Annotated in this window: 45 protein-coding genes and 3 pseudogenes; 36 read left to right on the top strand and 12 right to left on the bottom strand. The window is 68.7% G+C overall.

Going from position 1 to position 57,671, the window contains the following annotated elements:
* Positions 1 to 659: 659 nt before the first annotated feature.
* Positions 660 to 821: a hypothetical protein gene (locus AC3EUV_RS00240; protein WP_432141001.1), complete on the bottom strand. Its 162-nt coding sequence runs from the start codon at positions 819 to 821 to the stop codon at positions 660 to 662.
* A 352-nt stretch (positions 822 to 1,173) separates the two neighbouring features.
* Here AC3EUV_RS00240 and AC3EUV_RS00235 point away from each other — a divergent pair, with 352 nt between their 5' ends.
* From AC3EUV_RS00235 to AC3EUV_RS00215, 5 genes are all read left to right on the top strand, one after another.
* The gene (locus AC3EUV_RS00235) at positions 1,174 to 1,359 is read left to right on the top strand and encodes a hypothetical protein (protein WP_432141000.1); all 186 of its coding nucleotides are present in this window, start codon (positions 1,174 to 1,176) and stop codon (positions 1,357 to 1,359) included.
* A gap of 210 nt (positions 1,360 to 1,569) precedes the next feature.
* On the top strand, positions 1,570 to 1,896 hold the full coding sequence (locus AC3EUV_RS00230) for a hypothetical protein (protein WP_432140999.1): 327 nt from the start codon (positions 1,570 to 1,572) through the stop codon (positions 1,894 to 1,896).
* Positions 1,897 to 1,902: 6 nt separating this feature from the next.
* Positions 1,903 to 6,630: a trypsin-like peptidase domain-containing protein gene (locus AC3EUV_RS00225; RefSeq protein ID WP_432140998.1), complete on the top strand. Its 4,728-nt coding sequence runs from the start codon at positions 1,903 to 1,905 to the stop codon at positions 6,628 to 6,630.
* Positions 6,631 to 6,665: 35 nt separating this feature from the next.
* Entirely contained in the window at positions 6,666 to 7,013 is a 348-nt protein-coding gene (locus AC3EUV_RS00220; RefSeq protein ID WP_432140997.1) for a hypothetical protein, read from the top strand.
* Positions 7,014 to 7,574: 561 nt separating this feature from the next.
* Entirely contained in the window at positions 7,575 to 7,913 is a 339-nt protein-coding gene (locus AC3EUV_RS00215) for a helix-turn-helix domain-containing protein (protein ID WP_432140996.1), read from the top strand.
* Positions 7,914 to 8,374: 461 nt separating this feature from the next.
* On the opposite strand, the gene AC3EUV_RS00210 is transcribed toward AC3EUV_RS00215, so the two are convergent.
* Positions 8,375 to 10,327, bottom strand: a complete 1,953-nt coding sequence (locus AC3EUV_RS00210) for a serine/threonine-protein kinase (RefSeq protein ID WP_432140995.1) — start codon at positions 10,325 to 10,327, stop codon at positions 8,375 to 8,377.
* Positions 10,328 to 10,473: 146 nt separating this feature from the next.
* Here AC3EUV_RS00210 and AC3EUV_RS00205 point away from each other — a divergent pair.
* Both AC3EUV_RS00205 and AC3EUV_RS00200 read left to right on the top strand, forming a co-directional pair.
* Positions 10,474 to 10,836 (top strand): annotated as a pseudogene (locus AC3EUV_RS00205) (DDE-type integrase/transposase/recombinase); the annotation flags it as partial.
* Between the two features lie 488 nt (positions 10,837 to 11,324).
* Positions 11,325 to 11,473: pseudogene (locus AC3EUV_RS00200) on the top strand (ADP-ribosylglycohydrolase family protein); the annotation flags it as partial.
* A gap of 23 nt (positions 11,474 to 11,496) precedes the next feature.
* Here the strand turns inward: AC3EUV_RS00200 and AC3EUV_RS00195 are convergent.
* Together AC3EUV_RS00195 and AC3EUV_RS00190 are read right to left on the bottom strand one after the other, a co-directional pair.
* Positions 11,497 to 12,174: a response regulator gene (locus AC3EUV_RS00195; protein ID WP_432140994.1), complete on the bottom strand. Its 678-nt coding sequence runs from the start codon at positions 12,172 to 12,174 to the stop codon at positions 11,497 to 11,499.
* Positions 12,175 to 13,359 (bottom strand): sensor histidine kinase, encoded by a 1,185-nt coding sequence (locus AC3EUV_RS00190; RefSeq protein ID WP_432140993.1) that lies wholly within the window; start codon positions 13,357 to 13,359, stop codon positions 12,175 to 12,177. It abuts the gene before it with no gap.
* Between the two features lie 206 nt (positions 13,360 to 13,565).
* Here AC3EUV_RS00190 and AC3EUV_RS00185 point away from each other — a divergent pair, with 206 nt between their 5' ends.
* The 4 genes from AC3EUV_RS00185 to AC3EUV_RS00170 all read left to right on the top strand — a co-directional run bounded on the left by AC3EUV_RS00185 (position 13,566) and on the right by AC3EUV_RS00170 (position 17,972).
* The gene (locus tag AC3EUV_RS00185; protein ID WP_432140992.1) at positions 13,566 to 15,068 is read left to right on the top strand and encodes an alpha/beta hydrolase; all 1,503 of its coding nucleotides are present in this window, start codon (positions 13,566 to 13,568) and stop codon (positions 15,066 to 15,068) included.
* A 13-nt stretch (positions 15,069 to 15,081) separates the two neighbouring features.
* Positions 15,082 to 15,735: a hypothetical protein gene (locus tag AC3EUV_RS00180; protein WP_432140991.1), complete on the top strand. Its 654-nt coding sequence runs from the start codon at positions 15,082 to 15,084 to the stop codon at positions 15,733 to 15,735.
* Positions 15,736 to 16,057: 322 nt separating this feature from the next.
* Entirely contained in the window at positions 16,058 to 16,453 is a 396-nt protein-coding gene (locus AC3EUV_RS00175) for a DUF3592 domain-containing protein (protein WP_432140990.1), read from the top strand.
* 550 nt (positions 16,454 to 17,003) lie between these two features.
* Complete coding sequence (locus AC3EUV_RS00170; RefSeq protein ID WP_432140989.1) at positions 17,004 to 17,972, top strand: hypothetical protein; 969 nt, start codon at positions 17,004 to 17,006, stop codon at positions 17,970 to 17,972.
* A 287-nt stretch (positions 17,973 to 18,259) separates the two neighbouring features.
* On the opposite strand, the gene AC3EUV_RS00165 is transcribed toward AC3EUV_RS00170, so the two are convergent.
* Both AC3EUV_RS00165 and AC3EUV_RS00160 read right to left on the bottom strand, forming a co-directional pair.
* Positions 18,260 to 18,997, bottom strand: coding sequence for an enoyl-CoA hydratase/isomerase family protein (locus AC3EUV_RS00165; RefSeq protein ID WP_432140988.1), 738 nt, complete (start codon positions 18,995 to 18,997; stop codon positions 18,260 to 18,262).
* Positions 18,998 to 19,210: 213 nt separating this feature from the next.
* Positions 19,211 to 19,369 carry a hypothetical protein gene (locus AC3EUV_RS00160; protein ID WP_432140987.1) on the bottom strand — a complete coding sequence of 53 codons (159 nt, stop codon included), beginning with the start codon at positions 19,367 to 19,369 and terminating at the stop codon, positions 19,211 to 19,213.
* Positions 19,370 to 19,843: 474 nt separating this feature from the next.
* Between AC3EUV_RS00160 and AC3EUV_RS00155 the strand changes: the two genes are divergently transcribed.
* Both AC3EUV_RS00155 and AC3EUV_RS00150 read left to right on the top strand, forming a co-directional pair.
* Positions 19,844 to 23,755: a Pls/PosA family non-ribosomal peptide synthetase gene (locus AC3EUV_RS00155; RefSeq protein ID WP_435601878.1), complete on the top strand. Its 3,912-nt coding sequence runs from the start codon at positions 19,844 to 19,846 to the stop codon at positions 23,753 to 23,755.
* A 55-nt stretch (positions 23,756 to 23,810) separates the two neighbouring features.
* A complete protein-coding gene (locus AC3EUV_RS00150) occupies positions 23,811 to 25,208 on the top strand; it encodes a M1 family metallopeptidase (protein WP_435601877.1) in 1,398 nt (465 codons plus the stop codon).
* Positions 25,209 to 25,704: 496 nt separating this feature from the next.
* Here the strand turns inward: AC3EUV_RS00150 and AC3EUV_RS00145 are convergent, their stop codons facing one another.
* Positions 25,705 to 26,112: a RidA family protein gene (locus AC3EUV_RS00145; RefSeq protein ID WP_432140984.1), complete on the bottom strand. Its 408-nt coding sequence runs from the start codon at positions 26,110 to 26,112 to the stop codon at positions 25,705 to 25,707.
* A gap of 98 nt (positions 26,113 to 26,210) precedes the next feature.
* Here AC3EUV_RS00145 and AC3EUV_RS00140 point away from each other — a divergent pair.
* Positions 26,211 to 26,599 (top strand): annotated as a pseudogene (locus tag AC3EUV_RS00140) (winged helix-turn-helix transcriptional regulator).
* A 275-nt stretch (positions 26,600 to 26,874) separates the two neighbouring features.
* On the opposite strand, the gene AC3EUV_RS00135 reads toward AC3EUV_RS00140, so the two are convergent.
* Positions 26,875 to 27,372 carry a DUF1003 domain-containing protein gene (locus tag AC3EUV_RS00135; protein WP_432140983.1) on the bottom strand — a complete coding sequence of 166 codons (498 nt, stop codon included), beginning with the start codon at positions 27,370 to 27,372 and terminating at the stop codon, positions 26,875 to 26,877.
* A gap of 340 nt (positions 27,373 to 27,712) precedes the next feature.
* On the opposite strand from AC3EUV_RS00135, the gene AC3EUV_RS00130 reads away from it, so the two are divergent.
* From AC3EUV_RS00130 to AC3EUV_RS00100, 7 genes are all read left to right on the top strand, one after another.
* The gene (locus AC3EUV_RS00130; protein WP_432140982.1) at positions 27,713 to 28,444 is read left to right on the top strand and encodes an SDR family oxidoreductase; all 732 of its coding nucleotides are present in this window, start codon (positions 27,713 to 27,715) and stop codon (positions 28,442 to 28,444) included.
* Positions 28,445 to 28,474: 30 nt separating this feature from the next.
* On the top strand, positions 28,475 to 28,921 hold the full coding sequence (locus AC3EUV_RS00125; protein ID WP_432140981.1) for a cupin domain-containing protein: 447 nt from the start codon (positions 28,475 to 28,477) through the stop codon (positions 28,919 to 28,921).
* 864 nt (positions 28,922 to 29,785) lie between these two features.
* On the top strand, positions 29,786 to 30,892 hold the full coding sequence (locus tag AC3EUV_RS00120; RefSeq protein ID WP_432140980.1) for a PP2C family protein-serine/threonine phosphatase: 1,107 nt from the start codon (positions 29,786 to 29,788) through the stop codon (positions 30,890 to 30,892).
* A gap of 624 nt (positions 30,893 to 31,516) precedes the next feature.
* A complete protein-coding gene (corA, locus tag AC3EUV_RS00115; RefSeq protein WP_432141194.1) occupies positions 31,517 to 32,605 on the top strand; it encodes a magnesium/cobalt transporter CorA in 1,089 nt (362 codons plus the stop codon).
* Between the two features lie 131 nt (positions 32,606 to 32,736).
* The gene (locus tag AC3EUV_RS00110) at positions 32,737 to 33,072 is read left to right on the top strand and encodes an ArsR/SmtB family transcription factor (RefSeq protein ID WP_432140979.1); all 336 of its coding nucleotides are present in this window, start codon (positions 32,737 to 32,739) and stop codon (positions 33,070 to 33,072) included.
* Positions 33,072 to 33,791, top strand: a complete 720-nt coding sequence (locus tag AC3EUV_RS00105; protein ID WP_432140978.1) for a cation efflux transmembrane domain-containing protein — start codon at positions 33,072 to 33,074, stop codon at positions 33,789 to 33,791. The genes AC3EUV_RS00110 and AC3EUV_RS00105 overlap by 1 nt, the downstream gene beginning before the upstream one ends.
* Positions 33,792 to 34,006: 215 nt before the next feature.
* Positions 34,007 to 36,550, top strand: coding sequence for a sensor histidine kinase (locus tag AC3EUV_RS00100; RefSeq protein WP_432140977.1), 2,544 nt, complete (start codon positions 34,007 to 34,009; stop codon positions 36,548 to 36,550).
* 142 nt (positions 36,551 to 36,692) lie between these two features.
* Here the strand turns inward: AC3EUV_RS00100 and AC3EUV_RS00095 are convergent, their stop codons facing one another.
* On the bottom strand, positions 36,693 to 37,448 hold the full coding sequence (locus AC3EUV_RS00095) for a GbsR/MarR family transcriptional regulator (RefSeq protein ID WP_432140976.1): 756 nt from the start codon (positions 37,446 to 37,448) through the stop codon (positions 36,693 to 36,695).
* A 223-nt stretch (positions 37,449 to 37,671) separates the two neighbouring features.
* Here AC3EUV_RS00095 and AC3EUV_RS00090 point away from each other — a divergent pair, with 223 nt between their 5' ends.
* The 9 genes from AC3EUV_RS00090 to AC3EUV_RS00050 all read left to right on the top strand — a co-directional run bounded on the left by AC3EUV_RS00090 (position 37,672) and on the right by AC3EUV_RS00050 (position 48,132).
* Positions 37,672 to 38,343, top strand: coding sequence for a DUF4097 family beta strand repeat-containing protein (locus AC3EUV_RS00090; protein ID WP_432140975.1), 672 nt, complete (start codon positions 37,672 to 37,674; stop codon positions 38,341 to 38,343).
* A 168-nt stretch (positions 38,344 to 38,511) separates the two neighbouring features.
* A complete protein-coding gene (locus AC3EUV_RS00085; RefSeq protein ID WP_435601876.1) occupies positions 38,512 to 39,648 on the top strand; it encodes a serine hydrolase domain-containing protein in 1,137 nt (378 codons plus the stop codon).
* Between the two features lie 478 nt (positions 39,649 to 40,126).
* Complete coding sequence (locus AC3EUV_RS00080) at positions 40,127 to 40,936, top strand: SDR family NAD(P)-dependent oxidoreductase (RefSeq protein WP_435601875.1); 810 nt, start codon at positions 40,127 to 40,129, stop codon at positions 40,934 to 40,936.
* Positions 40,937 to 41,131: 195 nt separating this feature from the next.
* Complete coding sequence (locus AC3EUV_RS00075) at positions 41,132 to 41,824, top strand: GNAT family N-acetyltransferase (protein ID WP_435601874.1); 693 nt, start codon at positions 41,132 to 41,134, stop codon at positions 41,822 to 41,824.
* 106 nt (positions 41,825 to 41,930) lie between these two features.
* Positions 41,931 to 42,305, top strand: a complete 375-nt coding sequence (locus AC3EUV_RS00070; RefSeq protein WP_435601873.1) for a hypothetical protein — start codon at positions 41,931 to 41,933, stop codon at positions 42,303 to 42,305.
* 199 nt (positions 42,306 to 42,504) lie between these two features.
* A complete protein-coding gene (locus tag AC3EUV_RS00065; RefSeq protein ID WP_435601872.1) occupies positions 42,505 to 44,475 on the top strand; it encodes an APC family permease in 1,971 nt (656 codons plus the stop codon).
* A 110-nt stretch (positions 44,476 to 44,585) separates the two neighbouring features.
* Positions 44,586 to 45,131 (top strand): hypothetical protein, encoded by a 546-nt coding sequence (locus tag AC3EUV_RS00060; RefSeq protein ID WP_435601871.1) that lies wholly within the window; start codon positions 44,586 to 44,588, stop codon positions 45,129 to 45,131.
* A gap of 490 nt (positions 45,132 to 45,621) precedes the next feature.
* Positions 45,622 to 47,190 (top strand): Na+/H+ antiporter, encoded by a 1,569-nt coding sequence (locus AC3EUV_RS00055; RefSeq protein ID WP_435601870.1) that lies wholly within the window; start codon positions 45,622 to 45,624, stop codon positions 47,188 to 47,190.
* Between the two features lie 552 nt (positions 47,191 to 47,742).
* A complete protein-coding gene (locus tag AC3EUV_RS00050) occupies positions 47,743 to 48,132 on the top strand; it encodes a hypothetical protein (RefSeq protein ID WP_435601869.1) in 390 nt (129 codons plus the stop codon).
* 50 nt (positions 48,133 to 48,182) lie between these two features.
* On the opposite strand, the gene AC3EUV_RS00045 is transcribed toward AC3EUV_RS00050, so the two are convergent.
* Positions 48,183 to 50,777, bottom strand: a complete 2,595-nt coding sequence (locus AC3EUV_RS00045; protein WP_435601868.1) for a sensor histidine kinase — start codon at positions 50,775 to 50,777, stop codon at positions 48,183 to 48,185.
* Positions 50,778 to 51,145: 368 nt separating this feature from the next.
* Here AC3EUV_RS00045 and AC3EUV_RS00040 point away from each other — a divergent pair, with 368 nt between their 5' ends.
* Positions 51,146 to 51,706, top strand: a complete 561-nt coding sequence (locus AC3EUV_RS00040; protein WP_435601867.1) for a universal stress protein — start codon at positions 51,146 to 51,148, stop codon at positions 51,704 to 51,706.
* A 106-nt stretch (positions 51,707 to 51,812) separates the two neighbouring features.
* Here AC3EUV_RS00040 and AC3EUV_RS00035 read toward each other — a convergent pair whose 3' ends face one another.
* Both AC3EUV_RS00035 and AC3EUV_RS00030 read right to left on the bottom strand, forming a co-directional pair.
* Positions 51,813 to 52,028 (bottom strand): hypothetical protein, encoded by a 216-nt coding sequence (locus tag AC3EUV_RS00035; RefSeq protein ID WP_435601866.1) that lies wholly within the window; start codon positions 52,026 to 52,028, stop codon positions 51,813 to 51,815.
* 126 nt (positions 52,029 to 52,154) lie between these two features.
* Positions 52,155 to 52,715, bottom strand: a complete 561-nt coding sequence (locus AC3EUV_RS00030) for a hypothetical protein (protein WP_435601865.1) — start codon at positions 52,713 to 52,715, stop codon at positions 52,155 to 52,157.
* Positions 52,716 to 52,990: 275 nt separating this feature from the next.
* Between AC3EUV_RS00030 and AC3EUV_RS00025 the strand changes: the two genes are divergently transcribed.
* The 5 genes from AC3EUV_RS00025 to kdpC all read left to right on the top strand — a co-directional run.
* Entirely contained in the window at positions 52,991 to 53,173 is a 183-nt protein-coding gene (locus tag AC3EUV_RS00025) for a hypothetical protein (protein WP_435601864.1), read from the top strand.
* Entirely contained in the window at positions 53,170 to 53,259 is a 90-nt protein-coding gene (kdpF, locus tag AC3EUV_RS00020) for a K(+)-transporting ATPase subunit F (RefSeq protein WP_262041911.1), read from the top strand. Before AC3EUV_RS00025 ends, kdpF begins: the two co-directional genes overlap by 4 nt.
* 9 nt (positions 53,260 to 53,268) lie before the next feature.
* Positions 53,269 to 54,933, top strand: coding sequence for a potassium-transporting ATPase subunit KdpA (gene kdpA, locus AC3EUV_RS00015; protein WP_435601863.1), 1,665 nt, complete (start codon positions 53,269 to 53,271; stop codon positions 54,931 to 54,933).
* On the top strand, positions 54,930 to 57,065 hold the full coding sequence (kdpB, locus tag AC3EUV_RS00010) for a potassium-transporting ATPase subunit KdpB (RefSeq protein ID WP_435601862.1): 2,136 nt from the start codon (positions 54,930 to 54,932) through the stop codon (positions 57,063 to 57,065). The genes kdpA and kdpB overlap by 4 nt, the downstream gene beginning before the upstream one ends.
* Positions 57,066 to 57,070: 5 nt before the next feature.
* The coding region (kdpC, locus tag AC3EUV_RS00005; RefSeq protein WP_435601861.1) for a potassium-transporting ATPase subunit KdpC at positions 57,071 to 57,671 on the top strand (601 nt) is incomplete at its 3' end.

The following is a 57,671-nucleotide window of genomic DNA, read 5'->3' as shown; positions in this document are numbered from 1 at the left end:
GCCTTCCGCGAGCGCCCGGGGGCAGCCGTTTCCTTCCGGGAATCTCAGCACCGCCCCGCCGTCACGGGACAACCTTTAGCCCGACCGGCGTACCCGCGCCAAGCGTGGAAGGCCGCTCGCGCCGAGCGCTCCGGCACGTGGTCATTGACCACCTCCAGGCCACCCCGACGAGTCATTCACCGCCACCCGAATCAACCGCATCATTGATAGGTCCTCAGGCACCATCGCCAACGCCCCAGCAGGCTCGTCAGTCTGAGAGTCGCCGAGCAGGTCAGCGACCGGCCATGCAGGTTCTGGCTCGCCGACTCGGCCATGAATAACACCCCAAAGCCGCCCACCGACACCGGCGGGGCCGCGCCTCTCACACCATGCGGAGCGCACCCGGCCCCCTCGCTCCACCCACACCGCGACGCCCACCCGGTCTTCGCTCCCCATGAGAAGCGGGTACCAGCACGATACCGTGGACCCACACCCACAAGGCCAGCAGGAGGCAAGACGCGTAGACCTTCGCCTACCAGGCCGCCCAGGTTCAGGTCGACTGGAACGCTTCCGTGATCGCGACGGTCGGCGAGCGCGGCCCAGCCGTGGTGACACGGCGTCGAAGCGTCCGCCCGTGAAATGCCGGTGAGACCCGACGGGGCAATGAGAGCTGTTCGGTGTCAGAGCTCCACGACGTGGACGAACCATTCGATGCCGGAGTCATCTCCTTCGAAGACATGCTCGAGCCGCACCCCGGCAGCTTCGTAGATCGGCAGCCACTCCTCCCTGCGCTCAGGCGGAACGCCTTGACCAATGAGCGCCTGAATGACTTCGTGTACCACCGTGTGCCGATATTACGGACGGGATGGCGTCGACTCGGCCGAGCTTTCCGTAGTAGTCCACGTTGAGCAGCAACCGCTCGGGGAACAGCGCGCTCAGGGTGCGCACAAAGGCCACGGCCCCGCTGTCGCCGCCACCGAAGAATTCATTGACTACCGACTTGCAGTGAATGACCTCCACCTGCTCTCGCAGGTCGGCCGGCAGCACCGCGGCGAGGTTACGGCCGTGGGCGTGAATGATCTTGATTCGGCCTCGAAGCCGACTCGGCTGATGCGGGCGCGCGCCGCATCGCACATTGACTCGACCACGTCCACACCCCAACCTTGGAAGGCGGCATCAGGTTCCGCCAGGGCTGTGAGCGTGCACCCCCAGCTCGAGCACGCCGAGTACCTCCGCTCCCGCGACGCGCACTCCATCGTGATCGTGAAGGGCAACCAGAAGAAGCTCCGCAAACAGCTCAAGTCCCTTCCCTGGAACCAGATCACGCTCCAGAACCGCACCCGCAACGCCAGCACGGGCGGTCCGAGATCAGACGGATGAAGGACCGCTTGCCCCAGGCCCTGAAGGCTTCGGCCGGAAGGTCCTAACTCGCCCATTCCGGCGCGCTCGCGCGGTAGTGATCCTTCCGGTGCCCTGGAATGCCCCCGGGCGCGGACGGGAGCGACATACCTGGACGGTTTGCCTGCGAGGAGATCCGGTCGGATCATGGGAAGTAGAGAACTCGGACTGCAGCCCATGTTGGGAGTTGCAATGCCCAGTTTCGATTCCGTCCAGGTGGCGGTTGTACCGGGACCGAATGACCTGGGAAACCTGGCCGGGGCAGCGCTACGGGAGCGCTTCGCCGAGCGGATCGACGAACTGGCTGCGACCGTGAACGAGGTGGCGGACGGTCTGCGCGCCCGGCTCGTGGCCGGCTCTGACGGCAATGAGACGAGCGGCTGGGGCCTCGACACGGTGGACATGGAATTCTCGGTCGAGCTGGAGGCCGCCTCGGGCGTCGTGCTGGCCAGAGCCGCGGTGACCGGAGGGTTCGCGGTGACCCTGTCGTTCCGGCGGAGTGAGCCGTCGCGGGGGTGAGCGCGGTTGTTCTCGATCGCGGTCGGTCGGCTCGTGCCCGACGATGCTCCCGCGGGGTGGGTCGGATCGGCCTTCGTGATCTCCGGCGAGTACGCCCTGACGGCGCGGCATGTACTGTGCCTCCCGGGTGGGAGCGGTGCTTCCGGCGGCGAGCCCGCAGCCACCGGTCGACTATTCTTCGCCGACGGCGCCACGACACGCTTCGAACTTGAGGACTGCGACGTCGATCTTGACGTGGCGCTTCTCCGGATTACCTTGCCTCCGGCGAATCTCAGGTCAATCCCGCTGGGCGCTCTTCGATTCCATACCGATGACTCTGTTCTGGCAGTCGGTTGGCCGCTGACAAGGCCCTTTTCAGGCGACCTGGACCATGTCCGCGCGGTCGTCGACTCGCCCGACGCAACGATCTTCGGAGGTGTGCCGACTCTCAAACTCCACTCGCCCGAGGCCGCGGCGGGCAAAGCATTGCAGGGGCTAAGCGGAGGACCCGTCCTGTTCCGAACGAGTGCCGATGTAGGAACGGGACCGGGTTTCGCGGTGGGAATCGTCCGTTGGAACCCGCCGCGCTCGGACGGGACCGCGCTCGGTGGGGCCTTCTACGCCACCCCGGTCGATGCGGTGACCAAGCGATGGCCGGATCTTCTTCGGTGCGTGCCGCCGCGACGCAACCTGCCGTCCGCCTCGAAGATCGAACAGTTCCTTGCCGACCAGCTGGGAACGGCCGTCGACCACCGGCCGTTCGGCGGCCGTGGCGCCGAATTGGGCCGGCTCGACGCGTGGTTTCGCTCAGCCGACGGCCCGCCGTGCATGCTGGTGACTGCACCATCGGGTGCCGGCAAGTCCACCCTGCTGGCACGCTGGTGGCAGCAGTTGGCGAACACGCCGTCGGACGAGGAGGCGTCGCTCTTCGTACCCATCAGCGCGCGATACGACATCGGCGGTGCGGATGCCGTCCTTCAGGCGGCCGTGGCGCGGCTGGCCCTCCTGCACGACGAAGACCCGATGGCAACTCAAGCGGCGAGTGTCGACGGACTACGCGAACGGCTTGCCGACTATCTTGCCCTGCCCGCGCCGCATCGGGGCCGGCTCGTGCTGGTCCTCGACGGCCTCGACGAGTCCCTCGGATGGGACGTCTCGAAGACCCTGCTCCGCCCCTCCTCCTTCGGCAGCGGTGTACACGTGGCGGTCTCAGCCCGGCTAACCGGGCAGCGCCCGGATGCCAAGGCATGGAGAGATGTCTTGGGCTGGTCGTCTGGGAACACCGAGAGCCTTCCGCTCCTGCCGCTGACCGAGGATGGTGTGGGCGCTGCCCTGCGAAGTCTCGATCCACCGTTGGACGAGACGACCCAGGACCAGGCCAGGCCGATCCTCCATCAGGTCACGCAGGGCGATGCGTTGGTCCTGGGCCTGTACCTCCAGGAGCTGCAGGACGCATCGGACCGGACTGCCTGGCTCGCCGACCTGCAGCATCTGCCCGCTCCATACGGTCTCGACGGCTATATGCAGCGCTGGTGGGCGGGCCAGGAGCTGCTCTGGGAAGGGCCGATCGCCTCCAGAGGGGCCCGAGTCGGACAGCTCTACAGCCTCCTGGCGTGTGCGCTCGGCCCGATCCGCAGACTTGATCTCCTGTGGATCGCCAAGAGATTCGGGCTGTCGGGTGGGGATGAACTCACCGCCGCCCTGAACGATCTGGGCCGATGGGTCATCACCGACAGCGCCAAGACGACGCCCGACACCACCTACGCCCTCTCCCATCCACGCCTGGCCGAGCACCGCCGCGGCGAGCTGGCGCGCGACGGGGAGCTAAAGACATACGACGAGGCGTACCTCTCCTGGGGCCGGACCACCCTGCAGGCCGTCCAGCAGGGCCCCGAGGCCGCTCGGGCGGCACACACCTACCCGGTGCGCTTCTACGGAGCACACCTGGAACGGGCCCACGCTTCCGCGGCAGAATTGTTCACCCTGGTCGGCGCGGACTGGGGCGCGGCCTGGGAGTTCGCCACCGAGGAGTTCCAGGGACACCTGGGCGACGTACGCCGGGCTATCCGGGCAGCCGAGGCGGAGAACGACGACGCGATCGCATCCGGCCAAATGGCCGCGCGCCTGCCGGAGCAGATCACCTGCCAGGTCGCGATGGTGGACGCCTCAGTCAACGCCGCCCTGATCACTCCGGGGCTGGTGGCGCAGCTGCGCCACCAGCGTCTGTGGACGGACCGGCAAGCACTCGCCTACGTACAGAGCCTCGCCTCGCCCTACGAACGCGGCCACGCACTGCGGCTGGTCGCGCCCGAGCTGAGCCGGGCCGCTAACGAACACGTAGCCGTCCTGTGCACGGCCGTGCAGGAAGAGGGCGAGCCGGAAGCCGTTGTCGACGCGATGGTCGGCTACGTCCTCCACCTGGCTAACACGGGTCAGGTGGAGGAGGCGCTCGCCGTCCTGCCGACACTCCCGTACGAGTTTCAGCAGGCTCACGTCGCTGCGGCACTGGAGCTCGCCCGGGTCCTGGAAAGCGATACACGGACCCTCCTGGTGCGCACCCTGTTCGCCATCGCGGCGAGCGAGCCCCCCGCGCGGGCCCTCGGGATCGTCCGGTCGATGACGGAGCAGATCGATCGCGAGACGGCCACCGCAGCCATCGGGCGGGACCCGGCCTCGGAAGCCCTCCAGCTCCTGGGAGCCCCATCACCCTTCACCCTCACATCAGCGGATGACGTCTTCGCCAATCAGGACCTGCTGAAGGTAGTGGCGCCCTGGATCCCGGACGCTGACTGGCCACAGATCAGCGAGGCCGTCGGGACAGCTGTGCAGGCCCGAAACACCGTGGAGGCACTGGACGATCGGATCAGCCGACTCCGGCGCGACAAGGAGCATGCCATTGACGAGCAGGACTTCGAGCTGGCTGCGCTGCTTTATGACCAGGAGAAGAGCCTGGTCCGGGATAGGCACGAACGGGAAGACCTGGCAGAACGGGCCGCGCAGGCGGCCGAACTGATGCCCTACCTTTCGGGAGACCCGGGGGAGGTCGCCGCGATGGTCATGGCTCACGGCGCGAAGCACCTCACTCCCTCGTCGCTCGGCAGACTCCTGGCCCGGCTCGACGACCGGACCCGCGGCGACACCCTGCGGGACCTCGGTGCACGGCTATCCGAGGAGCCGGAGCGGGCCGACCGGCGGGAGCTGCTCCGCGCGATCGCGGCTGCCGGGCAGGCGGAGTGGGTGCTGGACTTCATCGCCGGACACCCGACCCTGCCCGGTCTGCTCGACGACCTCGGCGTCATCACCGAGTCCCTGGACGCCCACCAGTCGAGAAGAATGCTGAGCCTGGTGAGGGCCGCTGGCGCCGAGATGGGAGTACTTCCCACCGCCGAAGGCGCTGCCCTCGCCGCGCTGGCCGCCGGCGGCACCGAAGAGGCGGTGGAGGCCCTCGACCTCGCACGCGCCGGCGACACGCCGGGGGACGCGGCGACCGCACTTGTGAAGACCCTGCTGACACCCCCCGTACCGATTCCGGAAATCGCCGATGCGATCGGCGTGGACTCGCTGCGGTGCGCTGCACTCACGGCGCTCCCGCCCTCACGCGCGATAACGGCAGAGGAGACACTGAGTGTCATTCGAACATTCCGCAGCCATCACTTCGCTGTTGAAACGCTACGGACGCTGCTTCCCCGGATTGCCTTCAGCGAGCTTGCGACGGCCGAGCTCCGGGCGATCTCCGAGGCGCTCGGCCTGCTCGGGGAACACCCAGAGCTCGACGACATCCTGCTGCGCCATTTGACCAGAATCGCCGCACGGGACGGCTTCGAGGGTGCGCGCACCGCGGCCCTGTCCCTCTATCCACTGCCACCGGACCTACCGGATGCGCTAGCGGCGGTGGGGGCCTCGCGTGCGGGCTGCCACGTCACCTGGTGTCCGGGCGCACGAAACAACCTCAGTGACGCCGTGCTTCATGAACTGGTATCGGAAGACGACCCCGAGCGAGTGTTGGAGGCCGACCACGTTCCGCGTGAGCTGTTGGAGGTCGACTCTCGCCTAGGCAGACTTTTCCTGCTCGCCGTCCCCGACGAGGTACGTCGCGCACACCTGGACAGCCTCCTGCCCGACGAGTTGATCAGGGGTGAGTCTTTTTTCCACAAGAGCGACCTATGGGCAGGTGCGTTGTCCCGGCTTCTGGTGGTCTTCGACGCCACGCACTTGGATCGGATGTTCCCCATCGTTCCACGCCTCTGGTTCCGGGACATACGACTGTCCCCCGCCGCACGCGGGCATCTCTTGGCGGCAGCGGCGGTGAGGTACGCCGAACTCGGTGACGAGGCTTCGGCGTTCGCCCTGTTGCCCGGGATTCCCTTCGCCGCCGAGCGGTCGCACGCGCTTGCTGGCATGGCTGAGTTCCTTCCGGCCGCGAGCCTCGTTCGGTGGGCCGAGTACGTCACGATCGGGATGGGCGGCTTCGGCTCCGGCGCCTTCGGACGGCGTGCGGTCGTCTGGGCAAGGGCGGCTGGCCGCTGGGAGGAGCTTGGCCTCTCGGACCGTTGGCTAATCGTCCGTACGTGGCTGCAGCAAGTGCAGCACAGCGGCCGCGAGGACCTAGCCGCCGACCTGTTGGGGCTGTCGCCGCTGCTGCTCGGTGTGGGCGGGCCGGAATCGGGCCGGGGAATTGTCGAGGAGTTCACCCACTCCCGGCATGTCGGCGAGGCAAAGCCAACTCGCGTTGCTCGGACAGCATCTGGCCATTGATGTCATGTGGCGATTCGCAACTTCTAGTACTCGGCGTGGACTTCGCGCAGAAACGATGTCGCACCCCGTCGCCCGAACCAGGCCGCTCGCCCTCGCCTACTATTGCTGTTTCTCGCGCTGACCGACGAGAAGGGGAACCTGGTCTGCAACTCGGCGGCACGGCCGGGCCGCTCCAGCGAGTCACCACCGCCCGGCACAACAAGATCACTGTCAAGCTGCGGGAGGCCGGCCTCAGGGCGCTGGAGGACCTCGGCTTCATCGAACTGGACGATGACCCCGACGACCCGCTGATCGTCACCGCAAAGCGACCCGGGGCCATCCCAGAGCGAACAAGCTGGTCAGCCGCGAACGCGCGGCCCGCGAGCACGGCTTCGCCGACCTGACGAACTGGCCAGCCGCACGACTTGCGATCACTCGGAGCGCAATACTGTTTCAAGGCGTGGATCTGATTCGGCGGCGCATCTCCGCGAACATGGAGATGGTCCGCAGTGCGTGCTTGCAAGTGGCGACGTCGCTCTGGCCGCTCCGCAAGGCGAAGGTAGGCCGATTCATAGCGTGGCCGTCGAGTTGGGGTTGAGCGGCTCTCCACACAAGAGACAGATAGACGCCGATTGATTCGAAGCGAAGCAACATAGCGCGGGATCGCCGGTTAGCCAAACCGGCGATCCCGTGGATCATTAAATAGTCCACCAGCACTACTTGACCACGCAACGAAGGGAATCGCCGAGACGCCCGTCAATGCAACTTGCTCCACGTCCTTCAGCACCCAACGTAGCCGCGCACCCCTATGGGATGAGTACCGTCCACGCTCCCGATCCCATGGGACGCCTATCTGCGTCCCCAAGTCGACCGCGCCGCAAACAGCAGAGCATCATTACTCCCAAGGGGACCCGGGAGACAGGTCGATCTTGCATTGGGTTGGCCGACGTCGGCCTCAGCGCGCAATGAGAGCCGCATCATTTTGGCAGCTTCAACCGTATCGACCACGCGTAAGCAGCACTATTCTTGCACCGGAGAATCGCAAAATGCACGAACAAACCAACGTGGTTCAGGGCGCCCGGTTTAGCCCCACGAGCATCCGCGCCACCTGGGACGGAACGGGGAGCGTGGAGGATGCTTCCAGGGCGTTGGGGTTCTCGCGTGCGAAGGGGTACGACCTGGCTCGTCGCGGGGAGTTCCCATGCCGTGTGCTGCGCATCGGCCGTAGCACACGTATCGTCACCGCCTCCCTGCTCCGGGTTCTCGAAAGCGGAGAGCCGGAGTACAACGGTGCCCGAGCCTGACACTGCGCCGCCATAACCGCCGTGCGTAGTGGCCCCGCCGGAGCATTCCGGCGGGGCCTCTCGTCTCACAGCCCCTATGACGGGGGGGGCATGGCTGTGTGGGCCTGACCAGGTGGAAGACCTCGCGGGCGGCGTAGCGTTTGAGGCATCGGACGATTTCGCGTATCGGGTTTTGCCCTCCTTGGTGCGACGTTCGTAGTAGTTCTGGGTGCGTGGGTCGAAGCGCAGGCGGGTCTGCACGATCCGGTGGAGGGCGGCAAACGATGCCTCGCTGCCCAGCCGCTCCGGGTTGTCCCCCATCGTGATCAACAGAGTCACGGCCGTATCCGGGCCGATACCCACCACAGCCAGCAGCTGCGGGATGTGGCGTTCCGCGAGCAGGGCCAAGCGGCGCCACGTCTCGGATCTGCTCAGTGAGCTGCTCGATCCGGTGGGCCAGCAGGCACAGGGTGGTGCGGGTGCTACGCGCCGGGCTTGCGGACGAACTCCAACTTCTGCGCCGCATTGCTCATGGACAGGATGCCGGAGTCGGCGAGGGCGTACCCACGGGCGCCGGTGGGAGCCATGCCGCAGGGATGCGCCGACCCGCGCCGGTAGAACGGCCTGGAGATGAGACCGGTGTCGTTCACGAACACCAGGACCTCTTTCCAAGCGCAGCGTTTCTGTAGGGAGTTGTCCCAGCCCTCGACGAAGATATCCCCGGTCCTCGCCTGCTTGATGGTGACCTGGGCCGTCGGGTGGTCCTCCTCGCCCTTGGGCACCCACTGCCCCACGTATTTCTCGGGCACGGGCGCCTTGCCGGCCCTGGCCTTGAAAAGGACGGCCTTGTACTGGCCGTTGTCGGTGGCAAAGTCGAGGTTGCCGTCCTTACGGGTCTTCAGGGTGTACGACGGCAGGAACTTGCACGTGCCGCCGCCGAAGGCGTTCTCGCTACGGGCGTCCCCCAGGGAAACCGAGCCCTTGGACACCTTCTTCGGTTCCTTGTTCACCACGCAGAGCGAGGTGCCGGTCAGGAAGAAGGACCTGGCGACCGTGCGGTGCTGCTCGTCCTTCTTGAACTCGACACGTATGCGCGTGTCGCTCAACGGCACGCCCTCCCACGCCCCGAGGAATCTCTTCGGCACGGCCACCGCCGCCGGGGTGGCCTCCGTGCTGCCGTTCACACCACCGTTCGTACCGCCGCTTCCACCGGGGTCCGCACCCTTGCCGTCCCAGGAGTTCGCCGCGATCGGCACACCGACGGAGAGAACCAGCACTCCGACGACAGCGCCGAGGAATCGGGCCCGCTTGAACCGTGACTGCGCGGGCGGGGCACTCGGCCGTGTGGGGCGGCCGCCGGGCGTCGGGGTGCCCACCGAAGCAACCACCGGCACGTCGGGCTGTACCTTCTCACGTGCATCCACCGGCACATGCGCATCCACCGGAATGTCCGGCTGCATGTCCGCCCGCATATCCATTGGAGCCTCCGCCGGCACGTCCGGCTGCGTATCCGCAGGCACACCCGACGTACGTCCCTGCGGATCCAGATCCAGCAACCACGCCGCATGCCTTCCCAGTTGCTCAAGCACCTCTCCAGGAAGCCACGGCCGCACCTGCCCGGCGGCGGTGCGGGCCGCAAGCTCCGTAGGCGTGGGCCGTTCCTCGGGCGCCTTCTCCAGGCACTGGCGTACGAGCCCGAGCACATCCTCCGGCACGCCCTCCAGGTCCGGCTCTCCCTCGGCCACCGCGAACAACTGCGCGTGCAGCCCGCCGGAGTGGCTGGCGAACGGAAGCCGCCCGGTCGCCGCGTACGCGAGGACGGAACCGAGGCTGAACACGTCGCCCTGCGGGCCGACTTCGAGCCCCCGCGCCTGCTCGGGCGACATGAAGCCGGGCGAGCCGATGACAACGCCGGTGCGGGTACGGAAGCCGTTGCCGGAAACGGCGTCCAGGGCGCGGGCGATGCCGAAGTCGATGACGCGGGGGCCGTCGACGGTGACCAGGACGTTGGACGGCTTCAGGTCCCGGTGCACGAGGCCGGCGTCGTGGATGGCCTCCAGGGCGAGCGCGAGCCGGTTCGCGAGGGTGCGCAGCGAGTGCTCGGGCAGCGGGCCGTAGTCGTCGGCGACGACGGTCTGGAGGTCGGGACCCGGTACGTAGCCGGTGGCGACCCAGGGTGTCGCGGCACTCGTGTCGAAGTCCAGGACCGGCGCCGTCCAGTCGCCGCCCACGCGCCGTGCGGCGTCGACCTCCCGCGCGAACCGCTGCTGGAAGTCGTCCTGCCTGGCGAACTCGGCCCGCACAACCTTCACGGCGACGGTCCGCCCCCCTTCGGACCGCGCGAGGTACACCCGGCCCATACCCCCTTCTCCGAGCACCCCGAGAAGTCGATAGGGCCCTATCGCACGCGGATCGTCCGGGCTCAGAAGGTTCATGCAAGGACGATACTCAGGGGAAGATGAACGGGGTGAGCATGACTCACCTGCTGTGCTTGGTATTTGGCTGGTTCCCGACTCGAACCCCGGACTGATGGGTGAGTCGTGGCGGACACCCCCGAGCGAGCTCATCCGCCGCGGCGTCCCTCAACCGGCACTTCGCCGCCCACCGCCCCAACCAGCTCCGGGTCGCCGACCTCACCTACATCCGCACCTGGTCGGGCTGGGTCTACGTCGCCTTCGTCCTGGACGTGTACTCACGAATGATCGTCGGATGGCAGCTTGCCACCCATATGCGCACCGATCTTCCACTGGACGCGCTGGAGATGGGCCTGTGGCGGCGCGGGAGCAAGTAGGGCTCGGGTCTCATTCATCACAGCGACCGCGGTTCGCAATACGTGTCCATCCGCTACGGCGAACGGCTCATCGAGGCCGGCGCAACCGCGTCCGTCGGCTCCGTCGCCGACAGCTATGACAGCGCCATGGCCGAGGCCCTCAACGGCACGTTCTCGTTCTCGTGCACATCGACTCCGGCCCCGGGCGAGCGCCTCCCGAACCGGTGCACGTCTACTGTCGCTACACCTGCTCAAAGCCAAGTCGGAGTGTTCAGAGTCCGTCGGGAATTCGCACGATGTCCCAGGAAACCGTTGGCGGCGACGCCCCGTACGTATCTGCCGTATGGCGGAATACACCGGGCGCCGCCTCAAGCGCACGGCCCCGGGCCAGCCGGTCGTGACAATCGCGGTCATGGCATCGATGGCGGAGACCTTTCACCAGGCCCTGCAGAATGCGCTGGCCAGCCGGGACACAGTCAGCATCCGCAGCACCCTGATCGAGATGTGGGAACGAGATCCCTCCAAGGCGGAGGTCTCGGCAGCCCACAAGGCGGCCCGAAGGATCGCCGATGACGGGGACGCGGTCCTCATCTCCCTGCTTCCGGCTTACCCAGCAGAAGATCGAAAGCGACCCGATGCTGTCGGCGCTCCTGCCCGGCTGAGCCCTCCCGCCGGCCTGGCTGGCCGAACTGGAGGGCCACCTCACGATCCTGGAACTGGCGGACGCCTTCACGACGGAGATGACCCAGGGGCTGCGCTGCCCGGCCCCTCAGGCGCTTCACCGGGGTGGCTGGCGAGGTACCCGAGGTAGTCGTCCGGGTGCCGGGTGGCCGGTCATTGCTCTGCGTCGCGGACCAGGAGTGCGATCTGCACCCGGTTTTCGACCGCCAGCTTGGCGAACAGGTTGCCTGTGTGCGCCTTGACGGTCGCGATGCTGATGTGCAGCCGCTCGGCGATCGCCGGGTTGCCCAGCCCGTCCGCGATGGCCCGGGCGGTGTCGAGTTCCCGTTCGCTGAGCGCGGACAGCTGTTTCCGCGCGGCTTCGCGGGACGAGCGGCGAGCCTCGGAGGACTGTGGCCCGGTGGCTGCGGCGATCACTCGTGCCGTGGCCGCCGGGGACAGCACGGGGTTCCCGTCCGCGACTGTCCGCACCGCGTCGAGAATCCGCGCCGGCGGGGTGTCCTTCAGCACGAACCCGAGGGCTCCGGCGCGCAGCGCGCCGAGCACCAGATCGTCGGAGTCGAATGTGGTCAGCATGAGCACCCGGGGCGGCGCCGGCCGGGTGAGGAGTTCCCGGGTCGTGCTGAGACCGTCACGGCCGGGCATCCGGATGTCCATCAGCACGACGTCCGGCCGCTGCTCGTCCACCACGGTGATCGCGGCGTCCCCGTCGGCCGCCTCCGCGACGACGGTCAGGTCCGGTTCGCCGTCGATGACGAGTCGTAGCGCCAGCCGCACCAGTTGTTCGTCGTCGACGATGACGACACGCACCGGCTCCCGCTCGCTGTCCACTCAGCTTCTCTTTTCGTGGTCGTGGTTCGGCCAGGGTAGTTGCGCGGTGAGGACGTATCCGCCGTCGGGTGTCGGGTGGTTTCTGAGTTCTCCGCCGGCGAGGGTGATGCGTTCGGCGAGGCCGAGCAGGCCGAATCCTGATGCCGGCGGCCCGGTGGTCGTCGTGGTGGCCGGGGAGTTGTGGACGCTTACGTGCAGTTCGTCGCCGGCTGTTCCTTCGACGGTGATGTGTATGGGGGCGCCAGGGGCGTGTTTGGCGGCGTTGGTCAGTCCTTCCTGGATGACCCGGTAGCAGGTCCGTCCCACGACGTCGGACGGATTTCCCGTCACCGTGGTGGTGAGTGTGACGTCCAGTCCAGAAGTGCGGGCGTCAGCCACCAGCTCCGGGATCCGGTCGAGGGAGGGCTGTGGCGGTTCCGGGCTGCCCGGGTCGGCGCGGAGCACACCGAGGACGTCTCGTAGTTCTTCCAGCGCTTGGTGGGAGCCGTCGGCGATGCCACGGATCAGCGTGCGGTTCTCCTCGGTGGTGAGGTTGCCGCGGTGGTCCAGCACTCCGGCCTGCATGGCGACCAGGGAGATCCGGTGCGCGAGCACGTCGTGCATCTCCCGGGCGATCCGGTTCCGTTCCAGGGCCCGTGCCTGCGCCGCCCGTGCGGTCTGTTCCCGTTCCGCGCTCTCTGCCCGCTCTCGCAAGGACCGCACCTCGACGCGCCGTGCGCCGATGGCCACGCCTATGGCCACCGCGATGCCCGCGCTCAGTGCCGGGAGTGCGAGTTGGAGCCATATCGAGCCGGGCGGACTCTTGATCGGGTAGAGCACGAGGGTGAATTGCGACGCGGCCACGTAGACGAGCGCGACGACTCCGATCTCCACCGGACGGCGACGAGTGGAGATCGAGCACAGAGCCAGAAGCGCGGCACCGATGGCGAGTGTCGACGCGCCCGAGGCGATGGCGACCGCCATGGCGACGGCGAGCGGGAACCGTCGCCGCCACAGGAGCGCCGTCAGGCAGCCGAGAGCCACCAGCGGATCACCGGTGACCAACCAGGAACAGGTGTCGGCCGCGCACCCCCGCGGCAGCGCCGCACCGGTAGAGATCCAGAAAGGAATGCCCAGGGCAGCCGCCGCCACCAGCCGCCATGTCTGCTGCCACCCCCCGAGCCGTGGCGTGACGTCCGTGTTCATCCGGTCATTGTCGCGAACCCGTGCGGCCGCTGCACCAGACCCAGGGACACTCCCCCCTCTCCCAGAGTCGGATCACCACTTCGACTTTGGTCGAAGGTGACTCGAGCCGCCGGGCCGATGTGCCGGTGACGCCGGGTGAACAGACTCGTATCCGTCACCCGACCGCTTCGGCGCGCGACCTCGTGCGCCCCCCAGGAGGACACCTGATGCGTAAAACCCTGTCCCTCGCCCTCGTCGCCACCGCGGTCGCGGCCGCCGCGATTTCGGGAGCGTCGGCGATGGCGACTCCGGACACGGTGACGGCCACGCCGGACTCCCTGCGGTGGGGCCCGTGTCCGCAGAAGACCGAATCGCAGAACGCCGACGCGCCCCGTCTTGAATGCGCGACGCTCGACGTCCCGCTGGACTACCGCGATCCCGACGGCCGGCAGATCGAGATCGCCGTCTCCCGCCTGGCGAGCAAGAACCCTTCCAAGCGCCGCGGTGTGCTGCTGACCAACCCGGGCGGCCCCGGTGGCTCCGGGGTGGACTACCCGGCCCAGCTCGCCGGCGCTGGGCTGCCGAAGGACGTCCTCGACTCCTACGACGTGATCGGCTTCGACCCGCGTGGCGTCGGCCGCAGCACGCCGGTCACCTGCGACCTGACCCCGCAGCAGCAGGCACGCGGCAACTTCCCGCCGTACGCGCACACCGCGGCCGACGTCGCCAAAGAGGCACCGTACGCGCGGACCATAGCCGAACAGTGCGCCACGTCGCGGACGGCGTGGATGCTGCCGTACACCACCACCGCGAACACCGCACGCGACATGGACCGGATCCGGGCGGCGCTGGGCGAGCCGAAGGCGTCCTTCCTCGGTGCCTCCTACGGCAGCTACCTCGGCGCGGTCTATACGACGCTGTTCCCCGAGCGCAGCGACCGGATCGTGCTCGACAGCAACATGGGCCCCGGCGGCTACGACCTGGAGAACTTCCGCTTGCTCGGCCGCGGAATGGAGGACCGGTTCCCGGACTTCGCGGCGTACGCCGCCGCGCACCCCGAGTACGGTCTGGGCACCACGCCGAAGCAGGTGACCGCCAAGTTCTTCGAACTCGTGAAGCGGCTGGACGCCGAACCGGTCGGTGACACCGACGGGACGCAGTTCCGCGGGGTGACGTTCGAGCACCTCTACGTCGAGGGCCTCATGCCCCAACTGGCCAAGGGATGGCAGGCGCTGGACCAGGGCAAACCGCTGCCGATTGCGCCGCCGAAGATCTCGGAGAACTTCCTGGCCAGCCACTTCTACGTGACGTGCGGTGACTCGCGTTGGCCCGGCAAGGTCCGGGACTACCAGCGCAATGCCGCGATCGACCGGCTGAAGTACCCGATGCTGGGCGGGACCACCGGAAACATCAAGCCCTGCGCGTACTGGCCGGACAGCCGGGTCGAGCCGCCGGTGCAGATCGGTGACCGCGGCCCGTCGAACGTACTGATGGTGCAGAACGAACGCGACCCGGGGACACCGCTGGTCGGCGCCATGAAGCTGCGGCGGGCATTCGGCGACCGGGCCACGATGGTGACCGCCGACCAGGGCGGGCACGGTGTCTACCCGTTCGGCCGCAACACGTGTGCGAACAACACGGTGACAGCGTTCCTGACCAACGGACAGCGCCCGGCCGAGGACCTCGCCTGCGCGGCGGGGCCGAACAAGCAGCTCAAGCCGAACAAGTAACGGGAGCGGACGCATGATCAAGGAGTGGCGGCACCGTCGTGCCATACAGCGGGTCATGCCCGGGGACGGGCGAGAGTTGAAGCGTTTCCACTGGTGGCAGTTGCCTTTCCGCGCCCTGTTCCATCTGCGGCTGGCGGGCGAAGACGGCCGCGAGACGGTCTACGCCGTCGACGTCAGGCACTGGCAGAACCAGTCGTCCGGCAACGTCAAGGCCCACCTGTATCTCGACGGCAGGCTGCACGCCGTGTCCAAGCTCCCTGCCGTCTTCCCCGTCCCGGGCGGCACCGTCGAAGTGAAGATGAGCGGATTCGGCCTCAAGCGCTGCCACTACGTCACCGACGAAGGCCACGAGTTCCAGCTGGTCCCGGACCCCGACTCCGCCGAGGGACGCCGGGCGCGCCTCGACCGCGCGCACCCCGCGCTCAGCCGCACCATCGGTCTCCTCTCGCTGTGCGTGCTCGTCACCGCCCTGGCCGTCCTCGTCCCACAACTTGCCGAACAGCTGACCAAGTCCGAGGCCATCGCCCAGCACACCGGGTCCTTCACCTCGCCCATCGACGTGCCGAAGTGGGGCAACATCGCGATCGGCGTCGCCACCTTGGCAGCCAGCACAGAACGGGCACTACTACTGCGCCACAGCCACCTGCTGGACGGCGCAGCGGGCTGATCCGCCCAACCACCCGAGGCGTCGCAGCGGCGCCGGCGGCCCGCGAACTGAATAGCCCTGGGCCTGGACCACTTCGAGGGCCTCTCGTTCGCCGGCTGGCAGGCCCGCCGCGAGTTCGGCCAGCACCTCCGGCAGGGCCGGGTCGTCGATGACCGCGATCGGGACGGGAGGGCGGCCTCGCGCCGCGGCGGGCTGGGCCGGTCGGCGCCGGGGTGCCGGCGCACATCCTTTGCACCAGGAACCGCCGCTGGTCAGCGGAGCGTCCCTTTCCTGGGCATGAAATGCCCGAAGAGCACGGCGAGGCGCTGAAGGAGAGACGCCGATGGGTTTGGTGGTGTTCCTGGTGATCGGTTTGGCCATCATGGGGTACGGCGTCGATGAGGCCGTAACCCACTACCGCTTGCGGCGCCACGGGATCCGTGCCAGGGGCCTGGTGGCCCGATACGAGTCGAGTTCCGGCACAGGAGGAAGTGGCCCCACCCAACACGCGGTGGTCGAATTCGTCGACGACCAGGGCTACATGCGCGAGTTGCGGGACCAGGGAACGGGGCACTCGGGCCTGCGTGTGGGGGGTCCGGCCCTGGTGATCTACCTTCCCAGCGCCCCGGGGACCGCGCGGATCGACATCGCCTGGAGAAGCTTGTGGAGGATCGTGCCGAGCCTCGCGTTCGGCTGTCTGTTCGCGGGCCTCGCGGTCTGGGAGCTCGTCCGCCGGTGAGCCGACACGCAGGAGCAGTCCGCCAGCAAGAAGGTTTCAGCCGAAGACCGCCACCACCTCGCGGCGTTCCCCGAGATCGAGGTGCTGGCCAGCCTGATCCTCAGCCCGCCGACAAGCACCCTCGACCCCAACGAGCTCTATCTGGCCACGACTGCCGAACTGAGCCGACGATTCACCCGGATCTACACCACCCTCGGAATCCAGGGCCCTCTCTACCGGCGGTTCTGCCTCTATCGCTAACGAGACTTCCACGAAAGCCAGGTCGTTTGAGAGCGTCGGCCTCCTGCACTCTCAAACGATCTGGCACTCCAGCAGGCCAGGGGCTCGCTATCTGACAGGCTCGAGGCGACAGGACACCACGTAGCGCCCCGTCGAGAGGGGCGAGCACGAGCAAGTGTGTACGGCCCGGCCCCCGATCCGCACGGACCGGGGGCTGCCTCATGCCCGGTACCGGGGCCGGCGCGGGGCGTCCCGGCAGCACGGGGCGCCCGGTCGGGAACCGTGGCCGGGCCGGGTCGCGTCCCTTTCCGAGACCCTGGAAGGGACGCCCATGAGCATCGACGCACCCCACCCGTCCGGGCGGTCGCCATACGGTGGGCCGCGGCCCACGAGCGACCCGCCGCGGGCGTACACGCCGCTGTGGCGACGGCTGCGTGAGGACGAATGGCCGCCGCTGGGTGAGGTGTTGCGGGGGCGGCGGGAGCAGGTGCGTCCCGGGGTGTTGCTGGTGCTGCTCTTCCCGTGCCTGTGGTGGCTGACGGTGCCGCTGCTGGTCGGCTACCAACTGGCCCGTACGGCCCGCCGTATGGCGCGCCGGGTCTTCCCCGTACGCCCGGAAGGGCACGTCGAGGATCCCGAGGTGCTCCGGGTGCAGCGGGTGCGGGCCTGGGTGGCCCTCGCCATGTCGGGGGTGCTGCTGGCCGTGTTCGGTGGCTGGCAGGACGTGGCGGACGCACAGAGGCAGTTCCTGGACCGGCTGCTGTTCGCGCCCTGGTTGGCGCTGTTGAGTGCGGCGGTGGTGGTGGCGCTGCTCTTCTGGGCGGCAAGGCCCGTCACGCGGCGGGCCATGCGGACGCAGCTGTGGCCGGCCGGCCGGTCGGCCCTGTGGTACTTCGGTGCCTGGACGCTGGTGCCGCTGCTGTTCACGGCGGCGGGCAAGGGGATGGGTCTGCTGCCCAGCAGCTCCAACGGGCTGTTCGGGGTGCTGCTTTGGGTGTCCGTGATGTTCGTGTGCTGGGCGCCGTTCTGGTGGGTGATCTTCTTCCTCTGCTTCGCCTCCGGTCCCGCGCTGCGCCACGCCTTCAACCTGTCCGCCCTGCATGCGGCGCTGCCCGCGCTGGTCACCTCCGTCCTGGTCTGGGTGTTCGCCTTCCTCGGCCTGTCGGCGGGCGGTCTGCCGCCGGGCCCGGTGCCGGTCGCGGTCTGTGCGTTCCTCGGCGGCCCGGTATCGGTGACGGCGGTGGCCTGGTGGGAGGTCCACCGGCTGCGGCGGCGGCACGGGGTGCGGTGGCGGGGTTAGCGCCGCGGACCTGCGCGTTCCGTCCGGCCGGACGCGGCAGAAGGGCCACGCCGGTGCGATCGGGCACAGGCGGCCCGACCGAAGCGCGCGGCCGTCTGGTCCGGTTCGCGCAGCGGGGTGAAGTCGACGTTGAGCTTCGGGTCGGGCCCCATCAGACCGATAGATTTCGTGGCCTGCGTCAGTCGACGGCCCTCAAGTCGCCCAGTGCGTCACCGAGGTCGAGTTCGGTAGGGCCACGGGTCTGCAAGCCCCGCCTGAACAGCTCTGCCGTGCGTTGCTGCGTTGCCTCACCCCGTACGAGCTGCTGGAACAGGGCGGCATCCGCGCGTACATCGGCCGGAGTCGGCAGGCTGATGGCGTTGATGGCTGATTTGGCCGCGACCAGCGCATCGCGGGGGGAAGTCCCCGATGCGCGCGGCAATGCCGGCTACGAACTCGTCCAGATCGGCATCGGGCACCGCGCGATTGATCCATCCGTAGCGTTCGGCGAGTTCGGCATCGAAGTCGGCCGACGTCAGCACGGCTTCGAGCGCCCGGCCCCGGCCCAGCAGACGGGTGAGGTGCTGGATCGCCCCCGCGCCGGGCGGGGTGCCGATGCCGACTTCGGGCTGGCTCAGGACAGCGCTCTCCCGAGAGGCGAAGCGCATGTCGCAGGCGAGGAGGAACTCGCTGCCCGCACCCCGTGCTCGGCCGCGCAGCTTGGCGATGGTGACGGCCGGGATCTCGCTGAGCTTGCGGAACAGCATCCCCAGGGAGGCGTCGCCCGGGCCCCCGGCTTTCGCCGCTTCAGCGGTGTATTCGGGCACTTTGGTCAGGTCGACGTGCGGGAAGAAGAAGTCGGGATCCGCGCTGTCGAAGACCACCACCCGTGCAATCGCCGATTGGGAAAGCTCGTCGAGCAGTCCGACCAGGTCGCGCACGACCTCGGGGCCGATGAGGTTGATCGGCGGGGCGTTGAAGGTGGCAGACAGGACGTGCCCGTCCAGCCTGGTACTGATGCTGATGGTCTCGTACGAGGCGGTCATGTTCTCTCCCTCTCGGCCCTCATCACGGCCCGGCGGCAATCCCGACCGGCGATTCTGAGGTCCGGGCGCCCCGGGGGCATCGGCCGGATCGCGCGGGCTCAGCGGCAACGGACGGAGCGTGCTCGAAGCGGGCTGCGCGGACGAACGCCGCCGCTCGCGATCGCGGCGGCCTCGTTGGCGTCAGGCTCTCCGGCCCCGTCCGCCGCCTCAAGCTCACCGGGATGCGCTGCCGGGCAGCAGGGTGATCGTGGCATGTGCGGCATCCGAGTCGCCGTCGTAGGTGCACGTGAGCAGGCCGGCCTCGCTGAGTTGCGCCAAGGCCGTGGCGAGGCCCTTGGGGGACGTACGCAGGGCGAGTGCGGCGGGGTGCACGGGGAGACTGATGATGTGTGCCGTGGCTCGCCCCAGCGCGGGGCGGCGGTGGCAAGATCCGCCAGCAACGCGGCCAGCGGTCCCCCTTCGAGGGCCGAGTGGGCCTTCGCCACCCACGGAGCCAGCCAGTCGTCGGCCAACGGCGTCACCGGTACCACTTCCTTTCAGCAGGGTTGGGAGCAGCGTGGGCCGGATGCCCGACGCGACGCACCGTGCGGGAGGCCGAATGGGTGACTCGCCTTCGGTCCGCCGAGGGCGGAGCAGCAGGCGATCGCAGGGAAATCCATCCTTTTGCCCATAATTCTCGCCGATTATCGCGGGATGCCGGATCTTCGTATGGATGGGCGAGTGTGCCCTGCGGGCAATTCATGTGGTCCGTGCCTGCCGGGCGGAGGCGCGCGGCACGAGGTGCACGCCACCTGGTCCCCCGCCCCGGCCCTGGGGTGAAAGGGGGGAACGAAGAACGAGGAACGCATGGTTGAGCTGATATCAGGGCGCATGGTCCGGGAGCAGAACCCCGTCGGTGAGCGCGCCGACGGCCCTCCCGCCGTGTTCGGCGGACGCACGGCTCCCGCCGCGCGGACACTCCTGGACGTCCTGGACGTCACCGTCCTGATCCATCCGCATGAGCCGGCCCTGGACGACGGTCGGACCTCGCTGAGCTACCAGGAGCTCGCCGGTGAGGTCGAGGAACTACGGCGTCGGCTGGCGTCGGCCGGGATCGGCGTGGGCGACCGCGTCGGGGTGCGGCTGCCGTCCGGCACCAATGACCTCTACCTCTGCATTCTGGCGGTGCTCGCCACGGGCGCGGCGTATGTACCGGTGGACGCCGAGGACCCGGACGAGCGGGCGGACCTGGTGTTCGGTGAGGCGGCGGTGAGCGCCGTCCTGGAAGCCGGACGGCGTCTCACCATGACGAGCAGCCGCGCCACCGGCTCTCAGCGCCGCCCGAGTCCCGCGGATGACGCCTGGATCATCTTCACTTCCGGTTCCACCGGCAGGCCCAAAGGCGTCGCCGTCACCCACCGCAACGCGGCGGCCCTTGTCGACGCCGAGGCTGCGCTCTTCCTCAAGGAGGAGCCGATCGGCCCGGGTGACCGGGTGATGGCGGGTCTCTCGGTCGCCTTCGACGCCTCCTGCGAGGAGATGTGGCTCGCCTGGCGGCACGGCGCCTGTCTGGTACCCGCGACGCGTTCCCAGGTGCGTGACGGAGCCGGTCTCGGCCCGTGGCTCGCCGAGCAGGACATCACGGTCGTGTCCACGGTCCCCACTCTCGCCGCCTTGTGGCCGACCGAGGCCCTCAACGACGTACGGCTGCTGGTCTTCGGTGGCGAGCCGTGTCCGCCCGAACTGGTGGAGCGGCTGGTCACAGAGGGGCGGGAGGTCTGGAACACCTACGGTCCGACCGAGGCGACCGTGGTCACCTGTGCCTCGCTGCTGACCGGCGAAGGACCCGTCAGGATCGGCCTGCCGCTGGACGGCTGGGACCTGGCCGTGGTGGACCGGGCCGGTGAACCGGTCGCCATGGGCAGCACCGGCCAACTCGTCATCGGCGGGGCCGGACTGGCGCGTTACCTGGACCGCGACAAGGACGCCGAGAAATACGGCCCACTGGCGTCACTCGACTGGCCCCGGGCCTACCGCACCGGTGACCTCGTACGAGCCGAGCCCGACGGACTCATCTTCCTGGGACGCGACGACGAACAGATCAAACTCGGCGGCAGGCGGATCGAGCTCGGCGAGGTGGACGCGGCCCTCCAGGCTCTGCCGGGCGTGAACGGTGCCGCAGCCGCCCTCCGGACCGCGCGCGGCGGCAACCCCCTGCTGGTCGGCTATGTGGTGATCCAGGACGGCTGGGACCGGACGCAGGCCGTCGAGCGGCTGCGCGCCCAGCTGCCCGCCGCCCTGGTGCCGCTGCTCGCCCCCGTCGACGCCTTGCCCACCCGCACCTCCGGCAAGGTGGACCGGGCCGCACTGCCCTGGCCGCTGCCACGCACGGCAGGGCTCGATACCGGCCTCCCGGACTCGGCCGGGCAGCTCACCGGTACCGAAGCCTGGCTGGCCGAGCAGTGGCGCGAGATCCTCGGCGTGCCGGTGACCGACGCCCGGGACGACTTCTTCGCGATCGGCGGCGGCAGCCTCGCCGCCGCCCAGCTCGCCACGCTGATCCGCGACCGCTACCCAGGCACGGCTGTCCGCGACGTCTACCGGCAGCCCACCCTGCGCAAGCTGGCCCGGCTGCTGGAGCGTTCCGCGCCGGACGAGCGCGACGACACGCGCCGGGTGACACCCGTCCCGGCCCGGGCCGGCCTCGTGCAACTGCTCCTGCTCCTGCCACTCTTCACCCTGGCCGGGCTGCGCTGGATGCTCGGGCTGCTGGCCCTGGGCAACGTCCTGGCGTGGTGGGGCAGCTATCCGTGGGCGCCGACGGCCTCGTGGTGGTGGGTGGCGGCCGGCGGTCTGCTGTTCTTCAGCCCGCCGGGAAGGCTGGCGATGGCGGCCGGTGGGGCACGGCTGCTGCTGCGGGGGCTGCGGCCGGGCAGCTACCCCCGCGGCGGCAACGTCCATCTGCGCCTGTGGACCGCGGAGCGGCTCGCGGAGCTGAGCGGGGCCGGCTGCCTGACCGGGGCGTGGCTGGTGCGTTACGGCCGTGCGCTGGGCGCCCGTATCGGCCCGGAGGTCGATCTGCACTCGCTGCCGCCGGTCACCGGGATGCTCAAGCTGGGCCGGGGGTGTGCCGTCGAACCGGAGGTGGATCTGTCCGGCTACTGGCTGGACGGGGACCGGCTAAAGGTTGGTCCGGTGAAGGTCGGCTCGGGCGCGGTGGTCGGTGTCCGCAGCACGCTCTTCCCCGGCGCCCGGGTGGGCAAGCGGGCCCAGGTCGCTCCCGGTTCCGTCGTCACCGGCCGGGTGCCGACCGGCCAGAGCTGGGGCGGTGCGCCCGCCGTCAAACTGGGCAAGGCCGAACGGCGGTGGCCCAAGCGGCGTCCCCCGCGCCGGGTCGGGTGGGCGGCGCTCTACGGGCTGAGCGGCCCAGGGCTCGGGCTGCTGTGGCTGCCGGCCGCGGTCCCGGCACTGGCGGTGGCGGGCTGCTTCGTCCACACCGGGGAGGGCCTCGGCGACGCCGTACGCGGGGCGCTGATCACACTCGTGCCCGCCACCCTGGCCTTCGGGCTGGCGTACGCCGCCCTGCTGATCGTCGCCGTCCGGCTGCTGAGCCGTGGTCTGCGCCCCGGCTGGCATCCGCTGCACGGCCGGACCGGCTGGCAGGTCTGGACCGTCAGCCAGCTCATGGACCGGGCCCGTAACATGCTCTTTCCGCTCTACGCTGGCCTCATTACTCCGGTCTGGCTGCGCGCCCTGGGAATGACGGTCGGCAGGCGCGTCGAGGTCTCCACCGTACTGGCGCTGCCGGGCCTCACCACGGTGCGCGACGGAGCCTTCCTGGCCGATGACACCCTGGTCGCCCCGTACGAACTCGGGGGCGGGTGGCTGCGGATCGGCGCGGCCGAGATCGGCGAACGGGCCTTTCTCGGCAACTCCGGCATGACCGCACCGGGCCGTGCCGTCCCGGAGCGAGCTCTGGTCGGGGTACTGTCCGCTGCTCCGGAGAAGGCGAAGAAGGGCAGCTCGTACCTGGGTATGCCGCCCATGCGTCTGCCGCGCTCGGCCGACACCGGAGACCGCCGTCTGACCTACGATCCGCCGGCCCGGCTGTACTGGGCCCGAGGACTGGTCGAAGGGTGCCGGCTGCTGCCGGTGCTGGTCTCCGCCGCCCTCGGCCTGCTGGCGGTCGCCGCGCTGGCCCACCTGACCGCACACCGCTCGCCGGCGGTCGCCGCGCTGCTGTCCGGCCTGATGCTGCTGGCCGCGGGGATCGTCGCCTGTGGGGTGTCGATCGCCGCCAAGTGGCTGCTGGTGGGCCGGTTCCGCCCGACGGAACACCCGCTCTGGAGTGGCTTCGTCTGGCGTACGGAGCTTGCCGACACCTTCGTCGAGGTGCTGGCCGTGCCATGGCTGATCGGCACGGTGCCGGGCACCCCGCTGATGAACCTCTGGCTGCGGGCTCTGGGAGCCACCGTCGGCCGGGGTGTGTGGTGCGAAACCTACTGGCTGCCGGAAGCCGACCTGGTCACCCTCGAAGACGGGGTGAGCGTCAACCGGGGATGTGTGGTGCAGACCCATCTCTTCCACGACCGCGTGATGCGGATGAATACCGTGATGCTCCGCGAGGGCGCCACCCTCGGCCCCGGCGGCATCGTGCTGCCCGGCAGCACCATCGGGGCGCGCAGCACGCTCGGCCCGGCGTCGTTGGCCATGGGCGCGGAAACCGTCCCGGCCGACACCCGGTGGCTGGGCAACCCGATCGCGGCCTGGCGAGAATGAAGCACAGTGCGACGATGCGCCGTCAGCCCACTGGTGCCAGGAGGGAGTGAGACCGTTGAATCCCCAGCAGGCTTCCGCTCCCGGTACAGACCCGTACTTCGCAGATCACGGGGATGCCCGCTATCGGGTCCACCGCTACGAGCTCGACCTGGACTACCGGCCCGTGTCCAATCGGCTCAGCGGCTCGGCCCGGCTCAGCGCGCAGGCAGGCCCCGCGCCACTGGAGGAGATCCCACTCGACCTGGCCGCATTCAGGATTCAGCGGGTGCTGCTGGACAGCCGGACCGTGCGCTACACCCACCGGGCGGGCAAGCTGCGGATCCGCCCGGCGAAGGCGCTCGCCCCGGGCACCGCCTTCACCGTCGAGGTGCGCTACACCGGCAACCCCAAGCCGGTGCCGAGCCCGTGGGGCGGACTGGGCTGGGAGGAGCTGACCGACGGTGCGCTGGTGGCCAGTCAGCCGGTCGGTGCCCCGTCCTGGTATCCCTGCAATGACCGGCCGGCCGACAAGGCGTCCTACCGGGTAGCGATCACCACACCGTCCCCGTACACCGCGGTTGCCGGCGGCCGGCTGCTCACCCGCACCACCCGGGCCAGCAGCACCACCTGGGTATACGAGCAACCGGCCCCCACCTCCACCTACCTGGTGACCGTCTCCCTCGGCAACTACACGGCCGTCCCGCTCACCGACCCGGACCCGGCGGACGGACGGCGCCCGCCGGTACCACAGACTGCCTACTTGCCCGCACGGCTACTGCCTGAGTTCACCCAGGACTTCGCCGGCCAGACCCGCATGATGCAGTTCTTCGAGGAGACCTTCGGGCCGTATCCCTTCGGGGAGTACACGGTCGTGATCGCCGACGAGGATCTGGACGTCCCGGTGGAGGCCCAGGGCATGGCCACCTTCGGTGCCAACCACCTCGACGGCGCCCGCACTTCGGAACGCCTGATCGCCCACGAACTGGCCCACCAGTGGTTCGGCAACAGCGTCTCGGTCGCCGACTGGCAGCACATCTGGCTCAACGAGGGCTTCGCCAAGTACGCGGAGTGGCTGTGGTCGGAGCACACGGGAGGCCGAACGGCGGCCGCCCACGCCTCCGCCGCGCACCAGCTGCTGGCCGGTCTCCCACAGGACCTGCTACTGGGCGACCCGGGCCGGCAGCTGATGTTCGACGACCGGCTCTACGAGCGGGGCGGGCTGACGGTCCATGCGCTGCGCTGCGCCCTCGGCGATGACGCCTTCTTCCGCATGCTCAAGGACTGGGCCACGAAGCACCGCCACGGCGCCGTGAGCACCGCCGACTTCACCGAGCACGCCCAGCAGTACGCGTCCGCACCCCTCGAAGAACTCTTCGACACCTGGCTGCACGAGCCCTCCCTGCCCCCACTGCCGCAGCCCACGGGCCCACACCATCCTGCAGACCTACAGGCCAACCCAGTGCCGCAAGACTGACTGCCATGCCGCATGGCGAGCGCAACGGCGTTGATGAGTTCCTGCGCGTCGATGCTAAACAGGGGGGCGCCGAGCATGTTCTCGGTGTCGGCATCGAGGACGAATTCAGCCGATCTGGGCGCCGTCGGGGAAGTCGGCGGAACGGGAGAGCGCTTCCCAGGCGCGAATGTCCTCGTCGACCGCTGCCCGGCCGGAGGCGAATTGCCCGACAACTGACCGCACACGCCACCGGCGCCGTGGTCGGCTCAGGCGAGCGTGAGGGGCGGGCCCGCGCCCGACCTGGCGTACCTGCGGCCGGACCGCCGCACCGCAATCACCACCAACTCGCAGAACAAGCGGACGCTGACCAACAGTGAGACTCGTGAGTTTGCATGTTCAGGTGTCGCCGCCCGTCGTCCGCGTGAGCAGCTTCGGGCCAACTGGCCATCTGCGCCGACAGATTCGTGGCCTCTCCCCCGGTCGGCTTCCCGCCCCAACGGCTTCCCGCCCGGGCTGATCAGTCGAGGATCGCGGTGGCCTCGATCTCGACCAGATGCTCGGGGACGTCCAGTGCCGCTACGCCGATCATCGTGGCCGGCGCCGCCGGAGTGACCCCAAGCTTCGCCGCCGCCCGGGAGATCCCGTCCAGGAGCAGGGGCATCTTCTCGGGCGTCCAGTCGACGACGTAGACGGTCAGTTTCGCCACGTCGTCGAAGGACCCGCCGGCCGCGGCCAGGGCGGTGCCGACGTTGAGGTAGCACTGCTCGACCTGCGCGGCGAGATCGCCCTCGCCGACCGTGACTCCGCCGGTGTCCCAGGCGACCTGCCCGGCAACGAAGACCATCTTCGAACCGGATGCGACCGCCACCTGCCGGTAGACGTCGATCTTGGGCAGTCCGTCGGGGTTAGCCAGGGTGATAGCCATGCTGCATGCCCCCTCGTGCTCTCTTGTGGTTACTCGGAAACCGTAAGGGAGTGGCCGCTGACGTGGAAGAACGCACTTTTCGGTGACTGGGGAACCTCATGGTGACCAAGCAGCTCAAAGGCTCGGCCAAGGACGAGGCGGATGTGACTCTGGCGGACTCCTTGGCGCGGGAGATCTTCCCGGACATCGCCAACAAGTGGGCGCTGCTGATCGTCGAAGCGGGGGGGGCGATAGCACGCTGCGCTTCACCGAACTGCGCAACGAGATCGAGGGCATCAGCCACAAGATGCTCACCCAGAACCTGCGTCTGCTGGAGCGCAACGGCCTGGTCGAACGGACCGTCCACCCGACCGTGCCGCCATGTGTCGAGTACGCCCTCACGGAACCGGGCCGGGCCTTGCGCGCGACAGTCGACGGCATGTGCGACTTGCCCCACCGCTACCTCGGCGCCATCGAGACGGCCCGCGAACGCTTCGACTCCGCGTGACGGCGGCGTGCCCGGTGGGGTTCGTCCCCCGCAACCGTTCGCCGGACCTGACGTTCTCCCCATGCGTATCCGGGTTCCCCCCACCGATCCACCGCGGTCTTCGCAGCATCGGCCATCGCCACCGCCCGTCTCGAGAGGGAGTGAGATGTCGACCTGCTGCCCCGAAACACGTCGGGCACCGCGAAGGAACGCCCACGCTGTGCGCTGGCCACACCATCGGCCGCTTGAGCGCATTCGACGGAAGCGGAGTGCCCTGCCGCCCCGCGCTCAAGCGGTCAGGGCTTTCGCTGTCCCATCTCGCTGTTCATCCTGGCGCGGCTCGTCGCGATGAGCTCCTGGGTCTGCCGCTCGATCTCTTCGGGGTCCAGGCCCAAGGCGCGCCCCAAGTTCGTCGACCAGACCTCCGAACGCACGCTGGCTTCGAAGTTGAGATCGGCGCGAATCGTGTCGCGCGCTGCCTGCCGGTTCTGGCTGACCATGACGAACGTCGACAGGAAGATCGCCTCAAGGCTGACGATCATGGTGAGCAGCCCGAAGGGAAAGGGGTCGAAGACCGCGGCCTGACCGAAGAGCCCTTCGTTGATCACGATCCAGCCGGCGAACCACACCATGTGCACATACACAAAGACCATCGACCCCGCGAAAGCGGTGATCGCGTCCGCGAGGTGGTCCTGCACACCGCGCCCACGAGCGAAGAGCTCCTGCTCATGTGGAAGGCGGATGACGGGACGAGGCCAAGGACCGCCCGCCGGGCTGCCGCGATGGGGCGTCATGCCAATATCCTGCACGCGCCACGGGCGGCAGCGAGGAAGGGCGGCCCCTCGGCGCGTTGACACCGGGCGCGGGAATCGAGGCCCCGGACCACGTGATGCCGTGGCCGCGCCGCCACTACGTTCACGTACTTCGACCACACCCTGCCGAACTGCGCAGCTGCCCGGCATCGGCTCCTTCTCCGCCGAACTCATCCTCATCCGGGGAGCACGACACCCCGACGTCTTTCCCCGCCACGAACCACGCGTCCACAAGGCCGTCGCCACCTGGCCAGAGTGCGCGGGCCACTGGATCGCCGCAATCTGGACGCATGACCTATCGATGCACGACGTGAGGTGACCCATGAAGTTCGCAGTCATCGGCGGTACCGGTCTGATCGGGTCGAAGGTCGTGAAGAAGCTGAACGCCGCTGGGCACGAAGCCGTGCCGCACTCGCCGTCCACAGGTGTCGACGTGATCACCGGCCAGGGCGTGGAGGAGGCAGTATCCGGAGCCGACGGCGTCGTCAATCTGACGAATTCCCCGACCTTCGACGACGCCTCTCCTGCCTTCTTCCGGACCTCGATGGACAACCTCCTGGCCGCCGGCCACAAGGGCGGGGTGGGACACTTCGTCATCCTCTCGATCGTCGGCGCGGACCAGGTGCCCGACCTCGCCTACTACCGCGCCAAGGTCTTGCAGGAGGACATCCTCAAGGCCGGGCCGATCCCGTATTCGATCGTCCGCGCCACCCAGTTCATGGAGTTCATCGACGCCTTCATGTCCTGGTCCACCGAGGGCGACACCGTCCGTCTGCCCACCACCCCACTCCAGCCGATCGCCGCCCAGGACGTCTCCGACACCGTCGCCGAAGTCGCCGCCGGTACCCCTCTGAACGGAACCCTCAACGTCGGTGGGCCCGACGTCCATCCCCTCGACGAACTCGGGCGGATCACCCTGAACGCCCGACCCGACGGCCGCACGGTCGTCACCGATGACACCGCCGGCATGTTCGCCGCCGTCGACGGCGATGTGCTCACCACCAAGGGCGACGCACGCATCGCCCCCACCCACTACACCGACTGGCTCACCTGACCCGACCGGCCCACCACTGGAGACCTCGCCATGTCGAACAGCGAACAGGCGGCAGGCGGCGCCGGGAGCCAGCCGCGCTCGGAAGCATGGAAGACGGCGCTCACCGTGCTTCAGTCGGCGAAACCGCCGTTCGTTCCGGAGGGGGCGGAAGCGATGACGGTTCTGATCGAGTTCCCTCCCGGCGATCCCGGCACCCCTCCCCACCGGCACTCGGGACCTGCATTCGGCTACATGCTGGAGGGGGAGATGCTCTTCGAGCTGGAAGGTGAGCCGGAGCGGGTGATCAAGGCCGGGGAAACGTTCTGGGAACCGGGCGGCGATGTCATCCACTACCAGGACGGAAACAACCGGACGGACTCCCGCAGCCGCTTCCTCGTCACCATGATGTGCGCCCCCGGCCAGCCCATGCTCACTCTCGTCGACGACGAAGAACTGGCCCGACGCCGGCACCTACGAGCTGCCCGGCCAGGCACGTGACCCGCCACTCAGCCTCCGGTCTCCCCGGCTTGGGCCCGCGAGTGAGTTCCTCATCCGTGGGTGAGTTGAAGGCACGTGCCGATATGACGGCCCATCAAGGAGAGGCAAGGAGAGGCGGCAATCGGTGCCAGGGGCAGCAGGCGCGCCCAGGCCGAGCGGGTAGACCTTTGGACCGGCACTGACAGGGCCGGCGCCACGGACAGCGATGCTCCCCCAAGTGGGCGTCCACGGCGTTCCACATGGCAAGGCTGACGCGGATGAAGCTGGACCCGGCGCCCGCCCGAGGCAGATCCCGACGCCGGGGCAGCGCACGAGGTCGTAAACAGCGGCCTTCAGGTCGTCGAGATCCCCCCCGGCACCCGGGCAGCAGTTTCGCCAGCCAGTCGCGTGCCGTGTGCACGATCTCGGGCCGCTCTCCAGGCCCGGCCACACGCCCATGGGCCGGTCCGCGCCGGACAACGAACCAGCGAGCCACCGCTGTCGGCGCAGGTCGTCCACGTCGATGAAGTCCCCGCGGGTGAGCGGGTGCGCCGCGGGCACGGCCGAGCAGAGGGCGCGCTCCGTGAGCGTCTGAAGCGCCGGCGGGGGCGACTCGGTATCCGGTGCGCGAAACGGCGGCGCGGATGACAGCGGGGCGATCGCCCGGGCGCTGGCCAGCCGGGCCTGCGGCGAAGTGGTGCTGCCGCCCGGATCACGGCCAGTGAAGCCTCGGCCGCCTCCTTCTGTGGCTCGCGCGCCGCGGCCACGATCCAGGGCCGAGGCGTGTGCGGAAACGCTTGTCGCATCCGAAGGCATCCGGCATCGAGCCACACCAGCGCATCGCTGCTCGGAGCGCCTGGAGCCCTACGGGTGTAAGCAGGAGATATGCGCGTCCGGCATGCCCCTCCCGGCTCCAGGAGATCCTGGCAGCCGAGCACCGGGTTGATCGCCATCCCGCTCGCGATCATCGCGGCGGTCACGGTGATCGACATCAACATTCCGGAGGCCGTCCACCTGGGCCCGTTCCTGGTGGCCGCGCCCGCGCTCACCGCTTCCTTCGCCGGCCCCGGCGTCACCGCCTCCATCGGCGCCCTCGCGGTAGCGGCGCAAGTACTCATCGGGCACCTGCACGGCGGCCTGCTCACCGCGAACCACCTGGCTCAGATCGCCGCCCTGTTCCTGATCTCAGCACTGGTGACGATCTTCTGCTACGTACGCGACCGGCGTGAGCGGACGCTCGAAGAGGTACGGGCCGTGGCGACCATGGCACAGCGGGTACTGGTGCGGCCGCTGCCCCGCAAGATCGGAGGGCTGCGGATCGCTTCCGTATACATCGCGGCCGAGTCCGAGGCCCTGATCGGCGGTGATCTGTACGCGGCGGTGCCCTCCCCTGGTGCCACCCGCCTGGTCGTCGGCGACGTCCGCGGCAGAGGCTTGCCCGCCGTGGACGAGGCCGCGTCGATCCTCGGGGCCTTCCGGGGCTCCGCCTACCGCGAGCTTTCACTGCCCGAGATCGTGGCGCACCTGGGAAACGCCGCGTACTGGAACACGAGCCACCGCGTCGACGGAGGTCCCGACGCCGAAGAGTCGTTCACGACCGCGCTGGTACTGGACATCCACGATGACGGCCCCTTCATCGAGCTCGTGAACTGCGGTCACCCCCCGCCACTGCTGCTACGTGACGGCAAGGTCCGGTCTCTGGAAGCCGACGAGCCCGCCCTCCCCCTCGGCCTCACCGCCCCCTCGGCGAGCGACTACAAGGTGGAAACCTTCTCGTTCGAGCCCGGCGACCTGCTGTTGCTGTACACCGACGGGGTCATCGAAGCCCGGGACCGGAGCGGCGCCTTCTACCCTCTGGCCGATCGGGTCGCCTCCTGCCACGCGACCGCCCCCGACGCCCTCGTACGCCACCTCCACGACGACCTGCTCCGTCATGCGGGCGGAAACCTCGGCGACGACGCAGTCATCATCGCGATCGCCAAGAGCTCCTGAACGCGGGAAACCACCGGCAGGACGTAACTGCGAAGCCGGCCCATGGTCGCCCCGCACGGAAGCGAGTAGGGAACTCGCAGCGCTGGAGCCGTCTTTGTGTGCAGGGCGGGACACCCGCACCGTGGACGGCGCCGTCCGCCGTTCACGCGGAGCCTGGCCCCGCCGATCGGTTCCTGGAGGAACCTGCTGAACCACTGACCGCCATCCACCCCCACTTCGGCCGTCTCGCCGGCACCCGACAACACCGCAGCTGGACCGAGTACCTCCACGACCGCCTACACGCGTATGCCGCAGCCGCCCCGCCCCTGACCGCTATGGCCTCGACTCCTCCACCAAGAAGTCGAGGCCAGCGAAAACGCCATCCAGCAAGTGCATCTCTTGGCAGCCATGCCGTCCATGCTGGCAGCTGCGTCTGACAGGCGCGCCGACCAGCGTGAAACCGTGAGCCCGAGCGGGGCGCGATCATCATGTGGATCACGATCATCGATCCCGACGCCGACGCGCCGTAGGCGAGCCACAGGCCCGGTGAGGCCGGGTGTAAGGGCCTACCCGGGGGCCATGGCCCAGCACTCCCCGGGTAGGCATACTGGCGGCCGTACCACCCTGTTTGGAGCCAGCGTGTCGATGATCCATGACCTTCGTAGAGCAGTCCGCATCCCGAGTGTGCGCCCGCACGCCGTGGACCTCAGCCACCCGGCACGGTCACCGCTCGGCAACTCCGTCGTGAACTGCGTGGTCTACGTGGACGGTGTACGCCAGGTCAGCGACTGCCCGGCGCAGGAGGCAATTGAGCAGGTCCGCACGACCGGCAACGGCTTCGTGTGGATCGGACTGCACGAACCAACGGAGGAGGAGTTTTCCGACATAGGGGAACTTTTCGGTCTGCACCCCCTGGCGGTGGAAGATGCCGTGGACGCCCATCAGCGGCCGAAGCTGGAGCGGTACAACGACACGCTCTTCACCGTCCTCAAGACGGTCACCTACGTCGAGCACGACCAGCTCACGGCCACCAGTGAGGTGGTGGACACCGGGGAGATCATGGTCTTCACCGGACCCGACTTCGTGATCACCGTCCGGCACGGCGGTCACGGCTCGCTGGGGCCGCTGCGGGAAAGCCTCGAGTCGATGCCTGGGCATCTGGCCAAGGGCCCCTCCGCCGTTCTGCACGCGATAGCCGACCATGTCGTCGATGACTATCTGGCGGTCACGGCTGCCGTGCAGAGTGACATCGACGCGGTGGAGAGCGAGGTCTTCTCGGACCACCGCGGTGGCGCAGACGCCGGCCGGATCTACCAGCTCAAGCGGGAACTGCTCCAGCTCAAGCACGCCGTGGTGCCGCTGAACCGGCCCCTGCAACTGCTCGCCGAGCAGCCAACGCAGCTGGTCGACGCTGACATCCAGAAGTACTTCCGCGACGTCGCCGACCACCTGGCCCGGGCCAACGAACACATCACCGCCTGCGACGAGCTGCTCAACTCGATTCTTCAGGCCAACATTGCCCAGGTGACCGTGTCCCAGAACGAGGACATGCGCAAGATCAGCGCCTGGGTCGCCATCATCGCCGTACCCACCATGGTCTGCGGCGTGTACGGAATGAATTTCGACCACATGCCCGAGCTGCGCTGGACCTACGGCTATCCCCTCGTCCTCGCCGTCATGGCCACCGCCTGCTTCCTCATGCACCGCGGGTTCCGCCGCAACGGCTGGCTCTGAGTGCGCCCGTTCGGCCAGACGTGCGACGCCCGGCCGTCTGTGCAACTGACGCGGGCGCTCAAGCCGATCGGTGCATCGCGAGCATCCATCCACGATTTCGTGAATTCACGATTGCGTGTACTTTTATTGGCGTGCTGACTCTTGCTTCTGAGGTCGAGGTACTGGCGCGATTCGGCCGCGCCCTCGCCGACCCGATCCGCTGTCGCCTGCTGCTCGCCCTGCGCGAGGCTCCGGCCCACCCCTCCGACCTCGCCGAGCAGCTCGGGATCTCCCGCACCCGACTGTCGAACCACCTCGCGTGCCTGCGGGACTGCGGCCTGGTCGTCGCCGTTCCCGTAGGCCGCCGCACGCGCTACGAACTGGCCGACCCCCGGCTCGGCCACGCGCTGGACGATCTGCGCACCGCGGTCGTGGCGGTCGAGGCGGACCGCAGCTGCGCGGACGCCGAAGAGAAGGACTGCTGCTGATGGCCGGGGAGACAGCCATAGGCCCAGCGCCGGCCCGGCACGAAACACTGGCCCGCCGGATACGGCTGCTGGTGGCGGCCACCATCACCTACAACATCATCGAGGCGATCGTCGCGGTGACCGCGGGCACGATCGCCTCCTCCACCGCGCTTATCGGCTTCGGCCTGGACTCCGTGATCGAGGTGTCCTCGGCCGCGGCAGTGGCCTGGCAGTTCTCCGCCCGAGAGCACGCTGTGCGCCAGGCGCGGGAGAAAACCACACTGCGGGTCATCGCCGTTTCCTTCTTCGCCCTCGCGTCGTACGTGAGCATCGACGCGATACGCGCACTGGCAGGCACCGGGGAGGCGGGCCCCTCGATCCCCGGCATCGTGATCGCCGCCTTGTCCCTGGTGGTCATGCCCTTCCTGTCCGCCGCCCAGCGCAAGGCCGGCCGCGAACTCGGCTCCGCATCGGCCGTGGCAGACTCCAAACAGACCCTCCTCTGCACCTACCTCTCCGCGGTGCTGCTCGTCGGTCTGCTCCTCAACGCCACTCTTGGCTGGTCGTGGGCCGACCCGATCGCCGCCCTGGTCATCGCGGCCATCGCGGTCAAGGAAGGTCGCGATGCCTGGCAGGGCAAGGGCTGTTGCGCGCCGTCTGCGGCTGTCGGGGCGCAGCATGCACCTCGCCAGGAGCCGGATGGTTGCGACTGCCGGCCGGGGCGCGACTCCTGCGACTGACCTGGGCGGTCACGGGCACCTGGTCGCCGGCCACATCCAGGGCCGCGTCCAGAGCTCCCCGGATCAGGAAAGCGTCAACATCGTCGGGCCCAACCACGATCTTGCCGGGCTGATGTGACGATGAGACACCACCTATGCCGCTCGGCCACCCGAGGTCCCCCTCGCAGCACCAGGCGACGTGGGACTGTGCAGGACAGGTGAGGGAGGGGCTTTCGGTGGCGCCGAGGGTTGTCGCAGCCGATACGCCAGGCGTACGGCCAGGAAAGCTCAAGGTGTTCCTCGGGGCAGCGCCGGGGGTCGGCAAGACCTACCGGATGCTGGACGAGGGGCGTCGCCGTGCGCGACGCGGCACCGATGTAGTGGTGGCGTACGCCGAGTGCCACGCGCGGCCGCACACCGAGGAGAAGCTCGACGGGCTGGAGATACTGCCCCGGACGCAACGCGAGTACCGGGGAGGCACCTTCAGCGAGTTGGATCTCGACGGTGTCCTCGCCCGCCGCCCGGAGGTCGCCCTGGTCGACGAGCTGGCTCACAGCAACATTCCCGGCGGGCGCAACGCCAAGCGGTGGCAGGACGTCGAAGAGCTGCTCGCCGCGGGCATCGATGTCGTCACCACTGTCAACGTCCAGCATCTGGAGTCGCTCAACGACGTGGTGGAGAAGATCACCGGGGTCCCGCAGCGGGAAACCGTTCCCGACGAGGTCGTCCGCCGCGCCCACCAGATCGAACTGGTCGACATGCCTGCCGAGGCGCTGCGCAGGCGCATGGCGCACGGCAACATCTACAAGCCCGAGAAGGTCGATGCTGCGCTCGCGCACTACTTCCGCGTCGGCAACCTGACGGCTCTGCGGGAACTCGCGCTTCTGTGGGTCGCCGGGCGGGTGGACGAGACCCTGCAGAAGTACCGTGCCGAGCACGGCATCGGCACGGTGTGGGAGACGCGGGAACGCGTCGTGGTGGCGCTCACCGGCGGCCCGGAGGGCGAGACGCTGATCCGCCGGGCCGAACGGATCGCGGACCGTTCCTCGGGCGGCGACCTGCTGGCCGTACATGTCGCCCGTAGCGACGGCCTCGCCGACGCCTCCCCCGCCGCGCTGGCGAAACAACGGGAACTGGTCGAGAAACTGGGCGGCAGCTACCACTCGGTCGTCGGCGACCATGTCCCCACCGCGCTGCTGGACTTCGCACGTGCCGAGAACGCCACCCAGCTCGTCCTTGGTACGAGCCGCCGCAGCTGGCTGTCCCGCCTGGTGGCGCCGCGCGGTATCGGCGAGGACACGGTCGAGCTCTCCGGCGATATCGACGTCCACATGGTCACCCACGAACGAGCCGGCCGAGGGCGCCGGATGCCCGTACCCGGCCGGCAGCTGCCGCACGCGCGCCGCGTCGCGGGACCGCTGGCCGGCCTCATCCTCCCCCTCCTGCTGACCACCGTCCTCACCCACACCCGTGGCACGCTCAACCTGACCAGCGAGGCCCTGCTCTTCCTGGTCACCGTCATCGGCGTGGCCTGCCTCGGCGGTGTGGTCTCCGCGCTGCTCGCCTCGCTCACCGCGTCGCTGCTGCTGAACTACTACTTCATCCCGCCGAGCGACCAATTCACCATCACCGAGACCAACAACGCGCTTGCCCTCGCGGTCTTCGTGGTGGTCGCCGTCACGGTCGCCGCCATGGTGGACCGTTCGCTGCGACTGGCACGGCGCGCGGCGCGGGCCACCGCGGAGGCCGAGACCCTGTCCTCCATGGCCGGGAACATCCTCCGGGGCGACCAAGCGGTGTCAATCCTCCTGGAACGCACCCGTGAGACCTTCGGCATGGAGTCGGCCGAACTCGTTCCGCGTTCGGATCAGGAGGCCGAAGCGGTTGATCGCGCCGACGGACTCGTGAAGGTGCCGGCCGGGCCGGACCGCGTGCTCGTCCTACGAGGCCGCAGCCTTCCCGCCTCCGAGCACCGGGTGCTGACCGCCTTCGCGGCGCACCTCGCCGCGGCACTGGACCATGCCCGCCTCACGGAAGCCGCCGCCGAGGTCGAACCGGTGAAGGCGGCGGACCGGATGCGTACGGCGCTGCTCGCCGCGGTCAGCCATGACCTGCGCACCCCACTGGCCGCCGGACGGGCCGCCATCAGCTCACTGCGCAGCACGGACGTGGACTTCTCCGCGGAGGAACGGGATGAGCTGCTGGCGACGGCCGACGAGTCGCTCGCCAAGCTCAACCGCCTGGTGGACAACCTCCTCGACATGAGCCGTCTCCGGGCCGGCGCCTTGACGTTGCACCTTCAGCCCACGGCGTTCGCCGACGTCCTTCCCCCGGCACTCGACACGCTCTCTCCGACGTCGGTGCCGATCGAGTCCCACGGACTGGCGGAGATCTGCGATGTGCTCGCGGACCCGCCCCTGCTGGAGCGTGTCATCGCCAACTTGGTGATCAATGCTGTACGGCACTCCCCCGAACATCAGCGGGTGCTGATCAGCGCCAGCTCCCTCGGTTCGCGGGTCGAATTGCGGGTCATCGACCGGGGGCCGGGCCTGCGTCCGGAAGACCGGGACCGGATCTTCGTCCCCTTCCAGCGCCTCGGCGACGATGACAACACCACCGGCCTGGGACTCGGGCTGGCGCTCTCCCGGGGCCTGGCCGAGGCGATGGGCGGCACCCTCGCCCCCGAGGACACCCCCGGAGGCGGGCTGACCATGGTCCTCTCCTTGCGGGCCGCTGCCTCGGAGGCGGTCGTCGAGGTTGCAGAGCCCGGCGCAGGCTGAAGCGAGGAGAGCCTTGCCGCGGACGCGGGCAGCGGCTAGGCCCTCCTTGGTGAGGGCGACGGTGAGTTCGCGGACGTTTCCGAGCACCGGGCCGAGAACACAGCTGGCTTCGTCCCATGGCTGCGACCATCGAGACGGCTGTCTATTCGCGGTCTGAACGTGGCTTGGCGGTGCCGTCCGGGGTCGTGTCGGGTTTCGTGTGGAGGATGTCGCGGGCCTGGTTCGCGGCGCGGGCGATGCTCTCGGAGACGAAGTCGGCGAAGCGGGCGATGTTTTCGAGGCGGGTGGCGGCCGGGGTGGGGGGGCCGAGGATACCGACGCCCTGCCGTGCGATCTCGACGAGGTGGGCGGTGGCGCGGGCGCTGGCCATCATCGACTCGTACCAGACGTCGTCGTCGACGACGTAGCGCTCGCGGCGGCGTTCGTCGCGTTCCCGGCGGACGAGGCCCTGGCTCTCGAGGTACGCGATCGCCTTGGAGATGGATGCCGGGCTGACCTGGAGGCGCTGGACGAGTTCGGACGCGGTGAGGCTGCCCGCGTCGGTGAGGGTGAGGCAGGCCAGCACCCGGCCCATCATCTTGGGCATGCCCGACTGTATGAGGACGGTGGTGAAGACCTCCTCGTACTCGCGCACCGCCTCGGCGTCGCGTCCGTATGCCTGCGGGTGTGTCGTGGGGTCCGGGGGTGCGGTCTGTCTGCGGCGGCGGGCACGGTGTTCGGTGGCGCGATGGGCGAGGTCGGCGCGGTAGGCGGTGGGGCCGCCGTTGCGCATCACCTCACGCGTGATCGTCGAGGTCGGACGGTCGAGGCTTCTGGCGATCTCTGCGTAGGCGAGGCCGTCGGCCAATCCCAGCGCGATCTGCTGGCGTTCGGGCTGGGTGAGCCTGCCTCCCGGCATAGCGGCCTCCTTCGTGGTCCGTGGTGCCTCCACCATAGCCTTCACCTCCATTTCATTGCAACGAGGGGAATGCAAAGTCGTTGCATTAGCGTCGAAATCGTTGCAACGATTTCATGGCCTTCACCTGCATTAATGGACTTTATGCGCAACAACCTCGTTGTCAGTTCGCTGAACGCAACGTAGCGTTTTCGACATCAGAAACAACGAGCGCAAGGAGCGCACCATGCAGAAGTTCGACACCCCCGCCCCGGTCTCCGCCGTCCTCGACATCCCCGCGGGACGTATCCGGTTCATCGCCGCCGACCGGGCCGACACCACGGTCGAGGTCCTGCCCGCGGACGCCTCGAAGAGCCGCGACGTGAAGGTGGCGGAGCAGACGACGGTCGACTACCGCGACGGCGTGCTGCGGATCGAGACCCCGCCGCCGACGAACCGGATCCTCGGCAGCCCCGGATCCCTTGAGGTGACCGTCCAGCTGCCCGCCGGCTCCCGGATCGAGGCGAAGGCGGCCAGCGCCGAATTCCGCGGCGTCGGACGGCTCGGCGACGTCGCCTTCGAGGGCGCGCACGGCTCCGTCAAGCTCGACGAGACCCAAAGCGCCCGCCTCACCCTCGCCGCAGGCGACGTCTCGGTCGGCCGCCTGGGCGGCCCCGGCGAGATCAGCACCCAAAAGGGCGACCTCCACGTCACCGAGGCCGTGCACGGCACCGTCACGCTGCGCACCGAGCACGGCGACATCTCGGTCGGCGCCGCCCGCGGAGTCTCCGCCTCCCTGGACGCCGGCACCGCCTACGGCCGGATCCACAACGCGCTCCAGAACACCGACGGCGCCGCCGCCGGCCTCACCATCCACGCGACCACCGCCTACGGCAACATCACCGCTCGCAGCCTCTGACCCACCGCGCCGGGAGACATCCCGCGCAGAGAACGCCGCATGGCCATCGCCCTGGACGCGCTCGCCCGTTCACGCCCATGCCCTCGGCGGCGGCACCACATCATCGCCGCCCTGGACAGCTACACCCTCACCGCGACAACCACCCGCCAACCCATAAGGAGCACAGCCATGTCCCGCACCCTCATCGGGCAGGATCGCCCGGAGCTACAGAAGGCCATCGAGGAGATCGTCGATTCCGGTTTCGCCGGGGTGCAACTGCGCGTGCACGATGGGCGGGGCGAGTGGGTCGGCAGCGCCGGGGTGCGCAAGCTGGGCGAGAGCGCCAAGCCGCCGACCAACGGGCACTTCCGGATCGGCAGCACCACCAAGACGTTCACCGCGACCGTGGTACTGCAACTGGTGGCCGAGGGCAGGATCGGGCTGGACAGCCCGGTGGATGCCTACCTGCCGCGGTTCGGGCTGGACCAGCGGATAACGGTGCGGATGCTGCTACAGCACACCAGCGGGCTGTTCAACTACACCGGCGAGTACTACGACGACGGGACGGTCGTACCGGGGATCCCGTGGCAGGGCCAGGAGTACGTGGACAACCAGTTCCACACCTACCAGCCGGAGGACCTGATACGGCTGGCGTTGTCCAAGCCGGCGCGGTTTGAACCGGGGACGGACTGGAGCTACTCCAACACCAACTACGTGCTGGCCAAGCTGCTGACCGAAGAAGTCACCGGCCGCTCGTTGGCCGAGGAGATGCAGCGGCTGATCCTTCAGCCGCTGGGACTGTCGGGCACCGTGGTGCCGGGCGCCTCGCCGGAGATCCCCGAGCCGCACGCGCACGGCTACTACCGGTACGAGCACGCCGGCCAGTGGCAGGTGGTCGACGTCACCCGCTTCAACGTCTCCTGGATCTCCGCCGCCGGTGACATGATCTCGACCACCGAGGATCTCCACACGTTCTTCTCCGCGCTGATGAGCGGCAAGCTCCTGCCGGACTCGCTGCTGGCCGAGATGCGCACACCGCACCCTCAGAGCGGCGACCACCGTTACGGCCTGGGGTTGTTCATGGAAGAGACGGACGGCGGGGGCACCATCTTCCACCACAACGGCGGCTTTTTTGGTTGGGCGGCGCTGATGTACAGCTCGCCCGACGGCAGTAAGACCCTGACCGCCTCCCTGACCACCGGGGACGCCGAGCTCGACTTCGCCGCCACGGCCGAGGCGTTCCAGAAGGCGCAGCAAAGGCTCGTCAAGGAGGTGTTCTGTGGCGGGCAGGCCGAGGTGGCCGACAAGGCCAAGCCGGGTCAGTAGAAGGCGCCGAGCACCGCGGACGCGTACGCCTTGAGGGTGGACTCCTTGCGGTCGTGCACCGGGTAGAACACGAACTGAGCCACGTGCTTCTCTCACTGGCCGTACTCCTGTCCCGGTGCCAGGCCGACGACCAACTCCTTCGCCCTTCTGGGATCCGGTCTGTGTTCGTCATCGGTCGAAACCGCCGCTCATCAGAGGTGTGTCAAGAGGCGCGTGGAACTCTTGAAGCCCGAAGGGCAGGCACGTTTGATGGGTGATGTGAACAGCGCCTGGCTTCTTCTCGACCGTCCGCCTCATCCGGCGGATCTGTTGCGTGCGCCGCGCTGCCCGGAGACCTCCACCTCCCGCTGAGACGTCTCCCGCACCCTACGGGGCGCCGTGACCTGAACCGGCGCCCCGTTTGGGGTTCCCGCACACCCTCAGGCCCTGACAGGGCCTCGGGTATGCCCCCCCTTCGTCTCTCCTTATGGAATGGATCATGTCCGCTTCCGACCTTTCCTCCCGTACCGTCCTGGTGACCGGCGCCACCTCCGGCATCGGGTTCGAAACCGCCCGGCAGCTCGCCGAGCGCGGCGCCACCGTCCTCGTGCACGGCCGCACCGCCGAGGACGCGCAAGCCGCCACCGACAGACTCATCGCCTCCGCAGGCATCGACGCCGGCCAGCTGTGCGGCGTCGCGGCGGACTTCACGCGCCTGGAGGAGGTCGAAGCGATGGCGCGGCGCGTCGTGGCCGAGCACCCCCAACTGGATGTCCTGGTCAACAACGCCGCAATCGCGGCCCCCGAGCGGCATACCCTCACGGCTGACGGCAACGAGATCACCCTTCAGGTCAACTTCCTCGCCCACTACCTGCTGACCTGCCTCCTGGAGCCCGCGCTCACCAGCGAGCCGGGCGGCCGGGTCGTCAATGTGTCCTCGTCACTGCACCGCACCGCCTCCATCCAGTGGAGCGACCCGCAGCGCGCCCGCCGCTACTCCCGGCTCGCCGCCTACGCCCAGTCGCAGCTGGCGCTCACCGTCTTCGCCGCCGATCCCCGGGTGACGGCCGTCTCCGTGCACCCGGGCGTCTGCGAGACGGACCTGCTGTCGCTCTACGCGATGAGCGGTGCAACCGCGGCAGAGGGCGCCGCCCATGTGGTGCGGCTGTGCGACCCCGCGACCGAGATCGTCAATGGCACCTACTACGACTGCGACCAGCGCGTCGAGCCCGCCCAGGCCGCGACCGAGGACCGCACCGTCAAGCGCCTCAGCAAACTCGCCGACCAGCTGGTCGGCCACAACACCTGAAGAACGCCCCCGCCTGAACCACGACAAGGCGGACTGCCGAGAACGAAAGGCCCATACGGCCGTGTCCAAGCGCGCCCACAAGAAGAGAGCCCGCCGCGAGAAGAAGTCCCACCACGGCAGCAAAGCCGGACAGGGCTGACCGCCGAGCGGGGTGGCCCCACTCGGGCCACCCCGCGACAGCCACAAGGAGCCTCCGTGATCGAACTCTCCGCTGACCAACTCCCCTCGCTCTCCCACTGGTTCACAGCCGACGCCCCTGGCACGACCGCCCTGGCCGAACATGCACTGGTCTCGGGAGCCGGTCACTGGTGGGCCGACCGCGCCACCGATCCCCGTGCCGTGGCCGTGGCCTGCGCCGACCACCTGCTGCTCCGCGGCGAACCCACCGCTCTGGCTCCGATCGCGCTGGCCCCCTTCGCTGCTCACTACGTGCAGGCCCCGGTCCGCTTCCTGCCCTTGCTGGGCAGCGCCTTCGATCTGCTCGTGCCCTGGGAACGCCTGGCGTACGTGCACCGCGTCCCCGTGTCGCCTCCGCGCCCGCCGCACGGCGTGACGGTACGTCGGCTGACGCCCCGGGACACACCGGCGCTCACCGCACTGGCCGCGGACATGGCCTGGGTCCACGCCAGTTGGGGCAGCGCGGCAGATCTCGCCGCCTCCGGACACGGCTGGGCGGCCTTCCACAAGGACCGCGTCCTCGCCGTGGCCTGCACGTACTTTCGTGGCACCGCGTATGAGGACATCGCCTGCCTCACCGTCCCCGAACACCGCCGCCGGCGGCTCGCGCTGGCCTGCGTCACCGGCCTGTGCCAGGACATTGCCGCCCGCCGCCACACCCCGAGCTGGACCTGCTCCCGCGACAACCGCCCCAGCCGGCTCCTCGCCTGAACAGCAGGCTTCCGCCTGGCGCACGAGTACGTGCACTACCTCACCGGACATCCCGCCAGCCGAGTCGCTGGCCTCCCCGCCTGAACACCGCTCGGAACAAGGAGCCATGAAGCCGCACCGCACGCCCCTCGCCAAGGTGAAGATCCTCAACGGCGCCCACGAACTCTCCGTCCACGGTCTCAAGCGGCGGGACGACTCCTTCACCCTCCACTACACGATCACCCCACCCCTGCCGGACGCGGCCGATCACACCCCCGTGTTCCTCGCCCTCGATGCCATGGACGACATCGGCAACGAATACTTCGACTGGGGCGGCGCTTACGGGGCGGCCCCCGACGGCACCCACACCAGCGGCAGCATCACCGCACAGCCCGCCCTTGCGGCGATGGCATGTGAGGTCCGCATTCGGATCGATTTCCTCTGCGGGGGCCAGGAGTACCCGTGTCATCTGAAGCTGCGTACCTCGGCCACCAGGACCTGAGGCGCAGCCTTTCACGGGGCCGGTCCACCCCGCTCTGTGCTTCTGTGCTGCCCCGTGCCCCTGGGCGTACCAGCCGCCGTTTCAGGGACATCACGCCGATCCGCTGACGAGCGTTATGGCGAAATCCCCGTGCCTGCGTACCCTGACGTGGCCATCGCGTCGATGGCTGGATCTTTTCGGTACGACAGGAGCACACATCATGGTCGCCTCCGCCCCTGCCGGTTCTTCGTCCGGGGCCGCACGACGGCATCGTTTGCGGGCATGGATGCTGGAGGGCCTGTCCGATATGGCCAAGCACCACCCCGGGCCGCACGCAGGTCCCCAGAGCGCCCATCGCGGGCAGCGCTGGTGGCGGGTGATGTGCCTGACCGGTGTCGACTACTTCTCCACCCTCGGCTATCAGCCGGGCATCGCCGCCCTGGCGGCGGGGCTGCTGTCACCGGTCGCCACCATCGTCCTGGTCATCGTCACGCTCGCCGGCGCGCTGCCGGTCTACCGGCGGGTGGCGAAGGAGAGCCCGCACGGCCAGGGCTCGATCGCCATGCTGGAGCGGCTGCTGTCCTTCTGGAAGGGCAAGCTGTTCGTCCTGACCCTGCTGGGCTTCGCCGCCACCGACTTCCTCATCACCATCACCCTCTCGGCGGCCGACGCCTCCACCCACCTCGTGGAGAACCCGCACGTCAGCAGCGTGCTGCACAACCAGCAGATGGTCATCACGCTGATCCTTGTCGCCCTGCTGGGCGCGGTGTTCCTCAAGGGCTTCCTGGAGGCGATCGGGGTGGCCGTCGTCCTCGTGGGTCTCTACCTGGGGCTCAATGTGGCCGTGGTCGTGGTCGGACTGTGGCATGTGGCGACCGCGCCGCAGGTCGTCACCGACTGGTCGCAGGCCCTGACCACCGAGCACGGCAACGCGCTGGCCATGGTCGGTGTAGCGCTGCTGGTCTTCCCGAAGCTGGCGCTGGGCCTGTCCGGCTTCGAAACCGGTGTAGCGGTCATGCCGCACATCGAAGGCGACCCCGGTGACACCGAGGACCGCCCCAGGGGGCGGATCCGTGGGGCGAAGAAGCTGCTCACCACCTCTGCCGTGATCATGAGCGTCTTCCTCATCGTCACCAGCTTCATCACGACCCTGCTCATCCCGGAGGACGCATTCAAGCCTGGAGGGGAGGCCAACGGCCGCGCCCTCGCCTATCTGGCCCACGAATATCTGGGCTCCGCGTTCGGCACGGTCTACGACATCTCCACCATCGCCATCCTCTGGTTCGCCGGCGCCTCGGCCATGGCCGGACTGCTGAACCTGATGCCGCAGTACCTGCCGCGCTACGGCATGGCGCCCCACTGGGCCCGCGCGGTGCGCCCGATGGTGCTGGTCTTCACCCTGATCGCCTTCCTGGTCACCTGGATCTTCAACGCCGACGTGGACGCCCAGGGCGGCGCCTACGCCACCGGCGTCCTGGTCCTGATCAGCTCCGCCGCGATCGCCGTGACCATCGCCGCACGGCGGGCCCAGGAGCGCGGCTGGACGATCGGCTTCGCCACGATCTCCCTGGTGTTCCTCTACACCACCGTCGCGAACATCATCGAGCGCCCCGACGGCGTCAAGATCGGTGCCTGCTTCATCGCCGGCATCATCCTGGTGTCGTTCCTCTCCCGCCTCGCCCGCGCCTTCGAACTGCGCGTCACCAGCGTCGTGCTCGACGAGATGGCCGAACGGTTCATCCGCGACATCGCCCACCGCAAGATCCGCTTCATCGCCAACGAACCCGACCAGCGAGATCTGGCCGAGTACCGCGACAAGCTCGAACAGATCCGCACCGACAACGACCTCCCGGCATCCGAGGATTTCGTCTTCGTCGAGGTCACCGTCAGCGACCCGTCCGAATTCGAAAGCGAACTACAGGTCCGCGGAGAAGTACTGCACGGCCGCTACCGGGTGCTCGTACTGGAGAGCTCCACGATCTCCAATGCGCTGGCCGCCTTTCTGCTGCACGCACGCGACATGACCGGGGCCCGGCCGCACATCTACTTCGAGTGGACCGAAGGCAATCCCTTCGCCCAGTTCCTCCGCTTCTTCCTCTTCGGCCAGGGCGAGGTCGCCCCCGTCACCCGCGAAGTCCTCCGCGAGGCAGAACCCGACCGCACCCGCCGCCCCCGCGTCCACGTCGGCTGAAACCGCACACAGCACCGCCACGTCAGCAGAGCGACAAAGAAGAGCGACACGACGTCACGGAAGCGTCAGGAGAGCGGGCACCCAGGCACGTCCTGCCTAGTGTCAGCGGAATGGAACGGCGAACCGCTCCCGCCGCAGCGGCGCACGCCGGTCGGCCGGACACAGCCGTCGACCGCCACTGGCGTGCCGACGCGCGGCGCGCCCTTCAGCACTCCCTGGCGTTCGTCGGCCTGATCATGCTGCTCGACTGGGGCGCGGGCGGTCTCACGCTGCCCCGCGCCGGGCTCTGGGGAGCGCTCGGAGGCATGGTCCTCGCCGTTCTCGTGCCGTCGCGCGTGTCCGCCGGAGAAGGGTGCCTGGCAGTACGGGGCCTTATGGGCGAGCGCCGGGTGCGTACCGACGCGCTGGTCTCGCTACGGCGATATGGCGGTATCGCCGCGCACCTCGTACTGCGAGATGCACACGGGAAGTGGCTGGAGCTGGACCTGCATGTCCTGGAAGCCAATCCGCTGATCTGGCACCTGCTCGACGCCGGCGCCCGCCGCTCCCTGGAGAACGGCACGCTGCGCCACGGCAGGAAAGTACTACAGGAGTTGGCGGACCGGATCGACGGGCAGGAAACGCGCGCAGTGCTCACAGCATCCGGGCTGCTGTGAGCACCGGTGCCCGTGGTCGTGAGTGTCTACGTCAGGAGAGGTGCGCTTGCAGCGTTGGCACTCGCCGACGGCATCGTGATCGCACTGGCCGACCTCCGACCAGCCACGTCGTCAAAAACCTCCAGCAGATCGAAGGCAGCCGCGCCTGGCCCGCGTGTCGCGGCAAGCACCAACATCCGATGAGTCTCATGTCGGACGGCGAGGGGGGCCGGCCGTACTGGCGCTGCCCTGTTGCCCCGTCCTACCGTTGGCCGGTCGGGCAGCACCCTGGAGTGTGACGGCGCCGGCTGACGGCGGCGTCCAGGGGTGCTGACGCAGAAGGGGACTCACGGCGGCCCGCGGAGGCAACGCCGTCCGGGCCGAGTGCCGCCGGAAGGCGTCAAGGCTGTGGCAGTAATCCGACAACACCCGGTAGATTTCCTTGCGGTGTGCCGGGAAGTCTGGTCGGCGGCGGTTCAGCTATTGCCGGAAGCCAGCGAGAGACGAGCCCGTGACCGACCTTACTGCCCTCCTCCTTCTCGTCGTGTTCGCCACCTTGGTGGCCACCGGCGCCCGCCACTGGCGTATCCCCGCCCCCTCGTTGCTCGTCGTCGGGGGCGTACTCATCGGGCTGCTGCCCTGGATTCCGGACATCCAGGTCGCTCCGGAAGTCATCAGTGTCGTCGTGTTACCGCCGCTGCTGTACGCCTCGGCCGAGGAGATCCCTTGGCGCGAACTGCGGGTGGTGTGGCGGCCGGTGACCGTCCTCGCCTTCGGCCTGGTGCTGGCCACCGCGGCAGCCGTGGGCGCCGTGGCCTCCGCGGTCACCCCGCTCAACACCACCATGGCGTTCGTCCTGGGCGCCGTACTGGCCAGCACCGACCCGGTGGCGGTCACGGCCCTGGGACGCAAGATCGCGCTGCCGCCGCGCATCCAGGTGCTCGTCCAGTCCGAGAGCCTCTTCAACGACGCCACGAGCCTGGTCCTCTTCAAGGTCGCGGTGGGCACCGCCATAGCCGCGAACGCGGTCACCCTGCCGACCGCCGGCGGTCAGTTCCTGGTGCTGGCCGGGGGCGGGGTGCTGGTGGGCGCCGTCGTCGCAGGTGTGGTGGCGCTGATCCGGCGACGGACCGAGGACCCGATCCTGGAGACCGTGATCGCCCTGGTCACGCCATACGCCGCCTACTTACTGGCCGAGGACCTGCACACCTCCGGCGTCACCGCGGTCGTGGTCGCCGGGGTGGTGCTCGGCAGCACCGGGCACAAGCTCACCACCGCCACCATCCGTCTCCAGGTGCACGCCGTCTACGGCACCGTGATCTTCCTTCTGGAGAGTGTCGTCTTCGCCCTTATCGGCCTGGAACTACCGTCTCTGGTACGTCAGTTGACTGCGAACGAGCACGGCTGGCCGCTCGGTGTGCTCGCGGTGACCGGCACAGTGATCGCCGTACGGATCCTCGGCGTCCTTCCCCTCTCCGCCGTCATGCAGCGCCGTCGGGGCAACGGCACGGTCACCTGGCGTATCCCCGCGGTGGTCTCCTGGGCGGGCACCCGCGGCGTCATGCCGCTCGCCGCCGCCCTGTCCGTCCCCCTGGCCGCCGACGACGGCAGCCCGCTGCCGCACCGCCCGCTGATCCTGGTCCTCACCACCGGCGTCGTCGTCTTCACCCTCGTCCTCCAGGGCTTCACCTTGGCCCCGGTCGTCCGCTGGTCCAAGATCGCACTGGAACCGGAACACACCGCCCGCGAAGAGGCCCGCGCTCGGGCCGGCCTCGCCAGGGCCGGGCTGGACTGCCTGGACGAACTCGAAGCCGTCGAGGCAGCGCCTGCCACTCTCGTCAATCAGCTGCGTCGCGGCCTGCTGGCCCGGCTCGACCAGGCCGACGCCGACCAGGACGACGACACCGCCCCGTCCTCCTCGGCCGCCCTCACCGGATACCGGGATCTGCGCCGCACCGTGATAGCCGCCGAAACCGCCAAACTCCAGCGCCTGTACGCGGACAACCACATCAGCGACCTCACTCGTCGCCGGCTGCAACGCAGGCTGGACCTCGAGGAGGCCGGGCTCGGCGACGAGTGATTACCTGATGCGCTCCCCCGGTTTCCCGGGCAGGGACGCGGCTTCAACCTCAGAATCGGTCCGGGAACTTGACGGCGATCACGAGAAGCCCGACCAGCGATGCCGCTACCAGCAGCCCCACGATGCGTTCCGCGCTCACGACACCACCGCCGACATCATGTCTCCGCACATCAGAAATCTCCTCAACCCGCTACCCACTTCCCCTGCCTAATCCACCGTGACGGCCCCCGCGGCGGCATACGAAGACGGCGGCCGGTTCCCTAACGGAATTCGAATGGTGAATACACCCGACTGGACTACGCCCGAGAAGCGTGATCCACGCTTCGGTGACGCAGCGGTCGGCGCTTCCCCTCGCCCCGTCTGGCTTCCGCGCGCCCCGTCTGGAACACGTCAAGAACTTCGGCAGCTACCACTGAAAACAAGCCAGGTAGGGGAAGCCGGAGGAGTCAGGGTCCGTACATCCGTCGCAGGCCGGCTCATGCCCGGCCCGCGCGGTTTTGTACACGGCTCGTTCAGACGCGATGCGATGCGGGATCAACGGGGAGGGACGACATGACAGTCCACGACGCATATCCAGCACAGACGCCCTCCATATCCATCACCTCGGATGTCGCGGATTCCCCACGCCTGCCCTCAGAGACTCTGCACCGCGCGATATACGCGGCGCGGCGCACCCTGCGCGACGCCGTCGTGGACCCCGCGGACCTCGACGTCATCATCTATGTGGTCCAGCGACGGCAGGTCCCGCCCCGCTGGCAGTCCGCCCGCGTGGCGTACGCTCTCGGCGCCCGGGAGGACATCGCCGCCTTCGATGTCCCTGGAGCGCGGGCCGCCAGGAGCATGGCCGCGGCGCTGAGCACGCCCGACGAGCCCGAACGGCGGGTGCTCATCATCGAAGCCGAGGGAACGGGACGGCCGTCCGCATCGCTCGTCTCGGGCTGACGCAGGGCGCCGAAGCCTCGGCATCCGGAGCGTGTCTCGCGCGTGCTGTCTCACACCTCGGTCCATGTCTCCTGCCCCGTCCGGCACTCCTTCCCGGGGAAGCCCGCAAGGGGAACTGGTGCGGCCGGCAGGGAGACGACCATCGTCAGGCCGCCTCCAGGGGTCTCCTCGGGCGTGAGCGTGCCGCCCATCGCCTCCGTGAGGCCGCGGGAGAGCGCGAGGCCGAGCCCGAGGCCGGTGGTGTTGTCGGTGTCCCCGAGACGCTGGAAGGGCTCGAACGCCTTCTCCCAGTGGGCGATTTGTATGCCGGGGCCACGGTCGATGACCCGCAGTTCCACGCGCCCGGACAGCGCGCTGGCGCCGATGGTGACCGGGCGACCGGCGGGCGAATGGCGTACCGCGTTGGACACCAGATTGGCGATGACACGTTCCAGCAGCGGCGGGTCCGCGAGCACATCGGGGGTGGTCTCCAGGCCCTGGGTCACGATGTGGACGAGCGCCTGTGGGGGCGAGTCGGGCAGGGTGTCCAGCGCCGTGGGGAGCACCTCGGTGAGCGCGATGGGTTCCAGGCGCAGGGTCAGCGCACCTGCCTGGAGCCGGCTCATGTCGAGGAGGTTGTCGACCAGGCGGCTGAGTTTGGCCAGGGATTCCTCGGCGGTGGCGAGGAGTTCCTCCTGGTCCTCGGGGGAGAAGTCCACCTCCTGGCTGCGCAGCGAGCTGACCGCGGCCCAGCAGCCGGCCAGGGGCGTACGCAGGTCGTGTCCGACCGCGGCGAGCAGTGCGGTACGCATACGGTTGGCCGCCTTGACCGGTTCGACCTCGGCCGCGGCCTCGGCGAGCCGGGCGCGCTCGACAGCGGCGGTCAGATGCGCGGCAAAGGCAGTGAGCACGCGGTGTTCGGAGGCGGGCATCCGGCGTCCGCTCAGCACCAGGACGCTGTCGTCCCCTATCGCGACCTTGGTCTCGTGCTCGGATACCGGGCCGCTCACGGCACCCAGCTCCGGCTCTCCCCTGCGGGGCCGCAGTTCGATGCTGTCCATGCCGAAGGTCTCGCGGGTGCGTTCCAGGAGTACGGATACGGCCCGGTCACCGCGCAGGATGCCGCCCGCCAACGAGGTCAGGGTCTCGGCTTCCGCGGTCGCCCGCGCGGCCCGCCGGCTCAGGCGCAGCGACCGGTCGACGATGGCGGCGACGGTGACGGCCACGATGGTGAAGGCGGCCTGGGCGACGACGATATTGGCCTCGGCGAAGGTGAAGTGGCCGATGGGCGGGATGAAGTAGTAGTTCAGCAGCAGCGAGGTCGTCACCGAGGCGAGCAGCGCGGAGACCACGCCGCCGATGCAGGCCACGCCCAGCACCGTGAGCAGGAAGAGCAGAGCCTCGCTGGTGAGGTTGAGCGCGAGCGGGCCGGATGTCACCCGCAGTGCCAGGGTGAGCAGAAGGGGCAGTACGAGGCCGGCAACCGGTCCGGCCACGCGGCGCGCACGCGGCAGGCCACCGCCAGGGGCGGGCCATCTTCTTCCCTGACCGGCATGTTCGTGAGTGACCGTGTGGACATCGATGTCGCCGGAGAGTCCGTCGACCGTCTCCCCCACGCCCCGGGGCGCCAGCACCCGCCGCAGCTTCCCTCGACGGCTGGCACCGATGACCAGTTGAGTGGCGTTCTGGGCGCGGGCGAAGTCCAACAGGGCGGCGGGGACGTCGTCACCGACCACCGAGTGGTAGCTGCCGCCGAGGCTCTCCAGGAGCTGCCGCTGCTCGGCCAGTGCGGCGGGCGAGGAGCCGGACAGGCCGTCGCTGCGGGTGATGTGGACGGCCAGCAGGTCGCCGCCGGAGGAGCGGTCGACGATCCGGGCGGCGCGGCGGATCAGGGTCGCGCCCTCCGGGCCGCCGGTGAGCGCGACCACTACGCGTTCGCGGGTCTCCCATACCCGGCCGATGCTGTGCTCGTGCCGGTACTTGCGCAGCGCTTCATCCACCCGGCCCGCCACCCACAGCAGCGCCAGCTCCCGCAGCGCGGTGAGGTTGCCGACCCGGAAGTAGTGCGACAGCGCCGCATCGACCTTTTCGGGCGGGAAGATGTTGCCGTGCGCCATACGGCGTCGCAGCCCCTCGGCAGGCAGGTCGACCAGTTCGATCTGGTCGGCGCGGCGGACGACTTCGTCGGGCACGGTCTCGTACTGCGGCACGCCGGTGATCTTCTCGACGACATCGCTGAGCGAGTCCAGGTGCTGGATGTTGAGCGTGGCCACCACGTCGATCCCGGCGCCCAGCAGCTCTTCGATGTCCTGCCACCGCTTGGTGTGGCGGCCGCCCGGCGCATTGGTGTGGGCGAGTTCGTCGATCAGCACCACCTGTGGACGCAGCTCCAGCACCAGGTCGAGGTCGAGTTCGCTGACGTCCGACCCGCCATGCCTGCGCGTCACGCGCGGCAGCACATCAAGCCCGTCGAGCATGGCTTCGGTGGACGGACGGCCATGGCATTCGGCAAAGGCCACCACCACGTTCTTGCCACGCGCTGCCCGACGCCGGCCCTCGTCCAGCATCCGGTAGGTCTTGCCCACGCCTGGGGCCGCTCCGAGAAAGACCTTGAACCTGCCAGGGCGCGAGCCCGGCCCGTCGGTCACATCGCTGCCCCGCGCCATCACGTACTCCTCCACGTACCCCTTTTCGGGAAAGCAGCACGCCGGGTGGCACCGCCAAGATGTCTTGCGGCCTGCGCCGGACGGCGTGCGAGGTTCTTGGGAGCATCGTCACTTCACGGTGGCAAATACCACGATGGCGTGCGGAGACGTTGACGTAACTCTGACCCGCCGTCGGCATCAGGGGGCTCAGCTCCCTCTGTGGCTGTGCGGTGCCCCGTCGATGACCGACGGGCCAACGCCCTCGGCTTGTCAGTGTTCGTCCGGCGCGCGTGTGTCGTCATGGAGCCGTCAGGGACTCCCCGCCGCTCGTCAGGGAAGCGCCAACACGTCGCCATCGCCCTGCCAGTGGGCCTTCGATGAAACACGACATGAACGTGAAACAGGACGAGGAGCGTGGCCCCATGGGCGGACCGGGTGGCCGGCGCATCGTGGCCGGCGTGAGCGGCTCGCTGGGAAGCCTGACGGCTCTGCACCGGGCCACCGCCGAGGCCCGCGTCACCGGAGCCGAGTTGTGGGCCGTACTGGCTTGGGAGCCTCCCGGTGGCGAGATATCCCACCGCGGCGGGCCGTGCCCGGCGCCGATGGCCGCATGGCACCGGATGGCGAATGAGCGCCTGCTGACCGCACTCGAAGACGCCTTCGGCAGCGCCGGACCCGAGGTGCCGCTGAAGTGCCTGGTCATACGCGGTAAACCGGGCGATGCCCTGCTGGCGGCCGCCGACCGGCCCGACGATCTCCTGGTGGTCGGGGCCGGAGCCCGCGGCAGGCTGCGCCGGGCGGTGTGGCCCTGCGTCGCGCGGTACTGCGTGGCACGTGCCTGCTGCCCGGTGCTGGCCGTGCCGCCTTCTCCCCTGCACCACGCACTCGATGCCGTACACCGCCGCAATGCCTGGAAACTTCCGCTCGACGCACGGGGGTTGGCGGACTGAATCTGCCACCTGAGTAGCCGGAGTACCCGGCCCGTCCCTCGGATGGTCCGGAAGTGCATTGTGGCCCCCGCACCTTCAGGTACGGGGGCCACAATGTGTCCGGTAACTATTGTCCGGCCCCTTCGTCCGCTTCTTCTTCCAGGGCGGCCATGCGGGCCTTGTATTCGGCCTGCGGAATCTGCCCGAGAACCGCGAGGCGTTCCAGTTCGGCGGCCTCGGTTTCATAAACGATCCTGCGGCTCTGTTCCGCTTGCTCTCTGCTGTACTTGACGGCCTCAGCGCGCTTCCTGGAGCGGCTTCGCTGCAACTCCTCGGCGACCATCCGTCCGGTTTGTTCAAAGTAATCGTCGTGCCTGCCTGACCACATCCCGCCCCCCCTTTCGATCAATAACTCCAGAAGCCGGATCCAGGATATCCCTGGATCCGGCTTCCGGCCTGGCCGCGCCTGTCAGATCTTGAACGACTTATAGTCGATGGTGCATTTGACTGCCGGTGTGCCGGCGCCGCCGCAGCCCTTGGGGTGTGATTCCCACACCCAGCCGGGCGAGAGGAAGTCGGCGAACATGTCGTGCTGCACGTGCATGCTCTTGGGGCGCTTCACCTTCGCCTTCACCTCAGAGATGGTGGGGGTCGGGTCGAGGGGCTGGATGACGGTGCGCTCGCCGTCGGCGATGGACTTGTTGTGGTCATCCATGAGCCGCGCGCGGGACTCTCCGGTGAACTTCGGTCCGTCGGGGCCTACGGCCGCGCAGTAGAACCGGGTGCTGCCGGTGACTTCAGGGACGTTCCCGGCACCCCATTTCCAGTTGGCGCTCCACTCACACAGTACGGTCCTGGTCTTGAGCCGTACGCCGGACTTGGGATCGATCTTGGCGACCTTGGCGGTGAAGCTTCCGCTGCCACCCCGGGTGGTAATGGGTTCGGCTGCCCCGGCGGATCCGGCGGTAGCGCTCATCAGCGTGCCGACAGCTATGAGGCCGGTGGCTGCCGAACGTAACTTGCCCAACATGCAGTGATCTCCTTCGAGTTGTGGTGCGCTGCTCACGCTATGAGAACACTCGAAAAGGCGCACTTGCTTATTTCGGAGTGTCTTCCGGCAGATATGTCTGAGGCATGGGAGCAGAGGCGCAGCGGGAGGCCATCCATGTCCAGCCCGCGGCCATGCGCATTCATGGTGGGGCGGTCCACACTTCGGCCCACGCCGAACTCTCTTCCCTTGATCCCACCACGCCACCTCTCCGTAGGCCCTTCGGCAGGCGTTAGGGATTCGTCAACGTCGCGCTAATGGCCGTAAAGACCCCGTCAATGAGGGGCGAAATCGAGCCATCGCGCGATTCTCTCTCCTGGTCCGTTCAAAACCGAACCTCTTCTCAGGAGTTCACGATGGCCGATGTGGCTTTCGTGGTCACCACGATCGCGGTCTTCGCGCTGGTGGCCCTCGTTGCCAAGGGGGTGGCGAAGCTGTGACTGCCGAGAACATCGTCGGCCTCACCGTGGCCGTCGCCCTGCTGGGCTACCTCGTCCTCGCCCTTGTGTTCCCGGAGAGGTTCTGAGCCGCAGATATGAGCCCCGTCCTTGCTGACGCGCTCCAGGTCACCGCGCTCCTCGTCGCGCTCGCCCTGGTGCACCGCCCCCTCGGCGACTACATGGCCGCCGTCTACTCCTCCAAGAAGCACCTGCGCGTAGAGAAGTGGATCTACCGCAGCGTCAGCGCCAACCCCGACGCCGAGATGCGCTGGCCCGCGTACCTGCGCGGCGTTCTCATATTCTCGGCCGTCGGCGTGCTCTTCCTGTACGTGATGCAGCGCGTACAGGACAAGCTGCCGCTGTCGCTCGGCTTCAAGCCGATCACCCCGGACCAAGCCTTCAACACGGCCACGTCCTTCATCGCCAACACCAACTGGCAGTCATACTCGGGTGAAGTGGCCATGAGCCACGTCACCCAGACCGCCGGTCTGGCCGTGCAGAACTTCGTCTCCGCCGCTGTCGGCATGGCAGTCGCCGTGGCGCTCGTGCGCGGCTTCGCCCGGTCCCGTACCGGCGACCTGGGCAACTTCTGGTCCGACCTGGTGCGCGGCACCGTCCGCATCCTGCTTCCGCTCTCCGCGATCGCCGCGGTCATCCTGGTGGCGTGCGGTGCGATCCAGAACTTCGGCGACATCCACCACATCACCACCCTCACCGGTGGCAAGCAGGCCATCAGCCCCGGAGCGGTAGCTTCCCAAGAGGCCATCAAGAACCTGGGCACCAACGGCGGCGGATTCTTCAACGCCAACTCCGCGCACCCCTTCGAGAGCCCCAACGGCCTCTCGAACCTGCTGGAGATCTTCCTGCTGCTGGTGATCCCGTTCTCGATGCCGCGGGCCTTCGGCAAGATGGTGGGTTCAATCAAGCAGGGTTACGCGATCGTCGCGGCCATGGGCGTCGTCTGGTTCGGCGCCGTCATCGCCGTGACGTGGCTCGAGTACGCCCACCCGGGCACCGCCGCACAGCTCGCGGGCGGCGCGATGGAGGGCAAGGAACAGCGGTTCGGCGAAGGCGCCTCCTCACTCTTCTCCGTCTCCACGACCATGACCTCGACAGGGTCGGTCAATTCCTCCCACGACTCGTTCAGCGGCCTGTCCGGCGGCGTACTGCTGCTGGGCATGATGCTCGGCGAGATCACGCCCGGCGGCGTGGGCTCGGGCCTCTACGGCATGCTCATCATGGCGATCATCGCGGTGTTCCTCGCCGGCCTGATGGTCGGTCGTACACCGGAGTACCTCGGCAAGAAGATCGGCACCCGCGAGATCAAGCTCGCGGCCTGCTACATCCTGATCACCCCGGCGCTCGTGCTGATCGGCACGGCCGTGGCCATCGCCCTGCCGGACGGCAAGGAAGCCATGACCAACATCGGGGCTCACGGATTCTCCGAGGTGCTGTACGCCTACACCTCCGCCTCGAACAACAACGGCTCCGCCTTCGCGGGCTTCGGTGCCAATACTCCGTTCTTCAACACCACGCTCGGCCTGTGCATGCTGCTCGGCCGCTTCCTGCCGATGGTGTTCGTGCTCGCCCTGGCCGGCTCGCTCGCCGAGCAGAAACCGGTCCCGGAGACCGCGGGCACCTTGCGCACCGAGAAGCCGCTCTTCACGGGACTGCTGGTCGGCACTCTCCTGATCGTCACCGGCCTGACCTTCTTCCCGGCGCTCGCGCTTGGCCCGCTCGCTGAAGGGCTGTCGTCATGACCTCCGAGACAAAGAAGCACGAGGACGCCATGTCCACGGATACCCCGACCCGGGCGCCGCACAGCGATGTGCCCACCGGGCACAAGGACGACGGGCGCGTGGGCGCGGGCCTGTTCGACCCGAAGCAGCTGGTGAAGTCGCTGCCTGATGCCTTCCGCAAGCTCGACCCGCGGGTGATGGTCAAGGCCCCGGTCATGTTCGTGGTTCTGGTCGGCTCGGTGGTCACCACCGTCCTGGCGATCAAGGAGCCGGGCGACTGGTTCGGCTGGGTCATCGCGGCCTGGCTGTGGCTGACCGTGATCTTCGCCAACCTGGCGGAGGCGGTCGCCGAGGGCCGCGGCAAGGCGCAGGCCGACACCCTGCGCAAGGCCAAGACCGACACCGTGGCCCGCCGACTGAACGATGCCGTGGAGGAACAGGTACCCGGCACCGAGCTGCGCATCGGCGACCTGGTCGTGTGCGAGGCCGGTGACGTCATCCCGGGTGACGGCGATGTCGTCGAAGGTGTCGCGTCCGTCGACGAGTCCGCGATCACCGGCGAGTCGGCCCCGGTCATCCGCGAGTCCGGCGGTGACCGCTCGGCGGTGACCGGTGGCACGAAGGTGCTCTCCGACCGCATCGTCATCAAGATCACGACGAGGCCCGGCGAGACCTTCATCGACCGGATGATCAACCTCGTCGAGGGCGCCGCACGGCAGAAGACGCCCAACGAGATCGCGCTGAACATCCTGCTCGCCTCGCTCACCATCGTCTTCCTGCTGGCCGTAGTCTCGCTGAAGCCGTTCGCCCTCTACGCGGGCGCCGACAAGCAGACGTCGATGGTGGTGCTGACCGCGCTGCTGGTCTGTCTGATCCCGACGACGATCGGCGCACTGCTCTCAGCCATCGGCATCGCCGGCATGGACCGACTGGTGCAGCGCAACGTCCTGGCGATGTCCGGCCGTGCCGTCGAAGCCGCAGGCGATGTATCGACATTGCTGCTCGACAAGACCGGCACCATCACCCTCGGCAACCGCCAGGCCGCCGAGTTCGTGCCCGTACGCGGCACCACCGAGGCCGAGGTCGCGGACGCGGCCCAGCTGTCCTCCCTGTCCGACGAAACCCCCGAGGGCCGCTCCATCGTCGTCCTCGCCAAGGAGAAGTACGGACTGCGCGAACGCCACCAGGGCGAGCTGGAGCACGCCGAGTGGATCGCCTTCACCGCCCAGACCCGGATGTCGGGTGTGGACGTCGACGGGCGCAAGGTCCGCAAGGGCGCGTCCGGTTCGGTCATCGCCTGGGTCAAGGAGCGCGGCGGCACCGTCACCGATGACGCCGACACGCTCAGCAACGCCATCTCGCAGGCCGGCGGGACCCCGCTGCTGGTCGCCGTCGAGGACGACAAGGGTGCCCGGGTCCTGGGTGTCATCCACCTGAAGGATGTCGTCAAGGAGGGCATGCGGGAGCGGTTCGACGAGCTGCGGCGCATGGGCATCAAGACCATCATGATCACGGGCGACAACCCGCTGACGGCCAAGGCCATCGCCGACGAGGCGGGCGTGGACGATTTCCTCGCCGAGGCCACGCCCGAGGACAAGATGGCGCTCATCAAGCGCGAACAGGCCGGCGGCAAGCTGGTCGCGATGACCGGAGACGGTACGAACGACGCACCGGCGCTCGCCCAGGCTGATGTCGGCGTGGCCATGAACACGGGTACGTCGGCCGCCAAGGAAGCCGGCAACATGGTCGACCTCGACTCCAACCCGACCAAGCTCATCGAGATCGTCGAGATCGGCAAGCAGCTCCTGATCACCCGGGGAGCCCTGACCACCTTCTCCATCGCCAACGACGTCGCGAAGTACTTCGCGATCATCCCGGCGATGTTCTCGATCGCCTACCCCGGCCTGGACAAGCTCAACATCATGGGCCTGGCCTCGCCCGAGTCCGCGATCCTGTCGGCGGTCATCTTCAATGCGCTGATCATCGTCGCGCTGGTGCCGCTGGCCCTGAAGGGCGTCCGGTACCGGCCGATGAGTGCCGACAGGATGCTGCGGCGCAATCTCGGCGTCTACGGCCTGGGCGGACTGATCGCACCGTTCATCGGCATCAAGATCATCGACCTGCTCATCTCTCTGATCCCCGGAATCGGTTGATCGCCATGAACAACTCCGTAGCAAGCACCCTTCGTCTGGCGTGGGCCTCGCTGCGCATCCTGCTGGTCCTCACGGTCGTGTGCGGCGTCATCTACCCGCTGGCCATCACCGGCATCGCGCAGGGGCTCTTCCACGACAAGGCCAACGGTTCCCAGGTGAAGGCCGACGGCAAGGTCGTCGGTTCCGAACTCATCGGCCAGAGCTGGAACATCAAGGGAACGGACAAGCCCGATCCCCAGTGGTTCCAGGGCCGGCCGTCCAACAGTGGCTACGACCCGCTGGCCACCGGCTCCAGCCAGCTCGGGGCCAGCGACCCCACGCTGGTCAAGAACGTGAAGGCGGCGAAGGAGCAGGTCGCCACGTTCAACGGTGTGCCGCAGTCCGAGGTCCCCAAGGACGCGGTCACCGGTTCGGCCTCCGCCATCGACCCCGGCATCTCCCCCGACTACGCCGGGATCCAGGTCCACCGCGTGGCCAAGAACAACAGGCTGAGCGTCGCGCAGGTCAAGGCGCTGGTGAAGGCCAACACCGACAGCCGTACAGCCGGCTTCCTCGGCGAACCCTCGGTGAACGTCCTCAAGCTGAACATCGCCGTCAAGGAACTCG

The sequence above is a fragment of the Streptomyces sp. bgisy130 genome (assembly GCF_057708345.1).
This window is presented reverse-complemented; position numbering and strand designations above follow the sequence as displayed.

Coding starts and splice junctions, on each gene's coding strand:
- AC3EUV_RS00230 (WP_432140999.1), top strand. CDS start 1,570: ATGCCCAGTTTCGATTCCGTCCAGGTGGCGGTTGTACCGGGACCGAAT.
- AC3EUV_RS00215 (WP_432140996.1), top strand. CDS start 7,575: ATGAGAGCCGCATCATTTTGGCAGCTTCAACCGTATCGACCACGCGTA.
- AC3EUV_RS00210 (WP_432140995.1), bottom strand. CDS start 10,327: ATGAACCTTCTGAGCCCGGACGATCCGCGTGCGATAGGGCCCTATCGA.
- AC3EUV_RS00190 (WP_432140993.1), bottom strand. CDS start 13,359: ATGAACACGGACGTCACGCCACGGCTCGGGGGGTGGCAGCAGACATGG.
- AC3EUV_RS00185 (WP_432140992.1), top strand. CDS start 13,566: ATGCGTAAAACCCTGTCCCTCGCCCTCGTCGCCACCGCGGTCGCGGCC.
- AC3EUV_RS00180 (WP_432140991.1), top strand. CDS start 15,082: ATGATCAAGGAGTGGCGGCACCGTCGTGCCATACAGCGGGTCATGCCC.
- AC3EUV_RS00175 (WP_432140990.1), top strand. CDS start 16,058: ATGGGTTTGGTGGTGTTCCTGGTGATCGGTTTGGCCATCATGGGGTAC.
- AC3EUV_RS00170 (WP_432140989.1), top strand. CDS start 17,004: ATGAGCATCGACGCACCCCACCCGTCCGGGCGGTCGCCATACGGTGGG.
- AC3EUV_RS00165 (WP_432140988.1), bottom strand. CDS start 18,997: ATGACCGCCTCGTACGAGACCATCAGCATCAGTACCAGGCTGGACGGG.
- AC3EUV_RS00155 (WP_435601878.1), top strand. CDS start 19,844: ATGGTTGAGCTGATATCAGGGCGCATGGTCCGGGAGCAGAACCCCGTC.
- AC3EUV_RS00145 (WP_432140984.1), bottom strand. CDS start 26,112: ATGGCTATCACCCTGGCTAACCCCGACGGACTGCCCAAGATCGACGTC.
- AC3EUV_RS00135 (WP_432140983.1), bottom strand. CDS start 27,372: ATGACGCCCCATCGCGGCAGCCCGGCGGGCGGTCCTTGGCCTCGTCCC.
- AC3EUV_RS00130 (WP_432140982.1), top strand. CDS start 27,713: ATGAAGTTCGCAGTCATCGGCGGTACCGGTCTGATCGGGTCGAAGGTC.
- AC3EUV_RS00125 (WP_432140981.1), top strand. CDS start 28,475: ATGTCGAACAGCGAACAGGCGGCAGGCGGCGCCGGGAGCCAGCCGCGC.
- AC3EUV_RS00120 (WP_432140980.1), top strand. CDS start 29,786: ATGCGCGTCCGGCATGCCCCTCCCGGCTCCAGGAGATCCTGGCAGCCG.
- corA (WP_432141194.1), top strand. CDS start 31,517: ATGATCCATGACCTTCGTAGAGCAGTCCGCATCCCGAGTGTGCGCCCG.
- AC3EUV_RS00105 (WP_432140978.1), top strand. CDS start 33,072: ATGGCCGGGGAGACAGCCATAGGCCCAGCGCCGGCCCGGCACGAAACA.
- AC3EUV_RS00095 (WP_432140976.1), bottom strand. CDS start 37,448: ATGCCGGGAGGCAGGCTCACCCAGCCCGAACGCCAGCAGATCGCGCTG.
- AC3EUV_RS00090 (WP_432140975.1), top strand. CDS start 37,672: ATGCAGAAGTTCGACACCCCCGCCCCGGTCTCCGCCGTCCTCGACATC.
- AC3EUV_RS00085 (WP_435601876.1), top strand. CDS start 38,512: ATGTCCCGCACCCTCATCGGGCAGGATCGCCCGGAGCTACAGAAGGCC.
- AC3EUV_RS00080 (WP_435601875.1), top strand. CDS start 40,127: ATGTCCGCTTCCGACCTTTCCTCCCGTACCGTCCTGGTGACCGGCGCC.
- AC3EUV_RS00070 (WP_435601873.1), top strand. CDS start 41,931: ATGAAGCCGCACCGCACGCCCCTCGCCAAGGTGAAGATCCTCAACGGC.
- AC3EUV_RS00065 (WP_435601872.1), top strand. CDS start 42,505: ATGGTCGCCTCCGCCCCTGCCGGTTCTTCGTCCGGGGCCGCACGACGG.
- AC3EUV_RS00060 (WP_435601871.1), top strand. CDS start 44,586: ATGGAACGGCGAACCGCTCCCGCCGCAGCGGCGCACGCCGGTCGGCCG.
- AC3EUV_RS00050 (WP_435601869.1), top strand. CDS start 47,743: ATGACAGTCCACGACGCATATCCAGCACAGACGCCCTCCATATCCATC.
- AC3EUV_RS00045 (WP_435601868.1), bottom strand. CDS start 50,777: ATGGCGCGGGGCAGCGATGTGACCGACGGGCCGGGCTCGCGCCCTGGC.
- AC3EUV_RS00040 (WP_435601867.1), top strand. CDS start 51,146: ATGAACGTGAAACAGGACGAGGAGCGTGGCCCCATGGGCGGACCGGGT.
- AC3EUV_RS00035 (WP_435601866.1), bottom strand. CDS start 52,028: ATGGTCGCCGAGGAGTTGCAGCGAAGCCGCTCCAGGAAGCGCGCTGAG.
- AC3EUV_RS00030 (WP_435601865.1), bottom strand. CDS start 52,715: ATGTTGGGCAAGTTACGTTCGGCAGCCACCGGCCTCATAGCTGTCGGC.
- AC3EUV_RS00025 (WP_435601864.1), top strand. CDS start 52,991: ATGGCCGTAAAGACCCCGTCAATGAGGGGCGAAATCGAGCCATCGCGC.
- kdpA (WP_435601863.1), top strand. CDS start 53,269: ATGAGCCCCGTCCTTGCTGACGCGCTCCAGGTCACCGCGCTCCTCGTC.
- kdpB (WP_435601862.1), top strand. CDS start 54,930: ATGACCTCCGAGACAAAGAAGCACGAGGACGCCATGTCCACGGATACC.